Source organism: Inquilinus sp. CA228 (assembly GCF_052078665.1).
In the GTDB taxonomy this organism is placed as follows: domain Bacteria; phylum Pseudomonadota; class Alphaproteobacteria; order DSM-16000; family Inquilinaceae; genus Inquilinus.
In genome coordinates this window covers 55,650-108,099 of the sequence record NZ_JBQJIK010000015.1, presented here as the reverse complement: position 1 = coordinate 108,099, position 52,450 = coordinate 55,650, and the positions used below count along the sequence as shown (strand labels likewise).

Annotated in this window: 46 protein-coding genes (1 of these 46 running past the window's edge); 18 read left to right on the top strand and 28 right to left on the bottom strand. The window is 69.2% G+C overall.

Features of this window, described 5'->3' with window-relative positions; all coding sequences use genetic code 11:
• Nucleotides 1-400 precede the first annotated feature (400 nt).
• The 9 genes from ACTOWL_RS09800 to ACTOWL_RS09760 all read right to left on the bottom strand — a co-directional run bounded on the left by ACTOWL_RS09800 (nt 401) and on the right by ACTOWL_RS09760 (nt 11,221).
• Entirely contained in the window at nt 401-1,501 is a 1,101-nt protein-coding gene (locus ACTOWL_RS09800; RefSeq protein ID WP_441321034.1) for a pyridoxal phosphate-dependent aminotransferase, read from the bottom strand.
• A gap of 14 nt (nt 1,502-1,515) precedes the next feature.
• Entirely contained in the window at nt 1,516-3,063 is a 1,548-nt protein-coding gene (locus tag ACTOWL_RS09795) for an ABC transporter substrate-binding protein (protein WP_441321033.1), read from the bottom strand.
• Nucleotides 3,064-3,101: 38 nt separating this feature from the next.
• Complete coding sequence (locus tag ACTOWL_RS09790) at nt 3,102-4,784, bottom strand: ABC transporter ATP-binding protein (RefSeq protein ID WP_441321032.1); 1,683 nt, start codon at nt 4,782-4,784, stop codon at nt 3,102-3,104.
• On the bottom strand, nt 4,784-5,602 hold the full coding sequence (locus tag ACTOWL_RS09785; protein WP_441321031.1) for an ABC transporter permease: 819 nt from the start codon (nt 5,600-5,602) through the stop codon (nt 4,784-4,786). The genes ACTOWL_RS09790 and ACTOWL_RS09785 overlap by 1 nt, the downstream gene beginning before the upstream one ends.
• Nucleotides 5,599-6,543 carry an ABC transporter permease gene (locus tag ACTOWL_RS09780; RefSeq protein ID WP_441321030.1) on the bottom strand — a complete coding sequence of 315 codons (945 nt, stop codon included), beginning with the start codon at nt 6,541-6,543 and terminating at the stop codon, nt 5,599-5,601. The genes ACTOWL_RS09785 and ACTOWL_RS09780 overlap by 4 nt, the downstream gene beginning before the upstream one ends.
• A gap of 31 nt (nt 6,544-6,574) precedes the next feature.
• Nucleotides 6,575-8,113 carry an ABC transporter substrate-binding protein gene (locus ACTOWL_RS09775; RefSeq protein WP_441321029.1) on the bottom strand — a complete coding sequence of 513 codons (1,539 nt, stop codon included), beginning with the start codon at nt 8,111-8,113 and terminating at the stop codon, nt 6,575-6,577.
• 63 nt (nt 8,114-8,176) lie between these two features.
• Nucleotides 8,177-9,049, bottom strand: coding sequence for an alpha/beta hydrolase (locus ACTOWL_RS09770; protein WP_441321028.1), 873 nt, complete (start codon nt 9,047-9,049; stop codon nt 8,177-8,179).
• Nucleotides 9,046-10,119 (bottom strand): amidohydrolase family protein, encoded by a 1,074-nt coding sequence (locus tag ACTOWL_RS09765; RefSeq protein WP_441321027.1) that lies wholly within the window; start codon nt 10,117-10,119, stop codon nt 9,046-9,048. Before ACTOWL_RS09765 ends, ACTOWL_RS09770 begins: the two co-directional genes overlap by 4 nt.
• A 214-nt stretch (nt 10,120-10,333) precedes the next feature.
• Nucleotides 10,334-11,221: a GntR family transcriptional regulator gene (locus tag ACTOWL_RS09760; protein ID WP_441321026.1), complete on the bottom strand. Its 888-nt coding sequence runs from the start codon at nt 11,219-11,221 to the stop codon at nt 10,334-10,336.
• Nucleotides 11,222-11,576: 355 nt separating this feature from the next.
• Between ACTOWL_RS09760 and ACTOWL_RS09755 the strand changes: the two genes are divergently transcribed.
• From ACTOWL_RS09755 to ACTOWL_RS09740, 4 genes are read left to right on the top strand one after another with little or no spacing between them, the layout of a single operon-like run.
• Nucleotides 11,577-13,106 carry a sugar ABC transporter ATP-binding protein gene (locus ACTOWL_RS09755; protein ID WP_441321025.1) on the top strand — a complete coding sequence of 510 codons (1,530 nt, stop codon included), beginning with the start codon at nt 11,577-11,579 and terminating at the stop codon, nt 13,104-13,106.
• Nucleotides 13,106-14,095 carry an ABC transporter permease gene (locus ACTOWL_RS09750; protein WP_441321024.1) on the top strand — a complete coding sequence of 330 codons (990 nt, stop codon included), beginning with the start codon at nt 13,106-13,108 and terminating at the stop codon, nt 14,093-14,095. Before ACTOWL_RS09755 ends, ACTOWL_RS09750 begins: the two co-directional genes overlap by 1 nt.
• A gap of 10 nt (nt 14,096-14,105) precedes the next feature.
• Complete coding sequence (locus ACTOWL_RS09745; RefSeq protein WP_441321023.1) at nt 14,106-15,050, top strand: ABC transporter permease; 945 nt, start codon at nt 14,106-14,108, stop codon at nt 15,048-15,050.
• A gap of 55 nt (nt 15,051-15,105) precedes the next feature.
• Entirely contained in the window at nt 15,106-16,209 is a 1,104-nt protein-coding gene (locus ACTOWL_RS09740; protein WP_441321022.1) for an autoinducer 2 ABC transporter substrate-binding protein, read from the top strand.
• 54 nt (nt 16,210-16,263) lie between these two features.
• On the opposite strand, the gene ACTOWL_RS09735 is transcribed toward ACTOWL_RS09740, so the two are convergent.
• Nucleotides 16,264-16,866 (bottom strand): TetR family transcriptional regulator, encoded by a 603-nt coding sequence (locus ACTOWL_RS09735; RefSeq protein WP_441321021.1) that lies wholly within the window; start codon nt 16,864-16,866, stop codon nt 16,264-16,266.
• A gap of 116 nt (nt 16,867-16,982) precedes the next feature.
• Between ACTOWL_RS09735 and ACTOWL_RS09730 the strand changes: the two genes are divergently transcribed.
• The gene (locus ACTOWL_RS09730) at nt 16,983-17,648 is read left to right on the top strand and encodes an O-methyltransferase (protein WP_441321020.1); all 666 of its coding nucleotides are present in this window, start codon (nt 16,983-16,985) and stop codon (nt 17,646-17,648) included.
• A 34-nt stretch (nt 17,649-17,682) separates the two neighbouring features.
• Here ACTOWL_RS09730 and ACTOWL_RS09725 read toward each other — a convergent pair whose 3' ends face one another.
• Nucleotides 17,683-18,738 (bottom strand): Ldh family oxidoreductase, encoded by a 1,056-nt coding sequence (locus ACTOWL_RS09725; RefSeq protein WP_441321019.1) that lies wholly within the window; start codon nt 18,736-18,738, stop codon nt 17,683-17,685.
• A 324-nt stretch (nt 18,739-19,062) separates the two neighbouring features.
• On the opposite strand from ACTOWL_RS09725, the gene phnC reads away from it, so the two are divergent.
• From phnC to phnE (ACTOWL_RS09705), 4 genes are read left to right on the top strand one after another with little or no spacing between them, the layout of a single operon-like run.
• Entirely contained in the window at nt 19,063-19,911 is an 849-nt protein-coding gene (gene phnC, locus ACTOWL_RS09720) for a phosphonate ABC transporter ATP-binding protein (protein WP_441321018.1), read from the top strand.
• A gap of 22 nt (nt 19,912-19,933) precedes the next feature.
• A complete protein-coding gene (gene phnD, locus ACTOWL_RS09715; protein ID WP_441321017.1) occupies nt 19,934-20,863 on the top strand; it encodes a phosphonate ABC transporter substrate-binding protein in 930 nt (309 codons plus the stop codon).
• Between the two features lie 10 nt (nt 20,864-20,873).
• Nucleotides 20,874-21,749 (top strand): phosphonate ABC transporter, permease protein PhnE, encoded by an 876-nt coding sequence (phnE, locus tag ACTOWL_RS09710; RefSeq protein ID WP_441321016.1) that lies wholly within the window; start codon nt 20,874-20,876, stop codon nt 21,747-21,749.
• 1 nt (nt 21,750) lies between these two features.
• Nucleotides 21,751-22,611, top strand: coding sequence for a phosphonate ABC transporter, permease protein PhnE (phnE, locus tag ACTOWL_RS09705; RefSeq protein ID WP_441321015.1), 861 nt, complete (start codon nt 21,751-21,753; stop codon nt 22,609-22,611).
• A gap of 38 nt (nt 22,612-22,649) precedes the next feature.
• Here phnE (ACTOWL_RS09705) and ACTOWL_RS09700 read toward each other — a convergent pair whose 3' ends face one another.
• Nucleotides 22,650-23,258, bottom strand: coding sequence for a helix-turn-helix domain-containing protein (locus ACTOWL_RS09700; protein ID WP_441321014.1), 609 nt, complete (start codon nt 23,256-23,258; stop codon nt 22,650-22,652).
• 140 nt (nt 23,259-23,398) lie between these two features.
• On the opposite strand from ACTOWL_RS09700, the gene ACTOWL_RS09695 reads away from it, so the two are divergent.
• The 3 genes from ACTOWL_RS09695 to ACTOWL_RS09685 are packed head-to-tail and all read left to right on the top strand — an operon-like array spanning nt 23,399 to nt 27,655.
• The gene (locus ACTOWL_RS09695) at nt 23,399-24,553 is read left to right on the top strand and encodes an NAD(P)/FAD-dependent oxidoreductase (RefSeq protein WP_441321013.1); all 1,155 of its coding nucleotides are present in this window, start codon (nt 23,399-23,401) and stop codon (nt 24,551-24,553) included.
• On the top strand, nt 24,550-26,013 hold the full coding sequence (locus ACTOWL_RS09690; RefSeq protein WP_441321012.1) for a M81 family metallopeptidase: 1,464 nt from the start codon (nt 24,550-24,552) through the stop codon (nt 26,011-26,013). Before ACTOWL_RS09695 ends, ACTOWL_RS09690 begins: the two co-directional genes overlap by 4 nt.
• Nucleotides 26,014-26,035: 22 nt before the next feature.
• Complete coding sequence (locus ACTOWL_RS09685) at nt 26,036-27,655, top strand: serine hydrolase domain-containing protein (RefSeq protein ID WP_441321011.1); 1,620 nt, start codon at nt 26,036-26,038, stop codon at nt 27,653-27,655.
• A 26-nt stretch (nt 27,656-27,681) separates the two neighbouring features.
• Here ACTOWL_RS09685 and ACTOWL_RS09680 read toward each other — a convergent pair whose 3' ends face one another.
• From ACTOWL_RS09680 to ACTOWL_RS09630, 11 genes are all read right to left on the bottom strand, one after another.
• Nucleotides 27,682-28,593: an SMP-30/gluconolactonase/LRE family protein gene (locus ACTOWL_RS09680; RefSeq protein WP_441321010.1), complete on the bottom strand. Its 912-nt coding sequence runs from the start codon at nt 28,591-28,593 to the stop codon at nt 27,682-27,684.
• Nucleotides 28,587-29,738, bottom strand: a complete 1,152-nt coding sequence (locus ACTOWL_RS09675; protein ID WP_441321009.1) for a mandelate racemase/muconate lactonizing enzyme family protein — start codon at nt 29,736-29,738, stop codon at nt 28,587-28,589. Before ACTOWL_RS09675 ends, ACTOWL_RS09680 begins: the two co-directional genes overlap by 7 nt.
• A gap of 5 nt (nt 29,739-29,743) precedes the next feature.
• Complete coding sequence (gene manD, locus ACTOWL_RS09670) at nt 29,744-30,955, bottom strand: D-mannonate dehydratase ManD (RefSeq protein WP_441321008.1); 1,212 nt, start codon at nt 30,953-30,955, stop codon at nt 29,744-29,746.
• Nucleotides 30,956-30,964: 9 nt separating this feature from the next.
• On the bottom strand, nt 30,965-31,831 hold the full coding sequence (locus tag ACTOWL_RS09665) for an NAD-dependent epimerase/dehydratase family protein (protein WP_441321007.1): 867 nt from the start codon (nt 31,829-31,831) through the stop codon (nt 30,965-30,967).
• A 14-nt stretch (nt 31,832-31,845) separates the two neighbouring features.
• A complete protein-coding gene (locus ACTOWL_RS09660; protein WP_441321006.1) occupies nt 31,846-32,808 on the bottom strand; it encodes a mannonate dehydratase in 963 nt (320 codons plus the stop codon).
• Between the two features lie 36 nt (nt 32,809-32,844).
• Entirely contained in the window at nt 32,845-33,849 is a 1,005-nt protein-coding gene (locus ACTOWL_RS09655; protein ID WP_441321005.1) for an ABC transporter ATP-binding protein, read from the bottom strand.
• Nucleotide 33,850: 1 nt separating this feature from the next.
• Entirely contained in the window at nt 33,851-34,879 is a 1,029-nt protein-coding gene (locus ACTOWL_RS09650; RefSeq protein ID WP_441321004.1) for an ABC transporter ATP-binding protein, read from the bottom strand.
• Between the two features lie 5 nt (nt 34,880-34,884).
• Nucleotides 34,885-35,793: an ABC transporter permease gene (locus ACTOWL_RS09645; RefSeq protein WP_441321003.1), complete on the bottom strand. Its 909-nt coding sequence runs from the start codon at nt 35,791-35,793 to the stop codon at nt 34,885-34,887.
• 12 nt (nt 35,794-35,805) lie between these two features.
• Entirely contained in the window at nt 35,806-36,804 is a 999-nt protein-coding gene (locus ACTOWL_RS09640) for an ABC transporter permease (protein ID WP_441321002.1), read from the bottom strand.
• Nucleotides 36,805-36,876: 72 nt separating this feature from the next.
• Nucleotides 36,877-38,670, bottom strand: coding sequence for an ABC transporter substrate-binding protein (locus ACTOWL_RS09635; RefSeq protein ID WP_441321001.1), 1,794 nt, complete (start codon nt 38,668-38,670; stop codon nt 36,877-36,879).
• A gap of 281 nt (nt 38,671-38,951) precedes the next feature.
• Nucleotides 38,952-39,641 carry a GntR family transcriptional regulator gene (locus tag ACTOWL_RS09630; protein WP_441321000.1) on the bottom strand — a complete coding sequence of 230 codons (690 nt, stop codon included), beginning with the start codon at nt 39,639-39,641 and terminating at the stop codon, nt 38,952-38,954.
• A gap of 317 nt (nt 39,642-39,958) precedes the next feature.
• On the opposite strand from ACTOWL_RS09630, the gene ACTOWL_RS09625 reads away from it, so the two are divergent.
• Genes ACTOWL_RS09625 through ACTOWL_RS09610 form a run of 4 tightly spaced genes read left to right on the top strand, consistent with a single transcriptional unit; the run spans nt 39,959 to nt 44,039 of the window.
• Nucleotides 39,959-42,334, top strand: coding sequence for a PAS domain-containing sensor histidine kinase (locus tag ACTOWL_RS09625; RefSeq protein ID WP_441320999.1), 2,376 nt, complete (start codon nt 39,959-39,961; stop codon nt 42,332-42,334).
• The gene (locus ACTOWL_RS09620; RefSeq protein ID WP_441320998.1) at nt 42,331-42,987 is read left to right on the top strand and encodes a response regulator transcription factor; all 657 of its coding nucleotides are present in this window, start codon (nt 42,331-42,333) and stop codon (nt 42,985-42,987) included. Before ACTOWL_RS09625 ends, ACTOWL_RS09620 begins: the two co-directional genes overlap by 4 nt.
• Nucleotides 42,988-42,994: 7 nt before the next feature.
• The gene (locus ACTOWL_RS09615; protein ID WP_441320997.1) at nt 42,995-43,363 is read left to right on the top strand and encodes a response regulator; all 369 of its coding nucleotides are present in this window, start codon (nt 42,995-42,997) and stop codon (nt 43,361-43,363) included.
• Nucleotides 43,353-44,039: a response regulator transcription factor gene (locus ACTOWL_RS09610; RefSeq protein WP_441320996.1), complete on the top strand. Its 687-nt coding sequence runs from the start codon at nt 43,353-43,355 to the stop codon at nt 44,037-44,039. The genes ACTOWL_RS09615 and ACTOWL_RS09610 overlap by 11 nt, the downstream gene beginning before the upstream one ends.
• Before the next feature lie 31 nt (nt 44,040-44,070).
• On the opposite strand, the gene ACTOWL_RS09605 is transcribed toward ACTOWL_RS09610, so the two are convergent.
• From ACTOWL_RS09605 to ACTOWL_RS09590, 4 genes are all read right to left on the bottom strand, one after another.
• Nucleotides 44,071-45,264, bottom strand: coding sequence for an MFS transporter (locus ACTOWL_RS09605; RefSeq protein ID WP_441320995.1), 1,194 nt, complete (start codon nt 45,262-45,264; stop codon nt 44,071-44,073).
• Between the two features lie 170 nt (nt 45,265-45,434).
• A complete protein-coding gene (locus ACTOWL_RS09600; RefSeq protein ID WP_441320994.1) occupies nt 45,435-46,238 on the bottom strand; it encodes an ABC transporter permease in 804 nt (267 codons plus the stop codon).
• 3 nt (nt 46,239-46,241) lie between these two features.
• Complete coding sequence (locus tag ACTOWL_RS09595; RefSeq protein WP_441320993.1) at nt 46,242-47,075, bottom strand: ABC transporter permease; 834 nt, start codon at nt 47,073-47,075, stop codon at nt 46,242-46,244.
• A gap of 3 nt (nt 47,076-47,078) precedes the next feature.
• A complete protein-coding gene (locus ACTOWL_RS09590; protein ID WP_441320992.1) occupies nt 47,079-48,071 on the bottom strand; it encodes an ABC transporter ATP-binding protein in 993 nt (330 codons plus the stop codon).
• A gap of 158 nt (nt 48,072-48,229) precedes the next feature.
• On the opposite strand from ACTOWL_RS09590, the gene ACTOWL_RS09585 reads away from it, so the two are divergent.
• Nucleotides 48,230-50,383, top strand: a complete 2,154-nt coding sequence (locus ACTOWL_RS09585; RefSeq protein WP_441320991.1) for a thiamine pyrophosphate-dependent enzyme — start codon at nt 48,230-48,232, stop codon at nt 50,381-50,383.
• A gap of 5 nt (nt 50,384-50,388) precedes the next feature.
• Complete coding sequence (locus tag ACTOWL_RS09580) at nt 50,389-51,927, top strand: indolepyruvate oxidoreductase subunit beta family protein (protein WP_441320990.1); 1,539 nt, start codon at nt 50,389-50,391, stop codon at nt 51,925-51,927.
• A 25-nt stretch (nt 51,928-51,952) separates the two neighbouring features.
• Here the strand turns inward: ACTOWL_RS09580 and ACTOWL_RS09575 are convergent, their stop codons facing one another.
• On the bottom strand, nt 51,953-52,450 hold the 3' portion of the coding sequence (locus ACTOWL_RS09575; protein ID WP_441320989.1) for a MarR family winged helix-turn-helix transcriptional regulator. It continues 6 nt past the right edge of the window; 498 of the gene's 504 nt are visible here — the last part of the coding sequence; its start codon lies beyond the right edge, outside the window; the stop codon is at nt 51,953-51,955.

The following is a 52,450-nucleotide window of genomic DNA, read 5'->3' as shown; positions in this document are numbered from 1 at the left end:
TCCTTCAGACCCCGCCTCACGGCGACGCCCTTGCGCTTCGCTAGTCCTTCACCGCCATCAGGCTGGACAGAGGACTTCCACCTCCAAGCTGTCGATCATGCTCGGCACACCGTAGGTTGGGTTCGCGTTGGCGAACCCAACATGCCGCCGCCGTCGCGGCCCTTGATCCTGTTGGGTTCGCTGCCGCGAACCCAACCTACGAGATCCGGATTATTTTGCCTCTCCCGCTTGCGGGAGAGATCGGCGGCGCTTGCGCCTCCGGGTGAGCAAGGGTCCTTTGTCGAGGCCGGGACCCGCTTTACCCGCCAGCGCCAAAGTCGCTCGACATCAGCCCCTGCCCGGATGCATCGACGGGACCCGACCTCGATTCATTCCGCTCCAGGGTCGGGGATTCGCTGGATCAGCCCCGCAGCGCGGCCGAGATCGCGGCCAGGCCGGACTCCAGCTCCTCTCCCGTCGGCCAGCCATAGCCCAGGCGGAAGAAGGTGTCGGGCAGCTCGAACCAGTGGCCCGGCCCGACATAGCAGCCATGGACGTCCAGCAGCCGCCGGTAGAAGGCGCCGGTGCCGCCCGGCGGCTCCACCCGCATCCGCGGGAAGCACACCACCCCGCCCGACGGCGCCACCCAGTCCAGCCGGTCCTCAGCAACGATCCAGTCGGCCACCAAAGCGCGGCGGCGGCGCATCTCCGCCAGGATCGGCTCCAGGATCGCCGCCCGGTTCTCCAGGATCCGCTCGGCGATCCATTCGTCGACGACGCTGCCGCAGATGCTGATCTGCTCCTTGGCCGCCAGGAACAGCTCCTGCAGCGCCGGGTCGCGGGTGACGATCCAGCCGATGCGGATGCCCGGCACGCCATAGGCCTTAGACAGCGACGACACGCCGATGACATGCGGCCCCAGCGTCGCCGCCGGCGGCAGGGCGCCGTCCAGGGACAGGTCGCGATAGGTCTCGTCGACCAGCAGGGGGCAGCCGCTGCGCGCCGCGAGGTCGGCCAGGGCCCGCAGATCCGCGGCGCTGCCCATCGTCCCGGTCGGGTTGTGCGGCGCGGTGACGCTGATCAGCCTGGTGCGCGGCGTGACCGCGGCGGCGACCGCGTCCGGGTCGATCCGGAACCCGTCCTCGAAGCGCAGATCGACCGTGGTCATGGCGCAGCCGATCGCCCGCGGCGTCTCCAGATTGGTCGCGTAGTTCGGGCGCACCACCACCAGATGGTCGTCGCGGCCCAGCAGCGCGGTGGCGACGATGAACAGCGCCCCGGCCGCGCCGCCGGTGATCAGCACGTCGTCGGGCTTCAGCCCCGGCCCTTCCGCCGCGATCAGCGTCCGCAGCACCTCGCTGCCGCGATGGCTGCCGTACAGCAGGGTCAGGTCCGGGATCTGCAGCCCGAGCTGCGACAGGCTGCGGTCCGCCACCGAGCTCTCGGACAGGTTGAAGCGGATCAGGTCGTAGCCGTACTCCTCCGGCGCTTCCACCTCGATCGGCATGCGTGCATATCGCATCGAAATCCCCCGCTTCATTGTTTGAACGATACGCCCCAGGCGCGGGGCGAGCCGAGGGCCCAGCCCTTGTAGCCGACCACATTCGCCCGGGCCGCGCCGGTCCGCACGCCGGAATAGAGCGTGATCATGGCGACGTCCTGGCGGTACAGATTCTCCAGCTGGTCCAGCAGCGCCTGCCGCTTGGCGGTGTCGGAGGTCGCCATGCTGGCGGCCAGCAGCTTCGCCGCCTCCGGATTGTCCCAGACCTTGCGCGGCTGCTTGGTCTTGTCGCCGGAGAACATCTCGAAGGACAGCGACGGGTCGAGCCGCGCGGAGAAGCCGTGCGACATGATCTGGTAGGTGCCGGCCAGGTAGCGGTCCTGCTGCGTCGCCCAGTCGATCACGTCGAGCTCGATATTCAGCCCGGCCTCCTGCGCCATGGCCTGGGCCAGGATCGCCTGGTCGAACATCGGCGCGAAGCGCTTGTTGGTGATCATCTTGATCGGCTGGCCGTTGTAGCCGGCCTCGGCCAGCAGCCGCTTCGCCTCATCGAGGTTGCGCTGCACCACCACGGCCTGCGCCGCCTTGTAATAGGCGCTGGGCGGCGGGATCGGCGAGTTGTTCGGCTGCGACTGGCCGTTGGTGACCTGGCCGACCAGCTCCACCATGTCCAGCGACAGCAGGAACGCCTTGCGGATCCGCACATCCGACAGCAGCGGGTCCTTGGTCTGGAACAGGAAGTCGCTGATGTTCATGGTCGGCGCCGTGTCGGTCACCAGGTCCGGGTTGGCCTGGTAGTCCGCCACATCGGCGCTCTCAACATCGTAGTTCAGGTCGATGTCGCCGGTCTGCAGCGCCGCCTTGGCCGTCGCCTCGTCCGGGATGATCAGGAAGCGGACCTTCGGCACCTCCACCGTCTTGTTGCCGGTCAGGCCGTCGGGCTTGCCCGGCAGCGCCGCGTAGGAGTCGTTGCGCAGCAGGTCGATATACTGGCCGCGCTTCCATTCGCCGAGCTTGAACGGCCCGGTCGCCACCGGCTCCTGCCACTGGCCGTCCGGCCCCAGCGAGCTGCGGTGATAGATGCCGGTGCCGCCGCAATCGGGCCGGGCCAGGGTGCCGAGGAACAGGGCCGACGGCTTCTCCAGCGTGAACACCACGGTGTGCGCGTCCGGCGCCGTCACGCCGGTCACCTTGACCGCGCCGCGGCCGTCGACCTCGGTCAGGCAGCGCCAGCCGGTGGCGGGGTCGGTGTATCGCTTCCAGGCGAACAGCACATCGTCGCTGGTCAGGGGCGCGCCGTTGCTGAACTTGACGTCGTCGCGCAGCGGGAAGGTGTAGGTCAGCCCGTCCGGCGACACCTCGACCGACCTGGCCAGCAGCGGGCCGATCGTCGCGTCTTCCTTGAACGCGACCAGCCCTTCGAACAGATGGGTCTGCACGATATCGGTGTTGCCGTCCCGGTTGGTACCGGGATCGAGCGAGCGGATATCGGCGTTGAGCCGGATCAGCAGCGTGTCGCCCCCCGCCAAGGCCGGCCCGGCCGCGAGGCAGGCCGCCAGCATGGTCAGTGCGATCGTCTTCATCGGAAGCCCCCTTGGTTCGTTCATGGTTCCCGGCCGCGCTACAGGGCGGCGGCCTTGGCCCGCGCCTGCTGTTCCGCCTCGCCGTCCAGCCGCCACAGCAGGCGCACGCCGCCGTTCGGCGCGCTCTCCAGCGCCGGCACCGCTGACAGCAGCCGGCGGGTGTAGTCGTGCTTGGGCGCGTCGAAGATCTCGTCGCGCGTGCCGTGCTCGACGATCCGGCCCTCGCTCATCACCACCACGCGGTCGGCCACCTGCTCGACCACGCCGAGGTCGTGGCTGATGAACAGGCAGGAGAAGCCGTGCCGCGCCTGCAGCCCGGCGAAGAGCTCCAGGATCTGGGCCCGGACGGTGACGTCGAGGGCCGAGACCGGCTCGTCGGCGATGACGAATTTCGGCCGGCGCACCAAAGCGCGGGCGATCGCCACGCGCTGGCGCTGCCCCCCCGACAACTCATGCGGGTAGCGCCCGGCGAAGCTGTCGCCGAGGCCGACCTCGGTCAGCACCTCGCGCACCCGCTCGGCCCTTTGACCCGATGTCATGCCCGCGACGAAGCGCAGCGGCTCGCCTACCAGCCCGCCGATGGTCATGCGCGGGTCGAGCGAGGAGTACGGATCCTGGAACACCATCTGGCAGTTCAGCCGGTAGTCCCAGTAGCCGGCCTCGCTGCGGTGGATCGGCTTGCCGCCGAACAGGATCTCGCCGCCGCTCGGCCGGACCAGCCCGGCGATGGCGTGGCCCAGCGTGGTCTTGCCCGAGCCCGAGCCGCCGACCACGGCCACGACCTGGCGCGGCGCGACCTCCAGGCTGATGCCGTGCAGCGCGCGCTTGCCCGCCTCTTGCCGGAACAGGATCCGGCGTCCGGGATAGTCGACCACCAGATCGCGCACCGCCACCACCGGCGTCTCGCCCGCCGGGAAGCTGCGCGACGGCCCGCGCAGCGGCATCGCCGCCAGCAGCTTGCGCGTATAGGGATGGCGCGGCGCGGCCAGCAGGTCCTGCGCCCGCCCCTGCTCCACGATCTCGCCCTTGCACATGACGATGATCCGGTCGCAGTAGCGGGCGACCATGCCGAGATCGTGGCTGATCAGCAGCACGGCGGTGCGGTGCTCGCGGGTCAGCCCGACCATCAGCTCCAGCACGTCGCGCTGGACCACGGCGTCGAGCGCCGTCGTCGGCTCGTCCGCCACCAGCAGCGCCGGCCGCAGCAGCATCACCGAGGCCAGCATGATGCGCTGGCGCATGCCGCCGGAGAACTGGTGCGGATAGGAGGTCAGCGCCCGCTCCGGATCGCCGAGCCCGACCCGCCGCAGCATGTCGAGGATCAGCTCCCGGCGCTGGGCCGGCTTCAGCTTGCGGTGCAGGGCCAGCCCCTCGTCCAGCTGCTCGCCGAGCAGCATCGACGGGTTCAGCGAGGTCATCGGCTCCTGGAACACCATGCCGATGCGGGCGCCGCGCAGCTGGCGCAGCCGCTTCGGCGGCATCGTCGTGATCTCCTCGCCCTCGAAGCGGACCGACCCGGCGACGCAGCGGATGGCCGGCGGCACCAGCCCCAGCACGGCGCGCGCCGCCAGGGTCTTGCCGGAGCCGGATTCGCCGACGATGCCGACGATCTCGCCGGCATCGACCGAGAAGCCGACGCCGTCGACCACGACCGTACCGGAGCCGGCGATCTGCAGCGTCAGGCCGTCGATGGCGAGCAATGGGTGGTGCTGCCCTGGCATCACGCCGTCCCCCGCATCCGCGGGTCGAGCCGGTCACGGATCGCATCGCCCAGCAGGTTGATGCCGAGCAGGGTCATCGAGATGCACAGGCCCGGGAAGATGCCGAGCCAGACGGCCTGGCCGATATAGGGCCGGCTGCTGGCCAGCATGTTGCCCCAGGTCGGCGCCGGCGGCGGCACGCCGAGCCCGAGGAAGGACAGCGCGCTTTCGGCCAGCAGCGCCCAGCCGAACATCGAGGTCGCCAGCACGGTCAGCGGCGCCAGGCAGTTCGGCAGCACGTGCCGCAGCATGGTGTAGCCTTCGGAGTTGCCGATGACGCGCGAGGAGGCGATGAACTCCTGCTCGCGCAGCGACAGCACGGTGCCGCGCATGATGCGGGCGACCGACGGCGCATAGGCCAGGCCGAGCGCCACGATGATCCCGTATTTGTTGGCGCCGACCACGGCCAGCAGCCCGAGCGCCAAGAGGATGCCGGGGAAGGCCAGCAGGGCGTCGTTGAACGCCATGACGATGCGGTCGACCCAGCCGCGGACATAGCCGGAGAAGACGCCGATCGCGGTGCCCAGCACGACCGCGACGGTGACGGTCAGCAGGCTGATCCAGACGCTGGTCGCGGCCCCGGCCATGATCCGGCTGAGCACGTCGCGGCCGAACTCGTCGGTGCCCAGCCAATGCGCGACGGTGGGGGCGCCGAGCTTGGCGCGGAAGCTGATCGCCAGCGGGTCGTAGGGCGTCCACAGCGCCCCGCTGGCCGCGGTGGCGAGCAGGACGGCGATGAGCGTGCCGCCGGTGACGGTGTTGAGGGAGAGGCGTTTCATTCCACGGCCACCCGCGGATCGAAGATCGGGTAGCAGAGATCCACGATCAGGTTGACGAGCACATAGGTGATCGCGACGAACAGCAGGCATCCCTGGATGACCGGATAGTCGCGGGCGAAGATCGAATCGACGAGCAGGCGACCGAGCCCGGGGATGGTGAACACCGTCTCCACCACTGCGATGCCGCCCAGCAGGTTGCCCAGCACCAGGCCGATCAGCGTCCAGGTCGGCCCGAACGCATTCTTGAAGGCGTGCCGGCGCAGCACCGCCCCTTCCGACAGCCCCTTCGCCCGGGCGTGGGTGATGTAGTCCAGCCGCAGCACCTCCAGCGTCGAGGCGCGGGCCATGCGCAGGATCACGCCGGTCTCGTGCAGGAACAGCGTCAGGATCGGCATGACCAGATACAGCAGGCCGCGCATCGGGTCCTCGGCGACCGAGACGTAGCCGACCACCGGCAGCCAGGCGAGCTTGAGCCCCAGGAACAGCAGCAGCAGTAGGCCGAGCCAGAAGGTCGGCACCGATAGGAACAGCGTCGCCGTCGCCACCAGCGCGATGTCCGTCCGGCTGTTCTGGCGCCAGGCGGCGATCACGCCGGCCGGCACCGCGGCCAGGCTGGCCAGCAGCACCGCCGCCAGCACCACCTGGGCGCTGACCCAGAACCGCTCCAGGATCAGCGGCAGCACCGCCTCCTGCGAGGTGATGGACTGGCCGAGATCCCCCCGCAGCAGATGGCCGAACCAGATCGCGAACTGGACCAGGATGCCCTGGTCCAGCCCGAGCCGGTGCCGCAGGTCGGCGAGGCTGGCGGGGTCGGCCAGGTCGCCCAGCATCAGCGCGGCCGGGTCGCCCGGGATCAGCCGGATCAGGGCGAACACCGACACTGCCACGATCAGCAGCGTCGGGATCGCCATGGCCACGCGCGTCAGAATGAAACGGAGCATATGGTCTCTCGACTTCGGGGGGCGCGGCCGGTCAGCTCTTGGCCACGCCCCACAGGATCAGGTTCGACGCCCACGGCTTCAGGCCGGTGATGCGCTTGTTGTGGGCCAGGCAGTCATTGTCGTTGTGGGTGAAGATCACCGGCACGTCCTCCAGCAGCATCTTGTGCAGCTGGTCGAAGATCGGCTGCCGCTCCTTCGGGTCGGTGACCTGCATCGCCTTGTCGATCAGGGCCAGCGCCTCCGGGTTCTCCCAGACCTTGCGCGGCTGCTTGTCCTTGGGGCCGGAGATCTGCTCGAAGCCGAGCGCGACGTCGAAGCGCGGCGAATAGGACGTGGCCTCCATCATGTAGGCCCCGGTGTTGTACTTATCGAGCTGGGCGGCCCAGTCCAGCACCTCGATCTCGACGTTCAGCCCGACCGCCTGCCACATCTGCTGGGCGATCACCGCCGTGTTGAAGCTGGGCACGGTCGACCGCTTGTTGGCGATCAGGACGATCTTCTCGCCCTTGTAGCCGGCCTCCGCGAGCAGCGTCTTGGCTCGCTCGGGGTCGTAGGTGAAGCCCTGCTGCTCGACCGGGCCGTAATATTGCGAGGTCCGGTAGACCGGCGAGTTGTTGACCTTGCCGATGCCCTCGGTCACCGCATCGACCAGCGCCTGGTAGTCGATCGCCGCGGCCATGGCCTGGCGGATCTTGACGTTCTTCAGCACCGGGTCGCGGGTCTGCAGGATGATGCTGTGGCGCACCGGGTTGGTGCCGAGCTCGACCGTCAGGTTCGGGTCGGCCTGCAGCTCCTTCACCTCGCTCTCCGGCACCGAGGAGACGTCGATCGCGCCGGATTGCAGCCCGGCCTTGACCGTCGCGGCGTCGGGGATGGCCAGGAAGCGCACCTCCTTCACCAGCGGCTTCTTCAGGCCCAGGAAGCCGTCGCGCTTGTCGCCCGGCGGCGAGACGTAGTCGTCGAAGGCGGTCAGCGACACCGACTGGCCGCGCTTCCATTCGCCGAACTTGAACGGGCCGGTGCCGATCGGCTTGTCCCAGCTGCCGTCGGCCTTGACCGACTCCGGGTGCAGGACGCCGGTGCCGCCGCAATCGGTCAGCGCCAGCTGGTCCAGGAAGATCGCGTTCGGCTTGTCCAGCACCATGACGAAGGTGTCGGGAGCCGGCGCCGTGGCCGACACCACCTTGGTGCCGTTGCGGCCGTCGAAATTCGGCAGGCACCGCCACTCCGTCTTCGGGTCCATGTAGCGGTTCCAGCTCCACAGCACCTCGGCCGAGGTCAGCGGGGCGCCGTTGTGGAACTTCACCCCCTGGCGCAGGGTGAAGGTGTAGGTCGTGCCGTCGGGCGAGACGTCGACCGTCTGCGCCAGCAGCGGCCCGACCTCGCCGCCCTCCGAATTGCCGACCAGGCCCTCGACCACGTGCAGGATCACCATGTCGGTGTTGCCGTCCCGGTTCACGCCGGGGTCGGAGCTGCGGATGTCCTGGTTCAGCGCCGCGGTGATGGTCTGCGCGGCGGCCGGACCGGCCATCGCCGCCAGAGCGGCAAAAATGAGCGTCCATCGTTTCATGATTGTGCCTCCTGTTTGTCCGATACCGGCGCCTTGTGCCTGGCGCCTGATTGTTGCCGCCGGTCAGCCGGCCATGGCCCGGCGGCGCCCCAGCACCTCCGCCAGGAAGGTCTGGACCTCCGGCACGGCTGCCAGCCCGTCATGGGCCATGCTCGGCACCAGATCGAAGCGCACGGCGACGCCGGCGGCTTCGAAGGTCCGCTGCAGGCTGGCCAGCCTCTCCGGCCGGTTGCGGCCTGCATGGTTGGCGTCCGGCATCCAGTGGCGGCCGCCCGGGCGGTGGGTGATCTCCCAGGTCTCCAGGTCGGCGGCGCCGACCACCATCTGCACCGGCACGCGGGCCAGGGCGGCGGGGTCGACGGCGATGCCGAACAGCGCCTCGGTGTTGCGGGTGCCGACCCACCAGTCGCGCGTCGGGTCCAAGAGCGTGACCGAGCCCGGCGCGCCGATGCAGGCGGCCCACAGCCGGTCCGGGTGCAGCATCAGGAAGCGGTGGGTGAAGTGCCCGCCGCCGGAATAGCCGAACAGGGCGAAGCGGCGGGACGGCAGGGCGTAGCGCTCGGCCACCTCATCGACGATGGCGATCAGCGCCCGGTCGTAGCGGATGTCGCCTTCACGCATGTATTTGAAGCCGTCACGGTTGCCGTCGCCCAGCACGCCGACCGGGAACAGCGGCGCCAGGATGATGCAGTTGTTCCAGCGGCCGAATTCGGCGAAGGCGTCGCGGTAGCCGACGAAGTCGCGGCCGGTGCCGTGCATCGTCACCACCAGATCCGGCAGCGGGCCGGCGGGCGTGGCTGGCGGGACGTAGAGGCAGTAGGCGAAGCGCGGATCCGCCTGGCTGGCGAAGATCGTGGTCCGGCCGAAGTCGAACTGGGCGCGGTTGCGCTCGACGAACTCCTGCTCCGCGCTGCGGTCGATCACGGCTTCGGTCATGGTCTTGCCTCCTCGCCGGCCGGCACGGTGTCGTGCCGCGCCCGGTCGATCTCGATGCGGTAGGTCCGCGCCGCATTGCGGCTGAAGAAGGCCGACCGCTCGGCCTCCGAGAAACCCCGGGTCAGCCGCTTGAAGGCGTTGGCCAGGGCGTTGTAGCTGCAGCTCTGCTTGTCGACCGGGAAGTTGCTCTCGAACAGGCAGCGGTCGATGCCGAACCGGTCGAAGCATTCCTCGGCATAGGGGCGCCACGCGGCGGCCAGCTCGGTCGAACCCGGCGGCACGGCACGCTCGTGGAAGTCGAAGCCGTAATAGAGCATGCCCAGGCCCCCGACCTTGACCAGGACGTTCGGGCATTGCGCGAGGGCAGCGATCCCGTGGCGCCACAGCGCCAGCACCTCGTCGCGGCGGCCGGCATAGGCGCCGACGCCGAGCGGGCCGCCGACATGGTTCAGGATGATCGCGGTGTCCGGAAAGGCCCGGGCCAGGTCGACCAGCTCGTCGAGCTGGGGATGGAACAGCCAGGCGTCGAAGCTGAGGCCCAGCGGCGCCAGCGCGGCGAAGCCCTCGCGAAAGTCCGGGTCCAGCGCCAGGCCGCGCGGCCCCGGCTTGCCGAACATGCCGATGCCCGCCGCGTCCCAGCGCAGCGGCTGGCGGATGCCGCGGAACCGGCCCTGCCCGGCCTCGATATGGGCGTTGAGAACCTCCTGGACACGGGTCCCGAGGCGCAGATCGGCCCGGCCGACGATCGCCGCGCCGACCCCGTTCGACGCGCCCGCCGCCTCTGCCGCGATGAACTCGGTCTCGCCGACCGGCCGCAACTCTTCCGGGCCATCGGGCCGGTAGCCGGCGCCGCATTCGATGCAGACCGTCGCGACCACGGCATGGCCGCCGGCATCCGAAGCCAGATCGCCCGGCAGATAGTTGCCGCTGTCGCGGCGCCACAGGTGGTGATGGCTGTCGACCATCGGCAGGTCCGGCTCCAGCGCCGGCTCCGTGGCACCGCTCTGCCAGACCGCGAGCGCGGCCAGCGACCGCACCGCGTTGCGCCGGGGGTCGTAGGCCGGGATCATGCCGACATATCCTCCGCCATCCCCGTCATGTCTTCGCCCGCCGAGGGGAGCACCGGCCGGCCGCGGGCTACGGCTCGGTCGGCATCGCTGCAATGGGAGCGGCCGCGCCATGGGTGCGAGCGACAACCACCATCGATGGATTGCATAATACAGCAACGTAAGTCAATTCGATTTTGCACGAAAGGGTGCCGCCGGTCTCGCAGCAGGCTCGGGCCTAAGCCAGGGTGCCGTCGGCCTTCAGCTTGAGGGCGTATTCCAGGTGGAAGCGGATGAACTCGGCCGCCTTGGCGACATCGCCGGCCTCGAGCAGGTCGAGGATGCGCAGATGCTCCAGCGACTGGCCGACCAGGCGGCTGCGGTCGAGCGTCTTGCGGTACTCCGCCAGCCGGCGGCTTGCATTCACCCGCTTGATCGATTCGAGGAAGTACAGGTTGCCCGAGCCGGCGACGATCATCTCGTGGAACTGCGAGTTGATCTCGAACAGCTTGGTGCGCGACAGGGTGCGGTAGTCGCCGTCCAGCAGGGCCTGCTGCTGCGTCCGCGCCCGGCGGAACGCCTCCTCGTCGACCGTGTAGCCCGGCTGCAGGATGGCGGCGGGCTCGATCGCGATGCGGAACTGATAGGCCATCCGGTAGGCCTCGCTGGAGGTCAGCACCGGCAGGAAGCCCCAGCCCTTGCCGGGCAGGCGCTCGACCCATCCCTCCCGCGCCATCCGCGTCAGGATCCGGATCGCCTCGCTGCGCGACAGGTCGTAGCGCCGCATGATCTCGTTCTCGCTGACCCGGTCCGGCAGCCGGCCGGACAGCCGGTCGTCGGCGAGCTGGAAATAGGCCTCCTCCCCCGCCTCCGGGCTGGCATCGGCCGCGATCTCCGCGGCCAGGGCGGCCGGGTCCTGCGCCAGGAAGAAGCCCCGGTTGGCCTCGCGCCGGACGACGCCCCGGGCCTCGAGCAGCTTCAGCGCATCATTGACCGGGGACCGCGACACGCGGAACAGGTCGGCCAGCTTCTGCGCCGGCAGATGGTCGTTCGCCCGCAGCGGCTGGTCGCGGGCGTAGTCGATGATGCGCGCGGCGATCTGCGGCGTCAGCGGTGACGGCGGCATCGGCCCCTCTCGGTATGGCGGCCGAAGATTGTACTTTTATTCGTCATTATGCAATAGACCCCGCGCGGTTGCTCCTGGCAGTCGCAGGATGACCGTCTAGCACTGTCGATCCCGGGTGTCGTGTTCCCCGAGGGCGGACCGGATCCCCCTTGGAGGACGTGACAGTAAAACCTCTTTATGGTCTGATGATTGGAACTGGGACGAAGCGCCCCGCGCCTCGATCTCCAATGACGGTCTTCGGAACCGGATCGACAGGGATGGACGCCACCCATGGGGATCAGCCGACAGAGCGCATCGGCGGAGCAGGGCTCTCCCGGCTGCGCCCGGCGCCAGCCGTTCGGATCCGAGGCCGGCCTTGACCGTCGCTGACACCGGCATGACCGCGGTCGTCGAGCTCGCCGGTGTGTCCAAATCCTTCTCCGGGCTGACGGTGCTGAAGGACATCAGCTTCGACGTGCGTCCCGGCGAGGTCCATGCCCTGCTCGGCGAGAACGGCGCCGGCAAGTCGACGCTGATCAAGATCCTCGCCGGCGTGCACCGGGCCGATGCCGGGGAGCTGCGCGTCGACGGCAGGCCGACGAGCTTCGCCTCGCCGCGCGAGGCGCAGCAGGCCGGCATCGCCACGGTCTACCAGGAACTGCTGCTGTTCCCCGAGCTCACGGTCGCCGAGAACATCTTCCTCGGCCATGCGCCGCGCCGGTCCTGGGGCGGGCTAGACTGGGAGGCGATGCGGATCAGGGCGCGCGAGCTGCTCGATTCCCTCGACAGTCACGATCTCGACGTCGACGCCAGGGTGGGCAGCCTTTCGGTCGCCAACCGCCAGCGTGTCGAGATCGCCAAGGCCCTGTCCTGGAACGCCCGCCTGGTCATCATGGACGAGCCGACGGCGGCGCTGGCGGACGCCGACGTCAAGCGGCTGATGGATGTGGTGCGCCGGCTGCGCGGCCAGGGCGTCGGCATCGTCTATGTCAGCCACCGCATGGCGGAGATCTTCGCCCTGGCCGACCGGGTCACCGTGCTGCGGGACGGGGCACTGATCGGCACCAGGCCGATCGGCGAGGTCGACGAGAAGACGCTGGTGTCGATGATGGTCGGCCGCTCGATCGAACAGCTGTTCCCCAAGGGCGAGGCGACAATCGGGCGGACCATGCTCGAGCTGCGCAACGTCTCGTACAGCACGACGGTGAAGGACATCTCCCTGTCGCTGCACGCCGGCGAGATCCTGGGCATCGCCGGGCTGGTCGGCTCGGGCCGCACCGAGCTGGCGCTCACCGTCTTCGGCATCACCCCGGCCACATCGGGGGAGATCCTGCTGGACGGCAAGCCGGTCGTGATCGGCGGGCCGGGCCAGGCGCGGGACCTTGGCATCGCCTATGTGCCGGAGGACCGGGGCCTGCAGGGCCTGATCCGGCCGCAGACGGTGCGCGAGAATGTGTCGCTTGCGGTCCTCGGCCGGATCGCCAAGGCCTCCATCGTCGACCTCCGGCGCGAAGGCGCCCTCGCCCGCGACGCCATCAAGCGCTTCGGCATCCGCACCCGCGGGCCCGAACAGGCGGTGCGCCAGCTGTCCGGCGGCAACCAGCAGAAGGTGGTGCTGGCGAAATGGCTGGCCACCGAGCCGCGCATCCTGATCCTCGACGAGCCGACGCGCGGCATCGATGTCGGCGCCAAGGCCGAGGTGCATGCCCTGATCAGCCGGCTCGCCGCCCAGGGCCTCGCCATCCTGCTGATCTCGAGCGAGCTTCCCGAGGTGCTGGGCATGAGCGACCGTATCCTGGTCATGAGCGGCGGGCGCATCGCCGCCGCCTTCGACCGGGCGGAGGCGACGCCGGACGCGGTCGGCGCGGCGATGACGCGGTCCGGCGACACGGCGGAGGCCGCCTGATGACGATGATCACGGCCGCGGCCCGCTCCTCGGCCCGGAGCGGACGGCTCGGCCGCTTCCTGGGCGCCTACGGCCAGGAGTTGGTCATCCTGGGCGCCCTCGTCGTGCTCTTCGTCGTGGTCGGCGCGGTCAACCCGCGCTTCCTGAGCGACACCAACCTGACCAGCATCTTCTCGAGCAACGCCTATATCGCCGTGGCCGCGCTGGGCATGTCCCTGGTGATCATCTCGGGCCATATCGACGTGTCGATCGGCTCGCTGATCGGCGTGCTCGCCACGCTCTCCGGCACGCTCGCGGTCGGCGGCTATCCGGTCTGGGTCGCCTGGACCGCGCCGATCCTCGCCGGCGTGGTGGTCAACGCCTTCGTCGGCGGCCTCGTCGCCTATGCCCGCATCCCGTCGATCGTGGTGACGCTCGGCATGCTGTCGATCCTGAAGGGCGGCCTGATCAGCGTCACCGACGGCGCCTGGATCACCAACCTGCCGGCCGACTACCTGATCGCCCAGAAGCGCCTCTTCGGCCTGCCGCTGCCGATCTATTTCATGGTCGTGCTGACGCTCCTGACTGCCTTCTGGATGCGCTACTCGGCCTTCGGACGGTCGATCTATGCCGTCGGCGGCAATGCCGAGGCGGCGCGGGCGACCGGCATCCGGATCGAGGGGACGACGGTCGCCGTCTTCGCCATCCACGGCGTCTTCGCCGGCATCACCGCCGTGCTGTTCGCGACCCAGCTCCAGGTCATCCAGTCGACCGTGCCGCCCAATCTCGAGCTCACGGTCATCACCGCCTCGGTCATCGGCGGGGTGTCGATCCTGGGCGGCACCGGCACGGTGATCGGCTCGACCCTCGCCGCCCTGCTGTTCGCCACCATCGGCTCGGCGCTGATCTTCCTCAACGTGTCGGCCTACTGGCTGCGCGCCGTGCTCGGCCTCCTCATCCTCGTCACGGTGCTCGCCGACATGGTGCGGCGCCGGCGCGTCGCGCTCTGAGGAGGCGCCGGTGTCGCTGCGCTTCCTTCTCCGGCACGAGACGATCCTCGCCATCCTGGTCACGCTGGCGCTGGCCCTGCTGGCCACCCAGTCCGACCGCTTCTTCACCATCGACAACCTGCTGAACCAGGGCCGGCTGATGGCCGAGGTCGGGCTGGTGGCGCTGGCCATGACCTTCGTCATCGTCACCGGCGGCATCGACCTGTCGGTCGGATCGATCCTGGGGCTCTGCGCCATCCTGCTCGGCGTGTTCTGGAAAAATCTGGGCCTGCCGCTGCCCGCCGCGATGGCCCTGGCGCTCGCGGTCGGCGCCGTGGCGGGCCTGGTCAACGGCCTGATCATCACCCGCTTCCGGGTGCCGCCGCTGATCGCCACCCTGGCCACCCTCGCCCTCTATCGCGGGCTGGCCGAGGGCATCAGCCAGGCGCGCTCGGTGCGCGGCTATCCCGACTGGTTCTTCGGCCTCGGCCAGGGCGAGGCGCTCGGCGTGCCCTCGCAGCTCTGGATCCTGCTGATCGTCACCGTGGCCGCCGCCGTGGTGCTCGGCCTCACCACCTTCGGCCGGTCGACCTATTCGGTCGGCGCCAACGAGACCGCCGCCCGTTTCTCGGGCATCGGTGTCGACCGCACCAAGCTGCTGATCTATACCGGCTCGGGCCTGATGGCGGGGCTCGCCGCCGTGGTCTTCGTGTCGCGCGTGTCGACCACGCGCTCGGACATGGGCACGGGGCTGGAGCTCGACGTCATCACCGCCGTCGTCCTCGGCGGCACCAGCATCTTCGGCGGGCGCGGCACGATCGTCGGCACCGTGCTGGGCCTGATCCTGATGCAGGCCATCAAGAACGGCCTGTCCCTGGCCGGGGTGAAGGGCGACGGCACCATCGTCGTCATCGGCGTGGTGCTGATCATCGCCATTCTCGCCGGCAACCTGTTCCGCCGCGACGGCGACGGCTGACCAAGAAACGCGGGCCTCGCCGGATTCCGGCCCGCAAACAGTGGAGGAGATGGACATGAGGCGGACGACTTGGGCCCTGGCGCTCGGCGTGCTGCTGGCCGCCGGTGCGGCGCGGGCGGATTCCTGGACGGGCGGCGACGACCTGCCGACCAGTCCGCTGGCCTGCGACGGGACGGCCGCCGCTGCGGCGGCGAAGCCCTATGACGGCGGCACCCCGACCGGCGCGCCGGACCGCGCGGGCAAGCCGCTCACCGTGGTCGACATTCCGAAGCTGATCGGCATCGGCTATTTCAACGCCACCTCGAAGGGCATCGCCGACGCGGCCAAGGAGCTCGGCAACGTCACCGCCAAGACGGACGGGCCGACCAAGGCCAATATCGACGAGCAGATCACCTTCATCGACAACACCATCACCAGCGGCGTCGACGGCATCCTGTTCGCCGCCAACGACCCCGTGGCCATCGCGCCGGTGCTGAAGAAGGCCTTGTCGAAGGGCATCAACGTCGTCGGCTACGACGCCAACTCGACGCCGGACGCCCGCCAGTGGTTCGTCAACCAGGCGGAGTTCAACGGCATCGCCAAGTCGCTGATCGACAACCTGGCGAAGGAGATCGGCGAGGAAGCCTCCTTCGCCATCGTCACCTCGACCTTCACCACGCCGAACCAGGCGCGCTGGATCGCCGAGATGGCGGCCTATGCCGAGAAGTGCCATCCGAAGCTGAAATGGCTGGAGACGGTCGAGGCGCAGGAGGACAACATCCTGTCCTTCAACCAGGCGACGACGCTGATCAACAAGCATGGCGACGAGCTCAAGGGCATCGTCGGCATGACCAGCGTGGCGACCCCGGCCTCCGCCGAGGCGGTCACCCAGGCCGGCAAATGCGGCTCGATCGCCGTGATCGGCCTGGCCACGCCCAACGCCATGAAGCCCTATGTGGCGAAGGATTGCGTCAAGTCGGTGGTGCTGTGGAACCCGGTCGACCTCGGCTATGCCGCGATGTATGTGCTGCGGGCCGTGGCCGACGGCACGCTCAAGCCCGGCGCGACCTCGGTGAAGGCCGGCAAGCTCGGCGACCTCCAGGTCGTCAACGGCAGCGAGATCCTGCTCGGGGCGCCCTTCGTCTACACCAAGGAGAACATCGACAAGTTCGACTTCTGAGACCGCGGCAGCGGCCGATGCATCGCCTCTGAGCAGGGCGGCGCATCGGCCGCCTCAGCCAGTCCCGAGGCCTTTGAGATAGGCGCAGACCATGTCGGCCATGGCGTCGGCATAGGCTTCGATCTCCGCCGGGGTCCGGGGTGTTTCCGAGAACTGCTTCCCCACCGCGCCGAGCGTCGCCGTGATCAGGTTGCCGGCCAGGGCGCGCGTCGCGTCCGAGGCCTCGGGCAGCGCCTCCCGCATGAAGATCTCGACGGTGCGGTGCCCCGACTGCTTCACCTCCCGCACCTCGGGCGCATCGCGGTAGAGCGGAGCCGCGTCGGCGAGCGCCATGCGCATCGCGGCCTCCTCGCATTCCGAGCGGAGGAAGACGTGGACCAGGGTGCGCAGCCGCTCCGGCGGCGGTGACCGGCGGTCCTCGAGGATGGCGCGCAGCAGATCGCTGGTCTGCCGCCACTCGTCGCTCTGCAGCCGGAACAGGATCGCCGCCTTGTTCGGGAAGTACTGATAGATCGACCCGACGCTGACTCCCGCCTTCTCGGCCACCCGCGCCGTGGTGAAGCGCTGGGCGCCCTCCTTCGCCAAAACCTGAACAGCGGCCTCCAGGATCGCGGCGACGAGATCGGCCGAACGAGCCTGCTGGGGCTGCTTTCGCAAGGAAATCCGGGCGTTTCGGCGATCGGTCATGGCGGGCCGGGGCAACGCGAATAGGGAACCTGACGAATTAGTCGTATTTCTGGTCCGGCACAAGCAATCCCCGACCGGAGACCGGCATGACCACCCTGACAACCACCCCGCTCGCCCCCCTGCTGGAGCGCCTGTTCGACGAGGCCGAGGCGGCATCGCCGGCGGCGAGCCCCGCCGTGGCCGATCTCTCCGCCGAGGAGCGAGCGCGCCTGATGCGGAGCAAGACCGAGTATCTCGAGCTCTACGGGCGCCTGAAGGACTTCCCCCTCCCGGTCTCGCGGGAGACCGGCGCGCTGCTGTACATGCTGGCGCGCGGCTGCGGCGCGCGGACGATCGTCGAGTTCGGAACCTCCTTCGGCATCTCGACCCTGCACCTCGCCGCGGCCCTGCGCGACAATGGCGGCGGCCGCCTGATCACCAGCGAGTTCGAGCCGTCCAAGGTGGCGCGGGCTCAGGCGAACCTGACGGCCGGTGGTCTCGCCGACCTGGTGGAGATCCGGGTGGGCGACGCCCTGCAGACGCTGCGCACCGACCTCCCCGACACCATCGACCTGCTGCTGCTCGACGGCGCCAAGGCGCTCTATCCCGAGATCCTGGGCCTGGTGGAGAGCCGGCTGAGACCGGGCGCCTGCATCGTCGCCGACAACGCCGATGACAGCCCCGACTACCTGGCGCTGGTGCGCTCGCCCGCCAGCGGCTACCTGTCGACGCCGTTCGGCGAGGATGTCGAGCTGTCGATGCGGATCGGCTGAGGCCGATCCTATCGGCCCGGCGGCGCCGCCGGGCCTAAGCCGGCACCATCGCCTCGATCTCGGATTCCGGGAGGCCGACGGATGCCGCGGCGGCGCGGATGTCGCCCCAGGTCGCATCGTCGACCGGGATGCCTTCGGCGGCCCGGCGCCGGCGGGTCGCGGCCTCGACCTCGCCCGGCAGCAGCACCGGCGCCGCCGGATCGGCCGGCGGCGACCCCTTCACCCAATCGCAGAACCGCAGGATCTCTGTAGTGTAGGCGGCGTGGTCCGGCAGCCGGTTCACGTCGATGGCGATGCTGGTCATGGTGTTCTCCAGCACCGTGACGCCGGGGGCGGTGCAGCCGCCGCCCGACAGCGCGCCGGACAGGATGTCGGTCAGGATGTTCAGGCCGGCGCCGCGGTGCCCGCCGAAGGGCAGGATCGCGCCGCCGGCGTAGAAATCGGCCGGATCGGTGGTCGGCTGCCCGGCCTTGTCGACGATGATGCCCGGCCCGACCGGCTCGCCCTTGTTCTTCGCCACCAGCAGCTTGCCCTCGGCGGTCATGGCGGTGGTGATGTCGAGCAGGATCGGGTCGCGGCCCTCGACCGGCACGCAGACCGCCATCGGACTCGGCGACAGGCGCCGGTCGCTGCCGCCGAACGGCGTCACCATCAGCCCGAGGCCGGTGGTGTTCAGGAAGTGCAGCGAGACCAGGCCGTGCCCGGCCAGCCGCTCGGCCCAGTCGCCCAGGCGGCCGAGATGGCCGGACCGGCGGATGGTGACCAGCGCGATGCCATGCGCCTTGGCGCGTTCGGCCAGCAGGTCGGTCGCCTGCTCGCCGATGGTCTGGCCGAAGCCGAACTGCCCGTCGACGACCAGCAGGCTACCGCCGTCGAAGACCAGATCGGCGCTGCGGCCGGGGAAGACCGTGCCGGCGCGGAGGAAGTCGATGTAGCGCCTGGTGCGCACCACGCCGTGCGAGTCATGGCCGCAGAGGTTGCTGTCGACGAGATGGCGGGCGATGCGCCCCGCCTCCTCCGCCCCGCAGCCGCCGGCGGCGAAGATCCGCTCCACGACCTGGGTCAGAGGCCCGGCCCCGATCAGCCGCATGATGTCCTCCCCGTGCTGTTGCTTTTGCCGGGCATTATAGCGGCCGGCCGGGACGTGGCGACCAGCGACCTTCGCCCCTGCGCCAGCAGAAAGACCCTCCTCATCGCTCTGGTGCGAGAGGCATGGCTGAAGAGCTTCACACCCAGAACCGCGGCCAAGCTGAATCGATCGAGTGAGGCATTTTCAGATATCCGAAATACCAATGTCATGAATATCGCGTAGATACTGCTGAAGACGCCGGACGATCTCCCGAAGACGGGATGATTTCTTCGAATCTCGGCGCGACAACTGACGAATTCATATAGACCTTTGGGATCAAGGTCTATGGATCAGGAAGGTCGGCAGATGCTGCAGCTCGGCGGGGTGACGAAGCGCTATGGATCCGTGGCCGCGGTCGACGCGGTCACCCTGGACGTCCCCCGCGGGCAGATGGTCGGCGTGATCGGCAGCTCCGGCGCCGGCAAGTCGACGCTGCTGCGCCTGGTCAACCGGCTGGTCGAGCCCAGCGGCGGCCGCCTCCTGTTCGAAGGCACCGACATCGGCGCCCTGCGCGGCGCGGCGCTGCGGGCCTGGCGCGCCCGATGCGCCATGATCTTCCAGCAGTTCAACCTGGTGAACCGGCTCGACGTCCTGACCAACGTCCTGATCGGCCGGGTCAGCGCCAGCGGCACGCTGCCGGTGATGTTCAAGCATTTCTCGCAGGCCGAGCGCGGCATGGCGGCCCGGGCGCTGGACCGGCTGGACCTGCTGCCGCAGGCGCTGCAGCGCGCCGACACCCTGTCCGGCGGCCAGCAGCAGCGCGTGGCGATCGCCCGGGCGCTGGTGCAGTCGCCCGAGATCATCCTGGCCGACGAGCCGATCGCCTCGCTGGACCCGCGCAACGCCCGGATGGTGATGGACGCGCTGCGCCGGATCAACCGCGAGGACGGCATCACCGTGCTGTGCAACCTGCACACGCTGGAGACGGCGCGGCGCTATTGCGACCGCATCGTCGGCATGGCGGCCGGGCGGGTGGTGTTCGACGGCGCCCCGGCCGAGCTGACCGCCGCCCGGGTCCAGGCGATCTACGGCCGCGGCAATGACGAGGCGGTCGACGAGAGCCTGACCGACACCATCCCCGCGGCGGCCCCCCGGCCGGCCGCGACCCGGCCGCAACCGGCCTTCGCCCATTGACGACCCTGTCCGGAGAGACCCCATGCCGATCGCTTCCCTGCGGCGCCGCCTGGCCCTGGCCGCCGCCCTCGCCCTCGCCGCTTTGGCCACCCTGCCGGCCAAGGCCGACGACTGGCGCCAGCAGTATCCGGAGCTGCGCTTCGGCATCGCCAGCGGCGAGAACGAGAAGGACTCGGTCGCCCGCTACGAGCCCTTCGCCGCCTATCTCAGCCGCAAGCTGGGCGTGCCGGTGACGATCACCCGCGGCACCGACTATGCCGCCGTGGTCGAGGCGCTGCGCGCGAACCAGGCCGAATTCGCCACCATCGGCCCGGCCAACTACGCCCTGGCCCGCAAGGTCATGGGCGACCGGATCAGGCCGGTCGCGGTGACGCAGGAGCTGGACGGCGCCACCGGCTATCATTCGGTGATCGCGGTCCGCGCCGACAGCCCGTATCAGAGCCTGCAGGACCTGAAGGGCAAGTCGCTGGCCTATGCCGACCCGAACTCGACCTCGGGCTATGCCGTGCCGCTCTATTTCATGAAGAAGAACGGCATCGACCCGGACACCTTCTTCAGCACCACCGCCTTCTCCGGCAGCCACGAGCTCGGCATCATCGCCCTCTTGAACGGCACCTTCGAGGCCGCGGCCACCCACTGGACCAATGCCGAGCGCGGCAACATCCAGCGCATGGAGGAGAAGGGGATGATCCCCAAGGGCTCCACGCGCATCATCTGGACCTCGGACCTGATCCCGAACTCGCCCTGGGTGGTCCGCACCGACCTGCCGCAGGAGCTGCAGGACGCCTTCACCGAGGCGCTGTTCGCCTTCCCGAAGGAGGATCCGGAGGCGCAGAAGCAGCTCAGCGACGGCAAGTGGTCGGCCTTCGTCCCGGCGAAGCACGAGGACTATCTCGACGTCATCGCCATCACCGAGATGAACGCGGCCGAGCGCCGCCGCCGCGGCTCCTGAGCGGCGCGCGATGACCGACCGCCCCGGGACGATCGACGGCTTCGAACGCGGCTATCGCCGGCAGCAGGCGGAGAAGCGGCTGCGCACGCTGGGCTTCGGCCTGGTGCTGGCCGCGGCGCTGGTCGCCTCCGCCATCGTCGGCCAGGTCGACCTGGGGCGCTTGGCGACCGGCCTGCCGCAGGCCTGGGCCTATATCTGGGGCACAGTGCCGACGCTGCGTGTCGAAACCCTCGGGGCCGATCTGGGCGAATGGTACTGGGGGCTCGGCTCCTGGCTGCGCCTGTTGGCCGAGACCGTGCTGATGGGCTTCACCGGCACGGTGCTGGGCGGTGTGGCCGGGCTGCTGCTGTGCTTCCCGGCCTCGCGCAACCTGGTGCAGGGCCGCGTGCTGCACTTCGCCAGCCGGCGGCTGCTGGAGGTGGCGCGGACGGTGCCGGAGCTGGTCTACGCCCTGATCTTCGTCTACGCCTTCGGCCTCGGCCCCTTCGCCGGCGTGCTGGCGATCGCGGTCCACACCGCCGGATCGCTGGGCAAGCTGTTCGCCGAGGTGAACGAGAATGTCGACCCCGGGCCGATCGAGGGCGTCCGCGCCGCGGGCGGCACCTGGGCGATGATCATGCGGCTGGCGGTGCTGCCGCAGGTGCTGCCGAACTTCGCCAGCTACGCGCTGCTGCGGCTCGAGATCAATGTCCGCTCCGCCTCGGCGATCGGCATCGTCGGCGCCGGCGGCATCGGCGAGGAGCTGTACCTGTCGGTGCGCCAGTTCGAATACCCCGACATCAGCGCGATCCTGCTGCTGATCATCGCCATGGTGTCGATCATCGATCTCGGCTGCGAGGCGGTGCGCCACCGCCTGATCGGCCACGACGCGCTCAGGGTGGTGTGACATGGCCCAGCAGGCGATCCTGACCGAGGCGGAGCTGGCGGCGCTGCAGGCCGCCCATCCGCGGCTGTTCCGGCGCTCCACCGCCGAACGGGCGCGGAGCTGGGGCGCCTGGCTCGGCGTCTTCGCTTTGTTCGGCCTCGGCCTGTGGTGGATCGACGCCTCGCCGGCGCGGATCTGGGGCGGGCTGTCGAAGCTGGGCTTCCTGGTCCGCCTGATGCTGCCGCCGTCGGATGGCGGCGCCGCCTGGGACTTCTCCTATGCGCTGCTGGAGACGCTGGCGATGGCCTTCCTCGGCACCCTGCTGGCGGTGGTCGCCGCGGTGCCGCTGGGCTTCCTCGGCGCCCGCAACATCGTGCCGAACTGGGTGTTCCATTTCAGCCTGCGCCGGCTGTTCGACGGCTTCCGCGGCATCGACACGCTGGTCTGGGCGCTGATCTTCGTCAGCGCCGTCGGCATGGGGCCTTTCGCCGGCATCCTGGCGATCGCCTTCAGCGACGTCGCGGTGCTGGCGAAGCTGTATGCCGAGGCGATCGAGGGCGCCGACCGCCGGCCGGTCGAGGGCGTGCGGGCGGCCGGGGCCAACGGGCTGCAGTCGCTGCGGCTGGCGGTGCTGCCGCAGGTGCTGCCGCTGATGCTGAGCCACGCGCTCTACTTCTTCGAATCCAACACCCGCTCGGCCGCCATCCTCGGCATCGTCGGCGCCGGCGGCATCGGCCTGCAGCTGTCCGAGCGCATCCGCATCAACAACTGGGACGAGGTGCTGTTCATCATCCTGATGATCCTGGCGACGGTGGCGGTGATCGACGCCGCGTCGCGCCGGATCCGGATGGCGATCATCCGCCCCCCGGCCCGGCGCGGCTGACCGCCGGCTAGGACCGTCCGTCCGCCTGCCGTGCCCGGTCAGGTCGCGAACAGCGAGCGCAGCGTCCCTTCCAGGTCGGGTTCGGGGCTGGAGCAGACGCCGATGATGGTCGCGTCGCCTTCGCCCACCGAGATGTACGCATGGCCCATGGTGCTGTCGATGTAGATGCTGCCGCCCTTCTCCAGCCGCACCGGGGCGTAGTGGTCGGTGTGCACCACGATCGCGCCCTCGAGGACGTAGATGAACTCCTCCCCCGAATGGCGCACCAGCGGGCCGAACTCGGCGATGTCGCGAACCTTGACCCTGGCGACCACCGGCACCATCCGCTTCCGCTGCAGCTCGGTGCAGAGATACAGGTAGTCGTAGTTCGGCGTGACCTGCAGCAGCCCCTCCCCCGGCCGGCTGATCGACCGCCGGGCCAGCGCCGTCTCGGATCCCGTCGGCGGCGCCAGCAGCTCGGCCAGGTTGATGCCCAGCCCCTCGCTGATCTGCAGCAGCTTGTCATAGGTCAGCGACATCTGGTCGTTCTCGACCTTCGACAGGGTCGAGACCGCGACCCCGGTCCGCTGGTTGACGTCCTGCAGCGTCCAGCCGTGCCGACGCCGCAGCGCCCTCAGGCATTCCCCGAGCTTGGGCTGGTTGGACATGCGCGGACCCGGACAATGGTTGGTCGATCACCCTATGTCGAGGGATGGTCTTATCGCAAGAACCACGAATTTTCCGATGCGGCAAACTATTTGACACAACCACTATCGCTCCGCAGTCTTCGGCCAAAGGAGGCTGCCGGATGGATGTCGTCGACATCGCCGTGATCGGGGGAGGCATCGCCGGCGCGTCGCTGGCCCGGGCCGCCGCAGATGGCCGCCGGGTGCTGCTGCTGGAGCGCGAGAGCCAGCCCGGCACCCACTCCAGCGGCCGGTCCGCCGCCCTGTTCTCCGAGACCTACGGCAATGCCGTGGTGCGTGCCCTGTCGATCGGCAGCCGCGACTTCCTGCTGGCCCCGCCGGAGGATTTCGCCGGCTTCGTCCTGACCCGCCCGCGCGGCGCCATGCATGTCGGCCGGCCCGGCCAGGAGACGGCGATCCGCAGCCGGGCGGAAGCGCTGGCGGCCCTGGTCCCGAGCGTGCGCGAGATCGGCCCCGCCGACGCCGCCGCCTGGGTGCCGGTGCTGCAGCCGCACAGCGTCGCCGGCGCGGTGTTCGAGCCGGAGGCGCTGGACCTCGACACCAACGGCCTGCTGCAGGGGTCGCTGCGCGGCCTGCGCCGGCGCGGCGGCGAAGTGCGCACCGAGGCCGAGGTCATGGCGCTGGCGCCGCTGCCGGGGGGCGGCTGGCGGATCGAGACCACGACCGGCGCGGTCGAGGCCGGCATCGTGGTCAATGCCGCAGGGGCGTGGGCTGACGTGATCGCCACCCTGGCCGGGGTCGCGCCGGTCGGGCTGGTGCCGAAGCGGCGCACCGCCTTCCTGTTCGACGCGCCCGGCCATGCCGCCGACGGCTGGCCGCTGGTGGTCGACCTGGACGAGACCTTCTACATCAAGCCTGACGCCGGCAAGCTGCTGGGCTCCCCCGCCGACGAGACGCCGAGCCCGCCCTGCGACGCGCAGCCGGAGGAGATCGACGTCGCCGTCGCGGTCGACCGGATCGAGCGCGCCACCACGCTGCAGATCCGGCGCCTGACCCATCGCTGGGCCGGGCTGCGCAGCTTCGTCGCCGACAAGACGCCGGTGCTGGGCTTCGACCCGCAGGCGCCGGGCTTCTTCTGGTGCGCCGGCCAGGGCGGCTACGGTTTCCAGACCGCGCCGGCCATGGCCCGGCTGGGGGCGGCGCTGCTGCGCGGCGACCCGGTCCCCGAGGACCTCGCCCGGCTGGGCGTCACCGCCGCCGCCCTTGCCCCCGGCCGGTTCCGCACCGGTCCCCAACCGATGGAGCCGCATCCGTGAAGATCTTCATCGCCGCCCTGGTCACCGAGACCAACACCTTCTCGCCGCTGCCGACCGGCGCCGCCAGCTTCTATGCGCCCGAAACCTACCGGCGGCGCGACGCCAGCCTGGACGACACCGCGGCCGAGACGATCTGCCAGAAGACCTGGCGCCGGCTGGCCGGGCGCGACGGGCATGAGGTGGTCGAGAGCGTCACCGCCATCGCCCAGCCGGCCGGCACCACCATCCGGTCGCTCTACGAGAGCCTGCGCGACGACATCCTCGAGGATCTGCGGCGGGCCGGGCCGGTGGACGTCGTGCTGCTGCTGATGCACGGCGCGATGGTGGCGGACGGCTATGACGACTGCGAGGGCGACACGGCCGAGCGGGTGCGGGCGATCGTCGGCCCGGATGTGCCGGTCGGGATGGAGCTGGACCTGCACTGCCACCTGACCGAGCGGATGGTCGAGGCCTGCACCGCGATCATCGGCTTCAAGGAATACCCGCACACCGACATGGAGCCGCGGGCGGTCGAGCTGTACCAGCTGTGCCTGCGCGCCCGCTGCGGCGAGATCCGGCCGGTGATGGCGCTGCACGACTGCCGCATGATCGGCATGTGGCGCACCCCGGTCGAGCCGATGCGCGGCTTCGTCGACCGCATGCAGGCGCTGGAGGGCCGCGACGGCATCCTGTCGGTCACCTTCGGCCACGGCTTCCCCTGGGGCGATGTCGAGGATGTCGGCGCGCGGATGCTTGTGGTCGCCGACGGAGACCGGGACCGGGCCCGCCGGGTGGCCGAGGATCTGGGGCGGGAGATCTGGGACCTGCGCCACGCCACGGCGACGCCGCACGACACGGTGGACGAGGCGCTGAACCACGCCCTGGCGGCACCGCGCGGCCCGGTGGTGCTGGCCGATGTCGCCGACAATGCCGGCGGCGGCGCGCCCGGCGACAGCACCTTCATCCTGCGCCGGATCATCGACCGCGGCATCGGCAACGTGGTCAGCGGCTGCTACTGGGACCCGCAGGCGGTGGCGCTGTGCGAGGAGGCCGGCGCGGGTGCTGTCTTCGACCTGCGCATCGGCGGCAAATGCGGCCCGGCCTCCGGCGACCCGGTCGACTTGCGGATCACGGTCAAGCGGGTGCTGCCGGCCCTGGTGCAGACCGGGCTGAGCGAGGACTGGTCGCCGCTGGGCCGCGGCGTCTGGGTGCAGGCGGCCAACGAGGTCGACCTGGTGCTGGTGACCCTGCGCAGCCAGGTCTTCGCGCCCGACGCCTACACCGCCTTCGGCATCGACCCGGCCCGCAAGGCGATCGTGGTGGTCAAGTCGACCCAGCATTTCCATGCCGGCTTCGCCCCGATCGCGGCCGAGATCCGCTACGTCACCACGCCGGGGGCGATCCCGCCCAGCTTCGGCGACATCCCCTATACCAAGCGCCGCCTGCCGTTCTGGCCGCGCGTCGAGAACCCCTTCGCCTGACACCATCTCCCGGGAGGACGCCATGAGCCAAGACAGCCCCCTGCCCCCGGATCTGGGCGCCCGGATCGACGCGCTGTTCGCGCGCTGGGCCCGACCGGATTCGCCCGGCGCCGCGGTCCGAGTCACCCGGCACGGGCGCGAGATCCACCGCGGCTGCTACGGCATGGCCGACCTGGCCCATGCCGTGCCGATCGACGAGCGCACGGTGATCCGCATCGGGTCGCAGACCAAGCAGTTCACCGTGCTGCTGGCGCTGATGCTGGAGGCCGAGGGCAGGCTGTCGATGGAGGACGACGTCCGCCGCCACCTGCCCTGGCTGCCGGAGTATCCGGAGACGGTGACGCTGCGCCACCTGGCCGCCAATGTCGGCGGCCTGCGCGATTTTCTGGAGATCATGATCCTGGGCGGGCTGGACATCGGCGCACCGTCCACCCGGGCCGGGGCACGCCGGATCATTGCCGGGCACAAGGCCGTGAACTTCCGGCCCGGCACCGACCTGATCTACTGCAACACCGGCTTCTTCCTGCTGTCGGAGATCGTCGAGCAGGTCTCGGGCCAGAGCTTCAACCAGCTGCTGGAGGAGCGCATCACCAGGCCGCTGGGCATGCGCGACACCCGGCTGATGCGCTGGGATTCGGAGATCCTGCCGCGGCTGGCGGACCATCACACCCACGGGCCCGACGGCGGCTGGCACAAGGCGCAATGGGGCGCGGTGCTGGGCGGCGAAGGCGGCATGGTCTCGACGCTCGAGGACATGAGGCTCTGGCTGGCCAATCTCGATGCGCCGAAGGTCGGCACGCCGGAGATGATCGCCCGGATGTCGGCGCCGGGCGCCGTGATCGACGGCATCCCGTCGCCTTACGGCCTCGGCCTCGTCACCTGCCGCTACCGCGGCCTGGCCAGCATCGGCCATGGCGGCGGCGTCGCCGGCGGCCGCTCGGAATCGGTGCGCTTCCCCGAGGCCGGGATCGGCGTCGTCATCCTCGGCAACACCGACGACATGGGCCCGTTCTCCCTGGCCCGCCGGATCCTCGACCTGGTGCTGGGCGAGGAGGTCGGACCGCTGCGGACGCACGCGGCCACCGAGCGGCTGAAGCGGGCTGTCGGCCTGTACCGGGCCGAGGGCGGCGACGATGTGTTCGGCGTGGCCGTCAAGGACGGGCAGCCCGTCTTCGTCAGCAACGGGAACGGCGGCATGCCGATCGAGCAGGTCGGCGACGGCGCCTTCATGCCGGAGCGGGGCATCGTGCCGCTGGAGTTCACGCCGCGCGACGACGGCGACATGGATACACGCTGGTTCGGCCGCCCGCAGCGCTTCCGCCGCCTGTCCGACACCGCCCTGCCGGCAGCCGCCGGCCCGGGCGGCCGCTACGCCGACGCCGCCACCGGCTTCGAGGCCGAGATCGGCGAGGAGGAGGGCGAGACCGTGCTGCGCCTGCGCACGCCCTACGGCGTGTGGGAGACGGCGCTGGAGGCCCGCGCCCCGGACCTGCATCTGGCGCTGCCGCGGCGGGGCCTCGCCGACACCCCGCCCCCGGCGATCGAGGCGGGCGGCTGGGAGTTCACGGTCCGCCTCGTGGCCGACGGCATCGTGCTGAACAACGACCGCACCAAGCATCTGCTGCTGGCCCGCGCGCCCTGAGAGCAGGCTCTGAGGCCTCGTACGGCTCAGGGCACGGCGCCGACGGCGTTCACCGGGCAGAGATAGACCGAGCTGGTTGCCGTGATCATCAGGATGTTCCGGGCGGCGCTGCCGAAGGTCAGGTTGGCGGCGCGCTCCGGCAGGTTCACCCGCCCGATCAGCGTGCCGTCGGGGAGATAGCAGCGGACGCCTTCATCCGCCGCCATCCACAGCCGGCCCTCGGTGTCGACGCGCAGGCCGTCGAAATGGCCGTGGGCCTCGGCCAGCACCTCGCCGCCCGAGAGCATCCCGCCGGGCCCGACCCGGAAGCGGCGCACATGGTTGGGGCCGTCCGGCCGCTCCGTGCTGCCGGTGTCGACGATGTAGAGCAGGCTTTCGTCCGGCGAGAAGGCGAGGCCGTTCGGCATCACGAAATCGGTCGTCATCTGCCGGACCGCGCCGGTCGCGGGATCGAACCGGTAGACATGACAGCCTTCGACATCCGGCCCTTCGCCGCGGTCCTTCGCCCTTCCGTAGCTGGGGTCGGTGAACCAGATCGCGCCGTCCGACGCCACCACGACATCGTTCGGGGAGTTGAAGCGGCGGCCGTCGATCCGGTCGACCAGCGGCGTGACCGTGCCGTCCCGCTCCATGCGCGCGATCCGGTGCGGGGTCTGCTCGCAGGTGACCAGCCGGCCCTGGCGGTCGACCGTGTTGCCGTTCGGGCTGTTCGCCGGCTGGCGGAAGGTCGACACTCGCCCCGTCGCCTGCTCCCAGGCCAGCGTCCGGTCGCCCGGGATGTCCGACCAGACCAGCAGGCCACGCGCGGCGAGCCAGGCGGGCCCTTCGGTCCAGCGGCTGCCGGTCCAGATCCGCTCGACCCGGGCGCCCGGCGCGGTGCAGGCGGCGAAGCGCGGATCGACGATGTCGAAGGCGGGTCCGTCGAGCGGGTCTACCAATTCGTCACCGATCCGTCGTGGCGCTTCAGATGCGGCGCCTCCCAGAACTTGAAGCTCTGCTGCTTGACCAGCTCCTCGTTGACCTCGACGCCGAGGCCGGGCGCGTCCGTCACCGGATAATGGGCGTTCTCGATCCGCGGCTGGACCGGGAACAGCTCGGCATTGTCGAAGCCGAGCTGCTCGGCCGCCGAGGTCCGGGTCTCGAGCCAGGAGAAGTTCGGGACCGCCGCGGCGAAATGCACCGTCGCCGCGGTGCAGATCGGGCCGAGCGGGTTGTGCGGCATCATGTCGACGTAATGCGCCTCACTCCAGCCGGCGACCTTCATCGCCTCGGTCAGCCCGCCGACATTGCAGACATCGACCCGGTTGAACTGGTGGATGTTGCGCTCGATGTAGGGCAGGAACTGCCATTTGGAGGCGAATTCCTCGCCGATCGCAAAGGGCACATCGACCATCCGCCGCAGCGCCTCATAGGCTTCCGGCGTCTCGTCGCGGATCGGCTCCTCGAGGAAATCGAGCGTGCCGGAGGGCATCTTCTGGCAGAAGCTCGCCGCCTCCGCCACCGACAGGCGGTGATGCAGGTCGATGCCGAGCACGACGTCGTCGCCGAGCACCTCGCGCGCCCTGACGCACCATTTCGCCGTCGTGGCGATGTGCTCGCGCGGCTCGTAGATCTCGCCGCCGCGGTGACCGGAGGGCGACAGGCGCATCGCCGTCCAGCCGGCCGCGATCAGCGCCTTCGCCTGCTCGATCATCTCCTCGCCCGGCGGGGCCGAGGTGGTGGCGAAGGTCGGGATCCGGTCGCGCTGCTTGCCGCCCAGCAGCTGGTAGACCGGCACGCCGAGCGCCTTGCCGAGGATGTCGTAGAGGGCGATGTCGATCGCCGAGATCGCCGCCTGCAGCACGCGGCCGCCCTCGAAATACTGGCTGCGATACATCTCCTGCCACAGCGCGCCGATCCGGAACGGATCGCGGCCGACCAGGAATTCGCGGTAGTGCTCGATCGCGCCGACCACTGCCTTCTCGCGGCCGGAGAGGCCGCTTTCGCCCCATCCGGACAGGCCTTCGTCGGTCTCGACCTTGACGATGAGCTGGTTGCGCGTGCCGACCCAGACCGGATAGGGGCGGATGGCTGAGATCTTCATGCCGGTCACCAATGCCACAGCGTGCCGTCCTCCAGCCGGTTCACCGGCAGGTAGGCGCGCTGATAGGGGTGTTTCGCCGCCAGCGCTTCGTCGATGTCGACGCCATGGCCCGGCGCCTCGCCGGGGTGGAGGTAGCCGCCCTCCTGCTTCCAGGAATGCGGGAAGACCTCGTGCATCAGCGGCGTGTAGCCGGAGAACTCCTGGATGCCGAAATTCGGCACCCAGAGGTCGATATGCGCATTGGCGCCCATCGCCACCGGCGAGACGTCCATCGGCCCGTGGCAGGCGGTGCGGATGTGATAGACCGAGGCGAAATCGAAGATGCGCCGCAGCCCGGTGACGCCACCGGCATGGACCGAGGTGACGCGGATGTAGTCGATCAGCTGCTCCTCCATCAGCAGCCGCGCATCCCAGATCGTGTTGAAGATCTCGCCCAGCGCGATCGGCGTCGTGGTGTGCTGGCGGATCAGGCGATAGCCCTCCTGCAGCTCGGCCGGGACCGGGTCCTCCAGCCAGAACAGCCGGAACGGCTCCAGATCCTTGCCCAGCCGGGCCGCCTCGATCGGCGTCAGGCGGTGATGCGTGTCGTGCAGCAGGTGCAGGTCGTCGCCATAGACGTCTCGCAGCCGCGCGAACAGCTTCGGGATATGGCCCATGTATTTCGCGGTCGACCACACCTCCTCATGCGGCAGGGCCTCGACCATGCCGCCCCGGTCCTGCTTCGCCCCCTTGCCGGTGCCGTAGACCGCGGGCAGGCCGGGGATGCCGACCTGGCAGCGGATCGCGACATGGCCCTCGTCGCGCTTCCTGCCGACGGCGTCGACCGCCTCCTCGATACTCATGCCCTGGGCATGCGAATAGATCATCACCTTCTGTCGCGAGGCGCCGCCGAGCAGCTGGTAGAGCGGCATGTTGGCCGCCTTGGCCTTGATGTCCCACAGCGCCATGTCGACGGCCGAGATCGCCGCCATGGTGATCGGCCCGCGCCGCCAGTAGGCGCCGCGGTAGAGGTACTGCCAGATGTCCTCGATCTGCGCCGGGTCGCGCCCGATCAGCAGCGGCGCGACATGGTCCTGGAGGTAGCTGACGACCGCGAGTTCACGCCCGTTCACCGTGCCGTCGCCGATGCCGTACAGGCCTTCGTCGGTGACGATCTTGACGGTGACGAAGTTCCGCCCGGGCGAGCAGACGATAACTTTGACGTCCTTGATCTTCATGGAAGTACCTCAGTCGGGATCGTGGCGCCAGCCGAGCATCCGTTCGGCCTTGGCGGATGAGAAGAAGCTGCGGTTGCCGCCGAGGTCGCCGCGGACCGGCACGTCCGGGAAGAAGCGGGCGACGAGATCCAGGCTCGGCACGTCCATCACCGTGTCCGGCGCGGTGATGTAGAACACCTCGTGGCCCTTGAACGGCGCGTCGAGCGCCAGCAGGCAGGCCCGCGACGCCGAATCGTAGAGCGTGTAGGCCCACAGGTGCTTGGACGCTTCCTTGGTGACGAAGCCGTAGACGGCGCCGGCCTGGGCGCGCTCGTCCACCACCAGGTGGAAGCGCATGCTGGCGATCCGCAGGCGGCCGTAGCGGCGGGCGAAGGTGTCGGCCTGCTGCTCGCAGATCCATTTCGACAGCCCGTACGGCTCCTCGGTGTAGTTCGGATGCGCCTCGTCGAGCGGGAGGTAGTCGAAATGCGCCTCTCGGCTGAAGGACAGGCCGATCGCATTGACGCTCGACGCCTGCACGATCCGGGTGATGCCGACCTCGACCGCGGCGCGCAGCGCGTTGTAGCTGCCGGTGACGTTGTTGTTGTGGACGATGTGGTCGGGGTGGTGGCCCGGCGAGGGAATGGCCGCCATGTGGATCAGCGCGTCGCAGCCGCGGAAGGCGTCGACCAGCGCGTCGTAGTCGCCGATATCGGCCTGGACGAAGCGGATATTCTCCTGCGCCTCCGCCGGCGCGGCGCGGTCGATGCTGACGATGCGGTGGCCGCGGCGCAGCGCCGCCGCCGCGACGGCCCGCCCGATCCGGCCGCTGCCGCCGGTCAGCGCGATCGTCTTCGTCCGCGTCCGGGCGGGCTTGCTGGTCGCTATACTGTCCATCGTCCTCTCCCCGCTCACGCGCCGTAAACCGACTGGTGCAGGCCGCGGATGTAGCCGATGGCGTAGAGCCGCCCGAAGGCGGAGTAGCCGGCATGATCGTTGCTGTCGCCTTCCACCGTCGGCACATGGTCGGGACGCAGCACGCCGTCGAAGCCGATGTCGCGATAGGCGCGCATGCAGGCCAGCATGTCGGTCTTGCCGGCGTCGTGCCAGGTCTCCCGGAACGCCTCCGGCGTGCCCTGCACGTCGCGGAAATGGACGAAGGAGATGGCCTTGCCGAAGCCGCGGATGGCGCCGGGCAGGTCGTCGGTCATCAGGGTGAAGTTGCCCTGGCACAGCGTGATCGTGTTCATCGGGCTGGGCACGCTGTCGACCAGGCGCCGGTAGTTGTCGATGCTGCGCATGATCCGGCCGACGCCGCGGATCGGCGACAGCGGCGGATCGTCCGGGTGCATCGAGATCTTCACCCCCGCCTGCTCGGCGACCGGCAGCACGGTCTTCAGGAAATAGTCGAGATTGGCCCAGAGCGTGTCCTCGCCGATTGGCGGGTTCGTCGTCAGGTCCTCCGGCACGTCGGCGAGGTTGAAGCTGGTGACCACCGACCCGCCGCGCGACGGCGTGGCCAGGTTGGTGCGCACCCAGTTGAAGTCGGTCATCCACTCGTAGCACCAGACCGGGATGCCGAGCCGGCCCATGTTCTGCAGCAGGGTGCAGACCGTCGCGATCTCCTCGTCCCGCCCCGGCAGGCCGCGCTTGGCCTTGTTGAGCGGCGGGCGGGCCTCGATCACCTTCAGGGTGAAGCCGGCGGCCTCGTAGCGCTGCTTCAGGCGCTGCAGCGGCCCCAGATCCCACGGCGCCTCGCCCTGCAGCAGGTCGTCCGGCGGCAGGCCGCCGACGGCGAGGTCGACCCCGGCCTGCTTCGCCAGCTTCCAGACGGGCGACGGCGTGGGGCTGATGAATTCGGCGATCTCGAGCATGTCGTAAGCGTCCCGGAAGGCTGGCAGTGAAGGGGGTCAGGCGGGCAGCAGCTCCGACAGGCGCTCCTGCGCCACCTGCGGCTGCTGATCGTAGAGGAAGCATGAGGCAGTCTGGCGATCGCCGACCCGGAACAGCGGCGGCTCCGCCGCGCAGGCCTCCATCGCCTGCGGGCAGCGGGACCGGAAGCGGCAGCCGCCGGCGCCGATGGCGGCGTCGCGCGCCTGGATAGGCTGGGCGCCCCAGCGCCGGTCGAGATTGGGCCAGGGGATCGAATCCACCAGAAGTTGCGTGTAGGGGTGCTGCGGGTCCTTGATCACCTGGTCGACATCCCCCGCCTCCATCACCGCGCCGCGATACAGCACGATGATCGACTTGGCGATGTGATAGGCGGTCGTCAGGTCGTGGGTGACGTAGATGATCGACACGCCATGGTCGCGCTGCAGGTTGCGCAGCGTCTCCAGGATCGTGGCGCGCAGCGACGCGTCGACCATCGACACCGGCTCGTCGGCGATCAGCAGCCGCGGCTTCAGCAGCAGGGCGCGGGCGACATTGATACGCTGGCGCTGCCCGCCGGACAGCTGGTGCGGGAACCGCCCGAGGATGTCCTCCGGCCGGAGCCCGACGGCGGTCAGCGCCTCCTCCATCTTGGCCCGCGCATCCGCCTTCGATGCCGCGAGGCGGAACTTGCGGATCGGCACGGTCAGCAGATGGTCGACCGTGTAGAACGGGTTGAAGACCGCGAAGGGGTCCTGGAATACCGCCTGGACCTCGCGGCGATAGGCCATCTTCTCCTTGCCGCGGAGGGTCGAGACGTCCTTGCCGCGATAGATGATCCGGCCGGTCGACGGCGCGATGAAGCCGAGCAGCAGCATGGCCAGCGTGGTCTTGCCGCTGCCGCTCTCGCCGGCCACGGTCATGATGGTCGGCTCGTCCTCCTTCAGCGTCAGCGAGATGTCGCTCAGCGCCACCGTCGACTGCGCGTTGACCAGCCCGCGGGTGTAGGTCTTCGAGACATGCTCGAGCCGCAGCAGATCGGCCATATCAGGCGTCCCCGTCATAGAGGTGGCAGGTCACGCCGCGGCCGCCGGCCAGGATGCGCTGCTCGGGCCGGGTGGTGCTGCAGACGGCCATCGCCTTGTCGCAGCGCGGGTGGAAGGCGCAGCCGCCCGGAAGCCGCAGCAGCGACGGCGCCAGGCCGGGGATGCCGCGGAACACGCCCTTGTTCTCCAGGCTCGGCAGGCTCTCGATCAGCGCCTGGGAATAGGGGTGCTTCGGGTCCGTGAACATCTCGCGGACCGTGCTGACCTCGACCAGCCGCCCGGCATACATCACCGCGACCTTGTCGACGAACTGCGCCATCAGGCCCATGTCGTGGCCGATCAGGATGACCGCGGCGTTGATCGCCTTCTGGACGGTATCGATCGTCTCCATCACCTGGCGCTGGGTGACGACGTCGAGCGCGCTGGTCGGCTCGTCGGCGATGATGACGTGGGGGTCGAGCAGGATGCCGATGGCGATGCAGACGCGCTGCTTCATGCCGCCCGACAGCTCATGGGCATACATGCGGTAGACGCCGACATCGAGATCGACCGATTGCAGCGCCCGCTTGCAGCGCGCCTCGATCGCCGCGCGGGATTCGCCCGGCAGATGCGACTTCACCGCGTCGACCATCTGGGCGCCGATCCGGGTCACCGGGTTCAGCGAGTTCATCGCGCCCTGCGGGATATAGGCGATGCGCGACAGCCGGGCCCGGCGCATCCCCTCGGCGTCCAGCGCCATCAGGTCGGCACCGCCGACCATCACAGCACCACCCTCGATCCGGCCCGGCGGCTTGATCATCCGCATCATGGCCAGCGCCAGCGTGCTCTTGCCGGATCCGGACTCTCCGACCATGCCCAGCTTCTCGCCGGCGTTCAGCGTGAAGCTGACATCGTCGAGTGCTTTGGCGCGGCCGGAGTCGGTGTAGTAGGTGACCTCGAGATTGCGGACGCTGAGGACCGGATCGGCCTCCGCCACCACGGCTGGAGGTGTCACGGTCCGCTCCCGGGTCGGCGCAAGGGTCATGGCCATCGCCGTCACTCCGTCCTGCGCACGCGGGGATTGGCCAGCTCATCCAGCCCCATGTTGATCAGGGCCAGCGAGCCGAGGATCAGGATCATCGCCACCGACGGGATGATCGGCCACCACCACCAGCCGTTGAAGAAGGCGCCCTGCGACTGCGCCGCCCAGATGATGTTGCCCAGCAGCGGCTCGCGCAGCGGCCCGAGCCCGAGCACGGCGAGGTAGAAGGCGGCGAACACGGCCGAGAACACCTGCGCCACGAACGCGGCGGCGATGAAGGGCAGCAGGCAGGGCAGGATCTCCTTGAAGATGATGCCGAGATCGCTGACGCCCGACAGCTTGGCCACGGCGACGAACTGCCGTTCCTTCATGGTCAGAACCTGGGAGCGGATCACCAGCGTCGGCCCCATCCAGGCCAGCAGCACGACGATCAGCGCCATGGTCAGGATGGTGACGTCGCGCTTGTCGAGCGAACCGGCGATGACGACCTGGATCAGCAGCACCGGGATCGGCGTCAGGATCTGGCAGATCGTCCGGATCACGGCGTCGCTCCAGCCCCTGAAATAGGCCGCGATGAAGCCGAGCACGACGCCGATCAGCGTGCCCAGGCCGCCGGCGATGAAGCCGATCAGGGCCGTCTGCCACATGCCCACGACCATGGCGGAGAACAGGTCGCGGCCGAAGAAATCGGTGCCGAAGGGGTAGCGCAGGCTCGGCGGCTTCTTCACCGCCACCGACAGCGGATAGGCGTCCTTCGGGTTGATCGTCATCAGCCCGATGATGGTGAAGGCCACGAGGCCGAGCAGGATCAGCACGCCGAGGGCCAGCCCCTTGTTGCGGCGCAGGTAGCGCAGCACCAGGACGGGGCGGCCCGGGCGCTGGAAGACGGGTTCGGCGGAGGGCGAGAGCGTGGCGATCGTCATGTCTCACGCTCCTCACGAATTGCGGACGCGGGGATCGAGCAGCGGGTACAGGAACTCGACCACGGTCATCAGCAGCGCCACGGCGATGGTGATGAACACCACGATGCCGTAGATGGTCGGGAAGTCGTTGGCGCGGATGGCGAGGTTGAGCGCGCTGCCGATGCCCGGCAGGCCGAACAACCCCTCGACGATGATCGCCGAGGTGACGATGGCGGCGGGCGCGAGGGCCAGCGCGGTCACCTGTGGCAGCATCGCGTTGCGCAGATAATAGTCGCGGAAGATCCGGCCGCCGGTCAGGCCCTTGTGCTCGGCGAAGTTGACGTAGTCCTCGCCCTGGATGGTGACGCCCATGCCGCGCATCGACAGCACCCAGCCGCCGACCGAGCCGAGAATCAGGGACAGCGCCGGCAGCACCTGGTGGTGCAGCATGTCGAGGGCGAAGCCGAGGGACAGGTTCGGCACCACCCCGGCGGAATAGGCGCCGCCGAGCGGCAGCCATTTCAGCCGGAAGCCGATGAAGAACAACAGCAGGATGGCCATGATCACCGGCGGCACGCCGGTCAGCAGGATGAACGGCGCGGCGAAGGCCCGCAGCCAGCGCGGCGCCCGCGGCCAGGCGGCGACGGCGCCGAGCAGGTTGCCGATGATGAAGCTGAGGATGGTGGTAACCAGCAGCAGGCCGATGGTCCAGGGCAGCGACTGCGCGATCACCTCGGACACGGTCGAGGGATAGCGGTACAGCGAATAGCCGAAATCCATCCGCAGGATGTTGCCGAGATAGGTCCAGTACTGGTGGTACAGCGGCTGTTCGAGCCCGAATTGCTGCTGCATCGAGGCGATGATCTTCTCCAGATCGGCCGGCGAGAAGCCGCCGGTGCGGGCCAGCTCGCCGAACCGCTCGCGCAGCGCGTTGCGGCTGGACAGCCGCGGGATGAGGAAGACGATGGTCGAAGCCGCCCAGACCACCAGGACGAGGAACAGAAGACGCCGGATGATGAGCTTGACAGTCACGGGGACGATCCTGGTGCTGTTGCCGGACAGGAGGTGCGCGCCCTGGGGCGCGCACCTGTCGCAAGCGAACGGTTACGGCGCGCCCGACGGCTGCAGCGCCGCGATCACCAGCAGGCCGGTATGGGCCCAGAAGGCGCCGTTGGTGCCGCCGGCGAGGTTGGTGGCGCTGGGCCAGCCCTTCCAGTAGTGGTTGTTGTAGGGGATCCGGTGCAGCCACTGGATCACCGGCACGTCGATCGTGTCGCGCCAGTAGATGCCCAGCGCCTTCGCCGCGCCCTCCTGGAACTTCGGATCGTCGGAGTTGAGCGGCGAGATCTCGTCGAGGATCTTGTCCAATTCGGGGTTCTTGTAGCGCGAGAAACGGTTGGCGCCCCCCGCCACGCCGGTCGCGCTGCTGTATTTGCCGTGATAGAGGTTCAGCGCCTCGAACGGGTCGTACAGGCTAGCGCCGTGGCCGAAGAGATACAGGCCGGGCTTGCCGTCCACCATGTTCTGGAAGGCGTCGGTGCCGAAATTGACGTTGGCGTCGAAGCCCGCCTGGCGCAGCATCTCCGCCAGGACCGGGGCGATGTCGCCATGGATGGGTTCGAAGGCCTGGATGGTGGCGTCGAAGGTCTTGCCGTCCTTCTCCCAGAGGCCATCGCCGTTCTTGCTGAAGCCGGCCTCGGTCATCAGCTTCTCGCTCTCCGCGACGTCGAACTTGCCCGGCTCGTACTTCGCCTGCTCGGCCTTCACGGCGTCGGAGTCGGCGAATTTCTGCAGGTTGGGATACAGCGGGAACGGATAGATGGTCGCGATCTTGGCGCCATCGTAGAGCACCTCGTTGATGCGGTCGCGGTCGATCGCCAGGCTGATCGCCTTGCGCACCCGCACGTCGTTGTATGGCTCGAGCTGGGTGTTCATCCACAGCGAGTTCGGCCACCAGTCGAGATAGCCATAGGGCGATTCCGTGCCGGTCCAGGACTGGATGTCCTTGTTCTGCTCGACGATGTTGCCGATCACCTGGGCGCGCATGTCGACCGAGGAATCGAACTCGTTGTTCACCAGCCGCTGGGCCACCGTGTCGATCGGCTGGTTCAGCACGTTGACGATGACGACGCGCTTCACCGCCGGCTCGCCGATCCGCCCGGCCTTCACCGCCCACCAGTCGGGACGCAGGTCGAGGATCTTCTGGTTGGCGTTCCAGGCGACGACGTCATACGGGCCGGAATGCGGGATGGCGTCGAGGCCCACGGCCGCCGTCGGGTTCGGCTGGGCCGCTTCCCATTCCGCCGGCACGATCGGCACGCCGGTGTCGAACTTCTCCGTCAGCACCTCGAATTTGAAGCGCGGCGCCGGCTGCTTGAACTTGACCTCGACGGTCAGGTCGTCCTTGGCGCTGACGCTGTCGACGAACTGCTCGAAATGCGCGTGATAGGGCAGCGTCTCATACTTCATCTGCCCTTCGAAGGTGTAGACCACATCCTTGGACGTGACCGGCTTGCCGTCGCTCCACTTGGCGTCCTTGTTGAGCTTGATCTCGAGCGTGGTGAAGTCCGGCGTGGTGTATTCCATGCTGTCGGCCAGCCACGGCACGAATTCGCCCTTGAAGATGGCGAAGTACATCAGCGGCTCGAACAGCAGGTTGTTGCCCTCCTGATGGGTATAGCCCGGCAGCACCCAGGGGTTGGTGGTGCCGACGGAGGTGCCGCCGGCGACGCCCCAGCCGAGCACGAGCGTCTGGTTGCGGGGCACGGTCGGCAGCGCGCCCTTGGGCGTGATTTCCTGTGCGGCCGGCAAACCGGCGCTCTGCCCGAAGGCCGCGGCCGGCGCCATGATCGCCGCCGCGGCGAGCACAAGGCCGGCGAGGCGTTTCAGATTGACCATAGGACAGATCTCCTCCCTGTGATTGTCGAATGGTGCAAATGTCGCTCTTTGCACCTCTCGGGCGCCGTTCCGGTGCGACGACGCGCTTCCCTTTTTCCACAAAGCCAAAAGATCTCCCGCCTCGATCGACAACAATCGATCGAGAACAGACACATTTCCCGTCCGGAAACGCTATGCCCGGTGGCTTCCTGTCTTCTTCCTCCTGCAGCGATATTGCCCATCGCAAAGCAATTCGCATCTTGTATATTTTGTCGGCAGCCTAGGTCAGTTTCACGATTAGCTCAACCGCCAATGCGGCGCGCCGCACGCATCTGCTCGATGATGTGGCGGCCAGATCCTTCGACATGGCGGGCGATCACGGCCGCCGCCGCATCGGCATCCTGGACCTTGATCGCGTCCAGGACATCCTGATGGTCCCGCATCACCGTCGCCTGGCGGCCGAGCGAGATCGGCAGCCGCCGGCTGATCGCGCGCAGGATCTCGCGGTGCTTCCACCACAGATCGACCGCGTGCCGGTTGTAGTGGCGCTCATACATCGTGTGGTGGAACTGGGTGTCGAGCAGCCCGTGCCGCACCGGGTCGGAATAGTTGAGCCGCAGCATCTCGGCGTGCAGCGCCTCCAGCGCGGCGATGTCGGCCTCGGTGGCGATGCCGACGAACCAGCGCGTCAGCGCCGGCTCGATCAGGACCTCGATTTCGTAGATGTCGCGGATGAAATCCTGGTCGATCGGCCGCACGCGCGCCCCGCGATTGGGCGTCATCACGACGAAGCCCTCGCCGCGGAGCTGCTGCAGCGCCTCGCGCACCGGATTGGTCGAGGTGCCGTGCCGTTCGGCGAGATCGGCGACGATCAGCCGGGCATTGGCCGGGATGCGGCCCGAGATGATGTCCTCGCGGATCGCCTCATAGACCGAGGCCTCGCGGTCCGCCGACTGGAAGGCCGGCAGGTCCGGGCCGGGAATGACGCTCACGGGCTGTGCCTCCACGCCGCCTCCCAACGCCCACCTCCATGCCCAGCCTCGGGACTCGACACGCGATCTTCTGAATTTCGTGTACGATCTTTGTCGGAGTTGACATGAAATGTCGAGCCTGAAACACGGGGAGGCTCTCCCCATAGGCGGCCGCGGCGGCCGCATCTCCGTGCAATGCATGGATTTCCATGAGGTGCGGCTTGGGCCATGGCGGGAGTAGGATGGGGTGCGATTCCTCCAGCCCGGATATCGAGGACAATTGCCGGACGGAGCGTTGACGGTCCCTGGGGTTCATTGTCCGGCAGGAGCAGCCGATCATGATAGCAACGCGCCCCCAGCAGGGCCTGGCGATCGACATCGGCGTCTACGAGAAAACCGTGGCGGCGTTGCGCGACCGGGAGCGGGAGCTCTCGCAGCTCGTGGACATGGTCCCGAGCCACGTCTGGCGCCTGCAGCCCGATGGCGAGCCGACCTTCTTCAACAAGCGCATGGTGGATTTCCTCGGACTGGACGTGGCGGATACCGACAAGCCGGGGATGACCCGGCTGGCGGCCATGATCGAGGCCACCGTCCATCCGGACGACGCAGCGGCGTTCATGGACACGCTCGGCCGTTGCCTCCGGACCGGCGAGCCCTTTGCCATGAGGTATCGGCTGCGGCGTGCCGACGGCGTGTATCGCTGGATGTCGAGCCGCGCGGAAGCGATGCGGGATCAGGGCGGATGCATCGTCCAGTGGTACGGCCTTTGTCACGACATCGACGACCAGATGCAGGTGGAGGAGGCGCTTCGGCAGAGCAAGCAGCAGCTTGAGGAGACGATCGACGCCGTGCCGATCCGCATCTGGAGCGCAACGTCGACAGGCGGGCCGGTCTATTTCAACAAGAGATACCGAGACCATCTCCGCTCCGTCGTCCCGCACCTTATGGATCTTGAGGAGCCGCGCATCGACAAGCTGCTGCAGGAGCTCGTTCATCCCGAAGACGCCCCGGATGTGCAGCGCGCGTTGCAAAACACATCCGAAACCGGCGGCGCCGGCGTGATGCGGTTTCGTTGGCGTGAAAGAGACGGCGTCTATCGTTGGGCGGAGTGCCGGGTGGAGCCTCGGCGCGATCAGGGCGGAGCGATCGTGCAATGGTACGGCGTGTCTCTCGATATCGACGACGAGGTGCGCGCACAGGAAACGTCGCGCGACCGGGAGCGAGAGCTTTCGCAGTTCGTCGACATGGTCCCGATCTACCTCTGGCGGCTGACTCCGGACGGCGAGCCGATCTTCGCCAACAAGCGCCTGATCGATTATCTCGGCCTGGATATAGCGGATGCGGACAAGCCCGACACGAGCCGGCTGGCGGCCTTCATAAAGACCGCCGTCCATCCCGATGATGCCGCCAGCCTGGGCCAGGCGCTCAATCGCTGCTTCGTCACCGGCGAGAGCTTCTCCATGAAGTATCGCCTGCGTCGGGCGGACGGCGTCTATCGCTGGATGGAGGGCAGCGCGGAGCCGATGCGGGATCAGGGCGGACGCATCATCCAGTGGTACGGCCTCTGCCACGACATCGACGATCGGCTGCTTGCCGAGGAAGCATTGCGTGGCCGTGAGCGGGAGCTCTCGCTGCTCGTGGACATGGTTCCGAGCAATCTCTGGCGCCTGACCCCGGACGGGGAGACCACCCTCGCCAACAGGCACATGGCGGAATTTCTCGGCATGGACCTGGCGGACAAGAGCCGGCTGGAAGTGGTGTTCGACACCATCTTCCACCCGGACGATGCGGAGGAGGTGGGAGACGTGCTCGGCCGCTGCCTCGTCACGGGCGAGCGCTTCTCGATGAAGTATCGCCTGCGTCGTGCGGATGGCGTGTATCGCTGGATGTCGGGCCGCGCCGAGCCGATGCGGGATGAGCACGGACACATTGTCCAGTGGTTCGGCCTCTGCCACGACATCGACGATCAGGTGCACGCCGAAGAGGCGTTGCGGCGCGCCTCCGACAAGCTCGCGCGGGCGACGCAGGCCGCAAGCCTGTCCGAGCTTTCCGCTTCGATCGCGCATGAGGTGAACCAGCCGCTGGCCGCGATCGTCGCCAACTCCCACGCCTGCCACCGTTGGCTGTCCGCCGAGCCTCCGAACCTCGAGCGCGCGAAGATCACGGCCGAGCGCATCACCCGCGACGCCAACGCGGCTGCGGATGTCGTCAGCCGCATCCGGGCCCTGTTCCGTCGCACGCCGCACGCCAGGTCGCCGGAAGACGTCAACCGGCTGATCGGCGAGGTCTGCCGGCTGATGGCCGACGAGATCGCGGCGAAGGACATCCGCATCAGGACGGCTCTCGAGCCGGACCTGCCGCCGGTCGCGCTCGATCGCGTCCAGGTCCAGCAGGTGTTCGTGAACCTGATCCGGAACGGGATCGAGGCGATGGACGCCGTGGCCGACGGCGCGCGTGCGCTCCAGATCCGCTCCTGGCGTGACGGCCCCGACGCGATCCGGGTCGAGGTTCGCGACGCCGGCACGGGTTTCAAGGATCCCGAGCGCGTCTTCGAGCCGTTCTTCACGACCAAGCCGGATGGCATGGGCATGGGGCTGCCCATCTGCCGTTCGATCATCGAATCGCATGGCGGCCGCCTCTGGACCGCCGACAGCGAGCAGCGCGGGGCGATCGTCGCCTTCACGCTGCCGCTGAGGGCGGGCGAGGCACCATGAGCCCGCGCGAGGAGATCGTCTTCGTGGTGGATGACGACGCCAGGGTGCGCGAGGCGGTCGGCGAGCTGCTGGAGTCCCTGGGATGGCGGGCCGAGACCTTCGCCGCCGCCGCGGACTATGTCGCCTCTGCGAAGCCCGATCTCCCGGCGTGCCTGATCCTCGATGTCGAGCTGCCCGACATCAACGGCCTGGAGTTCCAGAAGCAGTTGTCCCACCACGTCCATCCCCCGATCGTCTTCATCACCGGGCATGGCGACATTCCATCGTCGGTGCGCGCGATCAAGCATGGCGCCGTGGACTTCCTGACCAAGCCCTTCAGCGATGCAGACCTGATGGCCGCAGTCGAGGCGGCGATCGCCCAGGATCGGGAGAAGCGATCGGAGCGCGCCGAGCTCGGCGCGTTGCGGCAACGCTACCTTGACCTGACGCCGCGCGAACGCGAGGTGCTACCGCTTGTGGTGAGCGGTCTTCTCAACAAGCAGGCCGCCGCCGAACTGGGGATCAGCGAGGTCACGCTGCAGATCCACAGACGGAACGTGATGCAGAAAATGGCGGCGGCGTCGCTCGCCGATCTCGTGCGGATCGCGGAGAGATTGGACATACCGATCACGCATTCGCGCCGAGCCGGGGGAGTTGAGCGTGAGCGAGCCTAGATCCGTCGTGGCGATCGTCGATGACGATCCAAGGCTGCTGGAGTCGCTGGAGGAGCTTCTGGAGTCCGCGGGCTATGTCGCCCGCAGCTTCTCGTCGGCGGGGTCGCTGCTGATCAGCGGTCTGGCGGGCCTGGACCTGCTGATCACCGATATCGGGATGCCCGGCCAGGACGGCTTCGAGCTTCGCGACCTGGTGAAGAGGGTGCGTCCGGAGCTGCCGGTGTTCCTGATCACCGGCCGCCACGAAATCGCGGATCAGGACCGAGCCCAGGGCATCAGCGGGTTCTTCCGCAAGCCCTTCGACGCCAAGGCCCTGCTTGCGGCCGTCGGCGACGCCTTACGCAATCGAGACAGGGAGGGTGATCATGCAACTTGACCAGCCGCTCCTGCGGAGATCGGCACCGCCGCAGCTGAGGAGTAAGGCGGAGCAACCGCTCGTCATCATTGTCGATGACCATGCGCCTGTCCGGGAGGCGCTGTCGGAGCTGATCCTGTCGGCGGGTCTCCAGCCGGCCTGCTTCGCTTCGACCCGCGAATTCCTCGACGCCGACGTCTTGGACAACCCCGGCTGCATGATCCTGGATGTACGAATGCCGGGGGCCAGCGGCCTCGATCTGCAGCATCACCTGGCCCAGAGCGGCAACCCCAAGCCGATCATCTTCCTCACCGGCCACGGCGACATACCGATGACGGTCCAGGCGATGAAGGCCGGCGCCGTGGATTTTCTCACCAAGCCGGTGCGGGACCAGACGCTGCTGGACGCGGTGTTTGCGGGCGTTGCGATCGATGCTGCGCAGCGCGCCAAGGCCCGGGTCGCCCGGCTGCATGTCGACCGCTACAACACCCTGACCCGGCGCGAGCGGCAGGTGATGTGCGCCGTGGCGCTGGGGCGCCTCAACAAGCAGATCGCCTATGACCTTGCCATCAGCGAGGTCACCGTCAAGCTCCACCGCAGCAACGTCATGCGCAAGATGCAGCTGAATTCCGTCGGCGAGCTCGTTCGCGTCTGGGAGGCGCTGCCGGCCGAGTTGCGCGAGAAGACAGAGGACTGACGGCGCGTCGTCACGTCGGGCCGGGGCGACGTCACGCCGGGGCGTCGGTGGGGAGCGCGGCGCGGGCCGTCCCTTTCAGATGCCGATTGACGATCATGGCGAGCCCCCAGGCGGCGGCCGTGATGGCGACGCAGGCCGCGGCGAGGCTGGCGTAGCCCAACGCCCCGATCACCGCGCCGGCCGCCAGGGGGCCGGCGGCGAAGCCGAGCAGATAGGCCGAGCCTGCCGCTGCGGCCCACCGCCCGCTGCAGTCGAGCGCCGCGGCGAGGCCGAACAGATAGGGCATCGAGAAGTAGTAGATGATGCCCGACGCGACGAGGGCGACGATATAGGTGGTCTGGTCGTGCGAGAGACAGAGCGCGAGGGTGACCAGCGCGAAGACGACGCAGAACCCCGAGATCGGGATCGTCCGTCCCCAGCGCACATTGAGCGCAGTGGCGGCTGCGGCGCCGGCGAGACCGACCAGCGACGTGACGGTCAGCGCATAGCCGACCGCGCCCGTGTCGAGGCCGGCGCGCTCGCCGAGTGGCGCGCTGAACGCGTAGATCGCGGCGGAGGCGGTCACGTAGAGCACGATCGCCGCGAGCGTCATGACGCCGAGCAGTGGGGAGGCCCGCGCCGTGTCCGTTGCCGCGTCGTCGCTTCTGGCGCGGGCATCCGGGGTGAGGAGCAGGAGCGGCGCGAGTGCCAGGGTCACGCCTGCGATCAGCGCGAGGATGCCTTGATGCGCGTAGGCGGCGGTGAGCTCGCCGCCGACGGCGAAGAGCGGGATGCTGCCCAGGGCCCAGACCACCTGGAAATAGCCGTAGATCTTGTCCGGGTTGCGGGACCGGGAGGCGATGATGGAGAGCGACACGGCCCAAAGCGCGCCCTCGCCGACGCCCGCGAGTCCGCGCAGCAGGGCGAGCGACGCCAGCGACGCGCTGAAGATCGATGCGCCCTGGGCGAGCAGCGCCAGCGCGACGGCGGCGAGGCCGACGCGCCGATAGGACAGCCGGGGCAGCACGGGCGCGATGGCGATCGCGGTGACGGCGAGGGTGAGGAATTCGACGGAGGCGACGAAGCCGGCGTCGCGTTCCGACAGCGAGAGGCCGGCCATGAACCCGCCGATCATCAAGGGCGACATCTGCGCGACCAGCCCGCCGATCACCTGCGCGGCGATCGCGCCGACCAAAAGGGACGCGGGATCGCGAGCCGTCGAAGGATCGCGCGGGGCTTCGGTCATGGCTCGGCTGCGCTCCCTGTTCGCCGGCCGGCGCGGCTTGGGCCGTTGGTTCAGTCGTCGTAGCTCGAGGAGCCGGGGCTTTGTCCGGCATATCGTACCTCGAACCTACAGGTTTCCGACACTGCTGGGTGTGGCTCCGCCGCCGTTCCGATCCGGGCGGCCGTCCAGGCTCAGCTGCCGGTGGACATGTATTTCGTCACGCCGTGCCGCCACGCCAGGAACGCGAGGGCCAGGAAGGCAAATCCCGCCGCCGGCGTGACCGGCAGCAGCCAGTCGGGCGCCCCGAGGGGATCGGGCCGCCCCAGGATGGCGAGGACCGGATAGTACGCCACGCAGGCCAGCGGCACGACGAAGGTCAGAAAGCCGCGGAACCAGCGGGCGTAGAGGCCCATCGGGAACTGGCCCGCATAGGCGCCGCCATAGGTCAGGGCGTTGACGGCCTCGAGGCTTTCGATGGTCCAGAAGGCCATCGCCGCCTGGAGAACGAAGAGGGCGACGAAGAAAGCGGTGCCGCCGGCCACCGTCCAAACGGCAAGGGCGACGGCCTGCGGGGTCCAGGCGAAGTGCAGGGACGCGGTGGCCCCCGCCAGGATGACGGCCGCCTGCAGGAACCGGCCGAACCGGCTGATGCGGAAGTCGTGACCGACCAGTTGCAGAGTCGCCGAGCGGGGCCTGAGCAGCAGGCGGTCGAAATCGCCGGTGCGCACGAAATCGGTGCCGAACACGTCGAAGCCGCGGGTGATGAAATCGGCGATGGAGAAGCTGATGTTGATCAGGGCGTAGAAGAACATCACCTCGCCGAGGCTCCAGCCCTTGACCGCGCCGAACCGGTCGAACAGCGCCCAGATCGAGACCATCTCGATCGCGGTCGCGGCCAGCTGCCCGACGGTCAGCATCAGCGCCGAGGCCGGGTACTGCATCTGGCTGCGGATCGACGCCGCGAAATAGCGGCCGAGCAGGGTGAGGCCGTTCATCCCCTACCCTCCCTGGACTTCGAGGCGGCGCATGACGCGGCCCAGCCACAGCCTGCCCGCGAGGATCAGGGCGAGGGTCCAGAACGCCTGCAACCCGAGTCCGGCCCATGCCGTGACGCCCGTCAGCGCGCCGGCATAGATCCGGTTGGGGATGTCGAGGACACCCGCCAAAGGCTGCACGAACAGCATGGCGGCGATCGCGTCGGGATAGAGCGGCAGGGGCAGCAGCGAGCCGGAGAAGACGATGACCACCGGCACGGCCAGGGCGTTGACGCCGCGGGCGTTGAGCGTCGCCACCACGACGATGTTGATCAGCATGACGACGGCGCAGGACAGCGCCGCCGCCAAGGTCAGCGAAAGGATGAACAGCAGGGCCGCGGAGGCGCTCGGCGGCGGCTGCCAGGCCCATTCGGCCTGGCCGATCAGGGGCAGGACGATCCCGGCGGCCAGGATCATCAGAGCCACCCTGGGAACGACGCGGGCCGTCATCCAGCCGGCCGTGCGGGCATACCACAGGGCGTAGGCGTCGACCGGACGCAGCCTGTCGTAGCCGATCGCGCCGGTGCGCACCGAAGCGGCGATGTCGGGATCCGCCATCCAGGGCAGCAGGGCCAGCAGGCCCTGCGCCAGCCAGGTATAGGTCACGGCCTGGGACAGGCTGAGCGATGCCGGGGACGCGGCCTCGGGCGCGCCCAGGTAGAACGCTGCCAGCACCATGACGCGCACCGCGCCAAACCAGCATTGCGTGGCGAAACCGGCCAGGGCCGCCGCCCGGTACTGCATCATCAGCAGGAAGCGCGAGGCGAAGGCGGCGGTATAGGGGCGGAGGGCCTCCATGGATCAGGCCTCGCCGGCGCCATGCAGGTCGTAGAACCGGGCGATCACCTCCTCGATCGCAGGCTGCTCGACATGGATGTCCTCGACCGCGTGCTCGGCCGTGATCGCCGCGATCAGGGCCGGGGCGCCGGTCACCCGGGGATCGAAAGCGAGCTCGACCGACCGGCCGTTTCGGACCCGGACCTCGGCGCCGGGCAGGACGAGATCGGGCGCATCCCCGGCGAAATCCACGAACAGCCTGCGCTCGGCCAGCACAGTGGCGCACAGGGCCTCGAAAGGGCTGTCGGCCAGGACCCGGCCATGGCCGATGACGATCACCCGCTCCGCCAGGGCCTCGATGTCGTGCATGTCGTGGGTTGTGAGCAGGATGGTGACGCCGCGCTCCCGGTTCAGCCGCTTGACGAAGTCCCGCACCGCCAGCTTCGAGGGCGCGTCGAGGCCGATCGTCGGTTCGTCGAGAAACAGGATCGACGGCTCGTGCAGCAGGGCCGCGGCCAGCTCCGCCCGCATGCGCTGGCCGAGCGAGAGCTGCCGCACCGGCTGGTCCAGCAGGCGCTCCAGCCGCAGCATCCCGACCAGCTCGTCGCGGGTCGCCCGGTAGCGGTGCGGATCGACCCGGTAGATGTCGCGCAGCAGGTCGAAGCCGTCGGCCACCGGCAGGTCCCACCACAGCTGCGTCCTCTGGCCGAACACGACACCGATCCGGCCGACATGCCGGATGCGGTCGCGGTACGGCACCAGGCCGTCGACCTCGACCCGGCCGGAATCGGGCCGCAGGATCCCCGACAGGATCTTGATGGTGGTCGACTTGCCGGCGCCGTTGGGCCCGATGAAGCCCAGCAGCTCGCCACGCTCCAGGGTGAAGCTGACATCCTTCAGCGCCTCGACCGTGCGCCAGCGCCGGCGCAGGAGTCCGCGCATGGCGCCCAGCACGCCGGGGTCACGCTCGGCCACGCGATAGGACTTCGCCAGGCCCTGAACCAGGATCTGGGCCATGGCGGCCCCCGGACTATCGAAAGGGGCGCAGACAATATGGGCCTGGCCCGGCCAGGTCAACGATCCCGCCCGGCCGATCGCCGGTTGAACAATGACCCGTCCCGAAATATGCTTTTGCAAATAATTTGCGCCGGAGGAGTCGCCGGCGGAGGAACGCCATGGCCGAGCGCTCATTTGCCCGGGAGGTCGAGGATCTGAAGCTCGGGGAGGGCGAAACCTTCAAGGGCGAAGGCATCCTCGCGATCACCAAGGCCTTGCTGCAATCCGGCGTCGCTTATGTCGGCGGCTATCAGGGCTCGCCGATCTCCCATCTCATGGACGTGTTGTCGGACGCCAGGGATGTGATGGAGGAGCTGGGCGTCCATTTCGAGACCTCCGCCTCCGAGGCGGCGGCCGCGGCGATGCTGTCGGCCTCGGTGATGTATCCGCTGCGCGGCGCCGTGACCTGGAAATCCACCGCCGGCACCAATGTCGCCGCCGACGCACTGTCGAACCTGGCGTCGGGCGGGGTCACCGGCGGCACCCTCATCATCATCGGCGAGGATTACGGCGAGGGCTCCTCGATCATGCAGGAGCGGAGCCACGCCTATGCGATGAAGTCGCAGATCTGGCTGCTCGACCCGCGTCCAAACCTGCCGTCGATCGTGCAGGCGGTGGAGACCGGGTTCGAGCTTTCCGAAGCCACGCATACGCCGGTGATGCTGCAGGTCCGCATCCGCACCTGCCATGTCCATGGCCAGTTCACCGCCAAGGACAACAAGCGCCCGGCCTTCACGCTGCGGCAGGCGATGGAGAACCCGGTCCGCGACACCAGCCGGATCGTGCTGCCGCCCGCCTCCTTCCTGCACGAGAAGGAGAAGATCGAGCAGCGCTGGCCCGCCGCGGTCGAGTTCATCAAGAGCCGCCGGCTGAACGAGACCTTCGGCCCGGCGGAGGGCGATGTCGGCATCGTCGTCCTGGGCGGGCTCTACAACTCGCTGATCCGCTCGCTGCAGCTGCTCGGCCTGGCCGACATCTACGGCCGCTCGCTGGTCCCGATCCATGTGCTCAACGTCGCCTACCCGCTGATCGACGACGAGCTCGCGGCCTTCTGCGCGTCGAAACACGCGGTGCTGATGGTCGAGGAGGGCTCGCCCGACTACATCGAGCAGTCGCTCAACGCCATCCTGAAGCGCCGCGACATCCAGACCCGGGTCGCCGGCAAGGACGTGCTGCCGATGGGCGGCGAATACACCGCGCCGGCGCTGATGAAGGGGCTTTCGGCCTTCCTCGAGGCCCATGCGCCGGTACTGCTCGGCAACCGCCCGCCACCCCCGGACGCCTCGGCGGTGCTGGCCGACCAGCGCGTCAAGACGCTGGCCGCGGTGGTGCCGCCGCGCCCGGCCGGCTTCTGCACCGGCTGCCCCGAACGGCCGATCTTCGCCGCACTGAAGCTGACCGAGAAGGAGCTCGGGCAGCACCACGTCTCGGCCGATATCGGCTGCCACCTGTTCTCGATCCTGCCGCCCTTCAACATCGGCGCCACGACGATGGGCTACGGCCTCGGCCCGGCCTCGGCCTCGGCCTTCAACGTCAAGGCGGACAAGCGCGCGATCTCGGTGATGGGCGATGGCGGCTTCTGGCACAACGGCCTCGCCTCCTCGATCGGCAACGCCGTGTTCAACAAGCATGACGGCGTCATCCTGATCGTCGACAACTACTATTCCGCCGCGACCGGCGGCCAGGACATCCCGTCCTCCCGCGCCGACAACCCGCGGCGGCAGACCAACAACGCCATCACCGACGCGGTCCGGGGCATCGGCGCCAAATGGGTGCGCCAGATCGACCGGACCTACGATGTCGCCCGGCTGCGCGACACCTTCCGCGAGGCACTGACCACGCCGGAGCCCGGGCCGAAGATCATCGTCGCCTCGTCCGAATGCATGCTGAACAAGCAGCGCCGGATCAAGCCGCTGCTGGCCCGGGCGGTGAAGGAAGGGCGGCGCGTGGTCCGGCAGCGCTTCGGCGTCGACGAGGATGTCTGCACCGGCGACCACGCCTGCATCCGGCTGTCCGGCTGCCCCTCGCTTTCGGTGAAGCACACCGACGATCCGCTGAAGGACGATCCGGTCGCCGCCATCGACCAGTCCTGCGTCGGCTGCGGCAATTGCGGCGAGGTCTCCGAGGCCGCGATCCTGTGCCCGTCCTTCTACCGGGCCGACATCATCCAGAACCCGACCCGGGCCGACCGGCTGCTGGCCCGGCTGCGCGGGGCGGTGATCGGCTGGCTGCAGCGCCGCCGCGAGAGCCGCCGCATCGTCTTCGCCGAATGAGCGCCGTGGCGCCGGATCGTTCGCTGCTGTCCCAGGACCGGCCGCTGGCCGTCGCCATCCTGGCCATGGGCGGCCAGGGCGGCGGGATCCTGGCCGACTGGATTGTCGCGCTGGCCGAGGGCCATGGCTGGGCCGCCCAGTCGACATCGGTCCCCGGCGTGGCCCAGCGCACCGGCGCGACCATCTACTATATCGAGATGATCGCCGCGAAGCCGGGCGCCGCCCCGGTCTTCGCCTTGATGCCGACCCCCGGCGACGTCGACGTGGTGCTGGCCGCCGAGCTGATGGAGGCCGGGCGCGCGGTGCTGCGCGGCCTGGTCACGCCCGACCGCACCACGCTGATCGCGTCGACGCACCGCGCCTTCGCCGTGGTCGAGAAGGAGAAGCCGGGCGACGGCACCGGCGACCCCGTGGCCGTGGTCGACGCGACCGACTTCGCCGCCAAGCGCACCATCGCCTTCGACATGGAGGCGCTGGCCGGCCGCAGCGGCAGCGTGATCTCCGCCGCCATGTTCGGCGCCCTGGCCGGGGCCGCGGTCCTGCCGTTTCCCCGGGATGCGTTCGAGGCGACGATCCGCGCCGGTGGCCGGGGCGTGGACGCCAGCGTCGCCGCCTTCCGCGCCGCCTGCGACCGGGCCGCCGTGCCGGGGACCGAGGCCGTCGCCCGCGCCCCCGGGAAGCGCTTCGACGCGCTGCCGGCGGCCGCCGGGCACCCCGCGCTCGACCGTCTCGTCACGCGCATCGCGCAGGAGTTTCCCGCCGCCGCCCACCCGATGCTGTTCGCCGGCGTGAAGCGGCTGACCGACTACCAGGACCCGGCCTATGCCGACGAATACCTGACGCTGCTGGCCCGGCTGCACGCCGAGGACCTGGCCCGGGGCGGCGCCGCCAGGGACCACGCCTTCACCGTCGCGGCGGCGAAATATGTGGCGGTGGCGATGGCCTATGACGACGTGATCCGCGTCGCCGACCTGAAGGTCCGCTCGCGCCGGTTCGAGCGGGTGCGCCGCGAGGTCGGCGCCGGCCCGGACCAGATCGTCGGCACCACCGAATACATGCATCCGCGCATGGAAGAGGTCTGCGGCACGCTGCCGAGGGCGCTCGGCGCCTGGATCGAGGCGCGGCCGACCCTCTTCGCGCGGCTCGACCGGCTGGTCAGCCGCGGCCGGCGCGTGCGCACCGGGACGATCTTCTGGTTCCTGGGGCTGCAGGCCGTGTCGGCGCTTCGGTCCTTCCGCCGCGGCACGCTGCGCCATGCCCGCGAGACGGCGCATCGCGACGCCTGGCTCGCCACCGCCCTCGACACGCTGCGGGTCAATTACGACCTCGCCGTCGAGGTCCTGGAATGCCGGCGGCTGGTCAAGGGCTATTCCGACACGCATGCCCGCGGCGAATCGAAGTTCAAGCGGGTGCTGTCCGGCCTGCCGCTGCTGGTCGGCCGGGACGACGGCGCGGCCTGGCTGCGACGGCTGCGCCAGGCCGCCCTGGCCGACGAGGACGGCACGACCCTCGACGGCGCGCTGAAGACGATCGCGACGCTGTGACCGCGGGGCACGCCGCCCCGGCGGTTCAGATGTCGTGCTTGCGGATGTTGCGCAGGATTTTGTGCAGGGTGGCGACGAAGGCGACGTATTCGTCGCCGTCGACGCCTTCGAACATCTGCGTCAGCAGCCCGTACATGGTGGGCCACACCGCGTCGAAGACGGCCCGGCCGTCCTCGGTGATGGCGATGTCGCGGACCCGCATGTCCTCGGCGCGCGGCTGCCGGCGGATATAGCCCTGCTCCTCCAGCGCATCGAGCGTGCGGCTCATGGTCGACTGCTCGGTGACCGCGTAGACCGACAGCTCGTTGATGGTCATCGACGACGAGATGCTGAGGATGGCGAGCGCGCGCATCTTGGTGGTGGTCATGTCGTGCGCCTTCAGCGCGTCGGACATGTTGGCGTTCCACCGCGCCATCACCCGGTTCATCAGATAGGGCGCAAACTGGTTGAGGCCGATCTCGCCCAGGGTCGGACGCGTCTCGCCCTGCTCGAGCCGACGCAGCACCGTTCCGGCAAATCTGTC

Coding starts and splice junctions, on each gene's coding strand:
- ACTOWL_RS09730 (WP_441321020.1), top strand. CDS start 16,983: ATGACCACCCTGACAACCACCCCGCTCGCCCCCCTGCTGGAGCGCCTG.
- phnE (WP_441321016.1), top strand. CDS start 20,874: ATGACCGACCGCCCCGGGACGATCGACGGCTTCGAACGCGGCTATCGC.
- ACTOWL_RS09725 (WP_441321019.1), bottom strand. CDS start 18,738: ATGCGGCTGATCGGGGCCGGGCCTCTGACCCAGGTCGTGGAGCGGATC.
- ACTOWL_RS09605 (WP_441320995.1), bottom strand. CDS start 45,264: ATGACCGAAGCCCCGCGCGATCCTTCGACGGCTCGCGATCCCGCGTCC.
- phnE (WP_441321015.1), top strand. CDS start 21,751: ATGGCCCAGCAGGCGATCCTGACCGAGGCGGAGCTGGCGGCGCTGCAG.
- ACTOWL_RS09665 (WP_441321007.1), bottom strand. CDS start 31,831: ATGGACAGTATAGCGACCAGCAAGCCCGCCCGGACGCGGACGAAGACG.
- ACTOWL_RS09790 (WP_441321032.1), bottom strand. CDS start 4,784: ATGCCAGGGCAGCACCACCCATTGCTCGCCATCGACGGCCTGACGCTG.
- phnC (WP_441321018.1), top strand. CDS start 19,063: ATGGATCAGGAAGGTCGGCAGATGCTGCAGCTCGGCGGGGTGACGAAG.
- ACTOWL_RS09795 (WP_441321033.1), bottom strand. CDS start 3,063: ATGAAGACGATCGCACTGACCATGCTGGCGGCCTGCCTCGCGGCCGGG.
- ACTOWL_RS09770 (WP_441321028.1), bottom strand. CDS start 9,049: ATGACCGAAGCCGTGATCGACCGCAGCGCGGAGCAGGAGTTCGTCGAG.
- ACTOWL_RS09645 (WP_441321003.1), bottom strand. CDS start 35,793: ATGACGATCGCCACGCTCTCGCCCTCCGCCGAACCCGTCTTCCAGCGC.
- ACTOWL_RS09650 (WP_441321004.1), bottom strand. CDS start 34,879: ATGGCCATGACCCTTGCGCCGACCCGGGAGCGGACCGTGACACCTCCA.
- ACTOWL_RS09610 (WP_441320996.1), top strand. CDS start 43,353: ATGCAACTTGACCAGCCGCTCCTGCGGAGATCGGCACCGCCGCAGCTG.
- manD (WP_441321008.1), bottom strand. CDS start 30,955: ATGAAGATCAAGGACGTCAAAGTTATCGTCTGCTCGCCCGGGCGGAAC.
- ACTOWL_RS09760 (WP_441321026.1), bottom strand. CDS start 11,221: ATGCCGCCGTCACCGCTGACGCCGCAGATCGCCGCGCGCATCATCGAC.
- ACTOWL_RS09800 (WP_441321034.1), bottom strand. CDS start 1,501: ATGCGATATGCACGCATGCCGATCGAGGTGGAAGCGCCGGAGGAGTAC.
- ACTOWL_RS09585 (WP_441320991.1), top strand. CDS start 48,230: ATGGCCGAGCGCTCATTTGCCCGGGAGGTCGAGGATCTGAAGCTCGGG.
- ACTOWL_RS09750 (WP_441321024.1), top strand. CDS start 13,106: ATGACGATGATCACGGCCGCGGCCCGCTCCTCGGCCCGGAGCGGACGG.
- ACTOWL_RS09785 (WP_441321031.1), bottom strand. CDS start 5,602: ATGAAACGCCTCTCCCTCAACACCGTCACCGGCGGCACGCTCATCGCC.
- ACTOWL_RS09695 (WP_441321013.1), top strand. CDS start 23,399: ATGGATGTCGTCGACATCGCCGTGATCGGGGGAGGCATCGCCGGCGCG.
- ACTOWL_RS09685 (WP_441321011.1), top strand. CDS start 26,036: ATGAGCCAAGACAGCCCCCTGCCCCCGGATCTGGGCGCCCGGATCGAC.
- ACTOWL_RS09740 (WP_441321022.1), top strand. CDS start 15,106: ATGAGGCGGACGACTTGGGCCCTGGCGCTCGGCGTGCTGCTGGCCGCC.
- ACTOWL_RS09625 (WP_441320999.1), top strand. CDS start 39,959: ATGATAGCAACGCGCCCCCAGCAGGGCCTGGCGATCGACATCGGCGTC.
- ACTOWL_RS09635 (WP_441321001.1), bottom strand. CDS start 38,670: ATGGTCAATCTGAAACGCCTCGCCGGCCTTGTGCTCGCCGCGGCGGCG.
- ACTOWL_RS09655 (WP_441321005.1), bottom strand. CDS start 33,849: ATGGCCGATCTGCTGCGGCTCGAGCATGTCTCGAAGACCTACACCCGC.
- ACTOWL_RS09595 (WP_441320993.1), bottom strand. CDS start 47,075: ATGGAGGCCCTCCGCCCCTATACCGCCGCCTTCGCCTCGCGCTTCCTG.
- ACTOWL_RS09775 (WP_441321029.1), bottom strand. CDS start 8,113: ATGAAACGATGGACGCTCATTTTTGCCGCTCTGGCGGCGATGGCCGGT.
- ACTOWL_RS09700 (WP_441321014.1), bottom strand. CDS start 23,258: ATGTCCAACCAGCCCAAGCTCGGGGAATGCCTGAGGGCGCTGCGGCGT.
- ACTOWL_RS09600 (WP_441320994.1), bottom strand. CDS start 46,238: ATGAACGGCCTCACCCTGCTCGGCCGCTATTTCGCGGCGTCGATCCGC.
- ACTOWL_RS09780 (WP_441321030.1), bottom strand. CDS start 6,543: ATGCTCCGTTTCATTCTGACGCGCGTGGCCATGGCGATCCCGACGCTG.
- ACTOWL_RS09765 (WP_441321027.1), bottom strand. CDS start 10,119: ATGATCCCGGCCTACGACCCCCGGCGCAACGCGGTGCGGTCGCTGGCC.
- phnD (WP_441321017.1), top strand. CDS start 19,934: ATGCCGATCGCTTCCCTGCGGCGCCGCCTGGCCCTGGCCGCCGCCCTC.
- ACTOWL_RS09675 (WP_441321009.1), bottom strand. CDS start 29,738: ATGAAGATCTCAGCCATCCGCCCCTATCCGGTCTGGGTCGGCACGCGC.
- ACTOWL_RS09660 (WP_441321006.1), bottom strand. CDS start 32,808: ATGCTCGAGATCGCCGAATTCATCAGCCCCACGCCGTCGCCCGTCTGG.
- ACTOWL_RS09590 (WP_441320992.1), bottom strand. CDS start 48,071: ATGGCCCAGATCCTGGTTCAGGGCCTGGCGAAGTCCTATCGCGTGGCC.
- ACTOWL_RS09620 (WP_441320998.1), top strand. CDS start 42,331: ATGAGCCCGCGCGAGGAGATCGTCTTCGTGGTGGATGACGACGCCAGG.